Below are 57,671 nucleotides of genomic sequence, written 5' to 3'. Positions count from 1 at the left end.
CAACGGCCAACGGCACGCAGGTGATCATGGCGTGGGACGTCGCCCTGCCCTACATGCGGTGGACTGTCATCCCCGTCAACTGACCCCGAACGGGATCAGGAGAGGGTGATCAAGGTCGCTTGAGGGCCGGTACTGCCGACCCTCAAGCGGTACACCGGGCGGCTACCGGGTGTTAGAGTCGAATCGTTTGTGCCCAACAACTCCATAGCCAACCGCCTGTGACGGGGAAGCCGGTCGAAGTCCGGCACTGTCGCGCAACCGTGGGTCGCCGTGAGGTGACAAGTCGGGTCGCCGTCCGGGCCGGTTCGTCCACAACCACTGTCGCGTGAAGCAGGGGGTGACGCTCGATGCCAGGTCGATCTCTCCTCCCCGTACCGAAGGAGAAGAGAGTGCGCCGGTCGCGTCACCGCCAGTTCGCCGCCATCGCCGCGCTGTTGTCCGTCGCCTTCGCCGGGGTCGTCGTCGGAACCGCCGCTGCCGAGCGGGACCACCCCGCGGCCCACGCCAACTCACTGTGGCTGGCCAAGCAGCTCAAGCCGGACGGCACGCTGGACAACCCGATGGGCGCCAAACTGCCCGACCACGGACTGATGATCGACGTGCTGCTGGCCACGTACGCGTCCGGCGACGGCCACCTCGCGGCACCGATCGTCAAGTACCTGGACGACGACGGGTACGCCACCGACTACTTCACCTGGCGCGGGCTGATGGAGAACCCGGAGGATCCGGAACTCGGCCCGAGGTTCGAGAAGGTCATCACCGGTGGCGCCGTGGCGAAAACGCTGGTCGCGGCCCAGGTTTCCGGCCGCAATCCCCGCGACTTCGACGGTTACGACCTCGTCGCCGAGACCAAGGCGGCGATCATGCGGTCCGGCCCGGACAAGGGCCGGGTCAGCGACTACTCCAAGGACCCCGCGCTCGCGGAGTTCATCAGCAACGAGGCCAACACGTTCGGCCAGGCGCTGGGAGTCATCGGTCTGGCGGGTGTCGACGAGGTCGACCACCTGGCGCTGGGCAGGCTGCTGACGCAGCAGTGCTCGGAGGGGTACTTCCGGATCTTCTACAAGTACATCCCCACCACTGAGACCGGCGACCACGTCAACTCCGCCAAGCACAAGGTCTCCACGTGCGACGAGGGCAAGCCTTCCGGCCTGTCGCCGACGGACGGGGACTCGACCGGGATGGGCCTGTCGGCACTGCTGGCCGCGCGCAAGGCAGGCGCAGCGGGATTGGACGAGCCGATCGCCAGAGCAGTCGGCTGGCTGAAGGCCAACCAGAAGCCCGATGGCGGCTGGGGTGGCGGCGTCGGAACCGAGGACGCGAACACCAACAGCACAGGGCTGATCGTGCAGGCTCTCACCGACGTGGGCGGTGCGGAGACCGAGGTCGCCAAGGGCGTGGCGTTCATCAAGTCGGCTCAGGTGAAACCGGCCGACGCGAACACGGCGATCGGCGCGGAGATCGGCGCGATCCACTACACGCCGGAACAGTACGAGAAAGCCAAGGCCGAGGGCCGCGGCGCGCTGGACAAGTGGGTCCGGGCCGGTGCACAGGCCTCGCTGGCGCTGTCCGGAGTCGGCTTCCACGACCTGACCAAACGCAAGATCCCCGAGCCGCCCACAACAACAACAACAACAACAACAGGTGGCCCGACAACCACGAGCTCGACGACCACCTCGTCGACGACGTCGAGCAGCGCCGCCACCACCACGACCTCCGTGTCACGACCGGCCGTGGACGGCACGACGACTCAGCAGCCACCCACCCCTGCCGCGACTCCCCCACCTGCGGCGACACAGCAGGCCAAGCCGAAGACCGCCAAGCCGATTCCGAAGCCGAAACCCCGGCGCGCCGCCCTGTCGTCGAGGGGCACCGCGTCGAGCACGACCCCCACTGTGGTGACACCGCCTCCGGTGGCGAGCCCACAGCAACCCGGCCCCGCAACGTCACCGGCAGGACGGCTCGGCGAATACCTGAGCCAACGACTTGTCAACGGGGACCACGTCGAAGTCACCGAGAACAACGAGACGTTCGTGGACTACGACGCCACCGCCGACCTCGTCCTCGCCCTGCGCGTGCTGGGCGAACAGCCTGAGGTGGCCGAGCGGGTGTCGAAGTTCCTGCTGCGCCAGGATTCCGTCAGGGCATACGCCCACGGCTCCGCCTACGAGAAGGACTCGGCCGTCTACGCCGAGCCGCTGGCGAAACTCCGCGTCGTCGCGGGCTTCGTGCGGCGCGGTGACGATTCGGCGAGCGACCTCGACGCGACCGTGGACCAGTTGCGGACCGACCTGGCGAGCACCCGAACCGAGGACGGCAAGTTCGCCGATCGGGGTGAGTTCGCCGACTCGGACAACTCCGTGCGCAGGCACGCGTGGGCCGTTCTGGCGACCGCGGCCGACGACGAACAGTCCTCGGCGGGGCTGACACTGCTGATCAAGCGCCAGTGCACCGACGGCACGTTCCCAGCCAGCTTGAAGACCGAGCAGTGCGACACCGGTGACCTGGTCGCGACCGCCGCTGCGGTCGAGGCCCTCAACGGCCGCAAGCGCGGTGACGCGCCGAGCGAGGGCGCGCCGCGTGACTGGTCGTCGGATCGGGCCAACGCGCTGGTCAAGGCGGTCGATGCGCTGGCAGGCACGTCCGAGGACATCGCGGTCACCTCCGCCGTCACGGGCGCGCGGGATGCCGTCGGCCTTGACGTGCGGGACACCGCCGAGGCGCTGCGGGCCAAACTGCTCTCCGACGGCGGCCTGCCGAGGCTCGGCGCGGAGCAGAGCGACCTGGTCGCCAGTGTGGCCAGTGCGCAGGGTGTCGCGGGCAAGTCGTGGATGAACGCGACGGACTCGCCCGTCACCCCCGCTGCCCGGCTGCCCATCGGCGAGGTCAAACCCGCGACCAACGTCGCGGCCACGCACAGGAAGCTGCCCGACTGGACCATCGGCGGCCTGATCGGCCTGGGGATCCTGTTGCTGGCCGCCGCCGGTTACGGCACATACCGCTACATCAACCGAAAAACACCGATCGAGGGGACGCGTAGCTGATGAGAAGGACACTGACCCTGCTGTCAGGCCTGGCCTTGCTGGCGGGAACCGCTGTGGCGGCGGCCACCCCGGCGAGTGCCGTCGACCCGGCCAAGGGCTACGCCGGGATCTGCACCGGAGCGGACGCGTTGACCGGTGTCACGGTCGTCGTCGACTTCCAGGAGCTGGACGGCAACGGCGGTGTGGCCGCGCCGACCATCACCCGCTGCTCGCCCAACGCCAACCCCGGCACGGACCGGACCGGCATCAAGGCGCTGCAGGACGCCGGGATCGCCGTCCAGGGCACCGTCCGCTGGGGCCTGGGCTTCGTGTGCCGCCTGGAGAACCGGCCGTCGTCGACCGAGACCATCCCGCGTACGTCCAACCCGACGTACAAGGAGGGGTGTCTGAACACCCCGCCCGCGGACGCGTACTGGGGTTATTGGCACGCGGACGGCTCGGGCAGCACATGGACCTACAGCAGCTTCGGAGCGTTGAACCGCAACGTGGTCCCCGGAGGCTTCGAAGGCTGGTCGTTCTCGCTGAACAAGACCGCGACGACCAACCCGCCGCCCGGCGTGACGCCGACCAACCCGGCGGTCGGCCCGAACAACCCGACCGTGAGCCTCTCGGTCGACGACCTGGACCGCAAGATCACGCTCGGCCAGAGCACGAACCTGACGTGGTCGTCGACCAATGCGACAACGGTGACAGCGCACGCGGTGTCGCCCGCTTCCGGCGGCGGCTCGTGGTCCGGTTCGCTCACGGCCCCTGGCGGGACGCAGCCGATCACCCCGACCGCGGTCGGCACTTACACGTACACCATCAAAGCAACCGGGACGGGTGGGACGGTGTACTCGACAGCGGCGTTGACTGTCCAATGAGGAAACTGACGCGTGCGGTGGCGGTCACCGCTCTGGTGGCCGCCTTCGCGCCGATTCCGTTCACGGCCAGCGCGGTCGACCAGAGCAAGGGGTACCCGGGCTACTGCACGTCCGGGACCGGCGTCACGGTGGTCGTCGACTTCCAGCAGCTCGGCGGCACGACCATCGTGCGGTGCAATCCCCAGGGCGCCCAGGGAACCGGACTCGACGCGTTGAAGGGCGCCGGTTTCCAGATCGCGGGTGTCGCCCGGTGGGGCGAGGCGTTCATCTGCCGGGTCGAGAACCGGCCGTCCGCCGCGGAGCAGATTCCGATCAACGGCCAAGGCCCCTACCGCGAGGCGTGTGTCAACACACCGCCCGCGGCGGCGTACTGGTCGTACTGGCACGCGGGGAACAACTGCGCGTGGCGCTACAGCCAGTGGGGCGTGAAGAACCGCGACTTCATCCAGGGCGGTTTCGAAGGCTGGTCGTTCTCGCTGAACGCGACGGCCGACACCAACCCGAAACCGCGGATCGCCGCGGTCCGGCCAGGGACCGCCAACGAGGCGTGTACGGCGAAGGAGGAGCCCAAGCCGTCCAGCAACGACCCGAACGCCAAAGCACCCGACCAGGGCCAAGGCGGCCAGAACCCGGGCCAGGGCGGGCAGAACCCCGCCGGTGGCCAGGGCGGCGGTTCCCCAGGCGGTACCGGCGGCGGCCAAGGTGGTGGCACGGGCGGTTCGACAAGCGGTTCGACAGGCGGTGACGCCGGTGGTCAGGGCTCAGCTCCGAACGGCACACCAGGTACTTCGGGCACAGGCGGTCCGGGCGCACCGCCGGGCAGCGCGTTGCCGCCGCCCAAGCCACGGCCCAGTTCCGTCGCCGACGACCCGTCCCGCAACGTCGCGTTCACCGGCGGCGAGAACGCCCCCGACGTCAACGAGGTGCTCAAGGACCAGTCCGGTGCCAGCGACTGGGCGCCGTGGGTGGCCGCGGGAGCGGTCGTGATCCTCGCGGCAGCGGCGTGGTTGACCGCACGGCGCCGGAAACGCGCACGGGAGGCGTAGATGCGTGGTGTGTTCGCCACGTACCTCCTGCCTCGTGACCTGCATCCGGCGGCGTGGTGGGTTTGGGCGCTCGGCCTCGCGGTGGCCGCGAGCCGGACGACCAACCCGTGGCTGCTGCTGACGATCGTCGCGGTGGCCTGCTATGTGGTCGTCTCACGCCGGACGGACGCGCCGTGGGCGCTGGCGTTCCGGATCTACCTCTACCTCGGCCTGGTCATCATCGCCGTCCGGGTGTTCTTCCGGATCGTGTTCGGCGGCGCGGAGGGGTCGACGATCGTGCTGAGCCTGCCGGAGATCCCGCTGCCCGCGTGGGCGGCGGGCATCCGGCTGTTCGGTGACGTGTCGGCGGAGTCGTTGCTCGGTGGCCTGTACGACGGCCTCCGGCTGGCCACCATGGTCATCTGCCTCGGCGCGGCGAACGCGTTGGCCAACCCGAAGCGGCTGCTCAAGGCCATGCCACCGGCGCTGTACGAGGTCGGGACGGCTGTGATCGTGGCGTTGTCGGTTTTCCCGCAGCTGGCCGAAAGCGTGTTGCGGGTGCGGCAGGCCCGCAAACTGCGCGGCGGCGCGAGCGGCAAACGCTTCCGCGCGCTGCACGCGATCATCATCCCGGTGCTGGAGGACGCGCTGGACCGGTCGCTCCGGCTGGCCGCGTCGATGGATTCCCGGGGTTACGGCCGGGCCGGCAGGGTCGAGGCCAGGGCCAGGCTGTTCACCGGAACGTTGATGATCGTCGGGCTGCTCGGGGTGTGTGTCGGCGTGTACGCCACTCTGGACGGTTCCACGCCGCGGTTCCTCGCCGGGCCGGTGTTGTTCACCGGTGTGGCGATCGCGCTGGTCGGGTTCCGGCTGGCGGGCAAACGGGTCAAGCGCACCCGTTACCGGCCGGACCGCTGGCGGCTGGCCGAGGTCGTCGTCGCCCTGAGCGGGATCGCGGTCGCCGTCGTGCTGTTCGCGTCGTCCAGTGTGGACCCGACGAACCTGAACCCGTCGCTGATCGACCTGTCGTGGCCGTTGTTGTCGTGGGTGCCGTTGGCCGGTGTGCTGTTCGGCGTGCTCCCGTCGTTCCTGACGCCACCTCCCCTGCCGCCGTTCGCGGAACAGGAAACCCAGAGCACAGAACCGGAGCGAGTGGCGGCATGATCGAACTGGACCACGTCGGGTTCTGGTACCACGGCCAGACCGACCCGGTGCTCGAGGACATCACCCTGTCCATCGGTGAGGGCGAGCTCGTGCTGCTCGCCGGGCGCACGGGCGCGGGCAAGTCCACGTTGCTCGGCACGATCAACGGTCTCGTCCCGCACTTCACCGGCGGGCACCTGGCCGGTTCGGTCACAGTGGACGGTGTCGCGACGAGTTCCCGGCCCCCGAGGGAGTTCGCGCACCTGGTCGGCATGGTCGGGCAGGATCCGCTCGCCGGTTTCGTGACCGACACGGTCGAGGAAGAACTCGCGTACGGCATGGAGCAGCTCGGCCTCGCGCCACAGGTGATGCGCCGCCGGGTGGAGGAAACCCTTGACCTGCTGGGCATCGCGGACCTGCGCCGACGCGCGTTGCGCGCGTTGTCCGGCGGCCAGCAGCAACGGGTGGCGATCGGCTCGGTGCTCACCACGCACCCCAGAATCCTCGTCCTGGACGAGCCGACGTCGGCATTGGACCCGACGGCGGCGGAGGACGTGCTGGCCACGCTGGCGCGGCTGGTGCAGGACCTCGGCACGACGGTGGTCATGGCCGAGCACCGGATGGAACGGGTGATCCCGTTCGCCGACCGGATGATCTACGTCCCCGGCGACGGGTCGGTCATCGACGGCACCCCGGCCGAGGTGCTGGAGCTGACCCCGATCGCGCCGCCGATCGTCCAGCTCGGGCGACTGGCGGGCTGGCAGCCGCTGCCGATGTCGGTGCGCGACGCCCGCCGCCGCGCCGGAGCGCTGCGGCCGAGGCTGGCCGCAAGTCCACAGCGGACGGAACCGGTGGCCGGACCACCCGTGCTGACGAGTTCGGGCGTGGTCGTGCGCTACGGCCCGACGGTCGCCGTCCGCGGCGTCGACCTGGATCTGCACGGCGGCAAGGTGATGGCGATCATGGGTCGCAACGGGTCGGGGAAGTCCTCGCTGTTGTGGGCGTTGCAGGGATCAGGACCGCGGCAGGCAGGCACGGTGCGGGTCGACGGCGCCGATCCACACGAGTTGTCCAGCGCCAAGGCGCGCAAACTCGTCGGCCTCGTCCCGCAGACCGCGAGTGACCTGCTCTACCTGGAAACGGTCGCGGCCGAGTGCGCGGCAGCCGACATCGAGTCCGACGCCGAACCCGGGCACTGCCGCGCGTTGCTCGACCGGCTCGCTCCCGGTGTCGACGCGGAGAAACACCCACGGGACCTGTCGGAAGGGCAACGCCTCGCCCTGGTCCTGGCGGTGCAACTGTCCGCGGCGCCACGGATCATGCTGCTCGACGAACCGACCCGCGGCCTGGACTACACGGCGAAGACCGCGCTGGGCCGGATGATCGCGGGTCTCGCCGAGGAGGGACGGGCGGTCGTCGTCGCCACCCACGACGTCGAATTCGTTGCCACGGTGGCTGATCGCGTGATCGTGATGGCCGAAGGCGAGATCGTCTCGGACGGCCCGGCGGTGGAGGTGCTCGGCTCGTCCCCCGCCTTCGCGCCCCAGGTGACCAAGGTCCTCGGCCCGGACTGGCTGACCGTGGCGGACGTGGAAACCGCTATCCGCCAAGGAGTGTCGTGAAGAAGACCTGGGGGCGCGCGGACCAGGCTGTCCGCCTCGGACCGCGCTCGGCGATCGTGCTGGGCCTGGCTTCGCTGGCCGGGCTGATGATGTTCGTCTGGCCGCTGCTGGTGCGGGTGGAGCCGCAGAGCATGCAGCACGGGCCGGACGCACCGTTCATCTTCATCGGCATCCTGCCGATCCTGATCGTGATCGTGCTCGCCGAACTGTCCGAGGGCGGCATGGACTCGAAAGCCCTGGCGATGCTCGGTGTGCTGTCCGCGGTGAACGCGGCACTGCGGCCACTCGGCGCGGGCACGGCGGGCATCGAAACGGTGTTCTTCATGCTCGTGCTCGCCGGACGGGCGTTCGGCGCGGGATTCGGGTTCGTCCTCGGGTGCACTTCGCTGTTCGCTTCCGCGCTGCTGACGGCGGGCGTCGGCCCGTGGCTGCCGTTCCAGATGCTGTGCTCGGCGTGGATCGGGATGGGCGCGGGGCTGTTGCCGCGCAGGGTGACCGGCAAGGCGGAGATCGCCATGCTCGTCGGCTACGGGATCGTCGTGGCGTACGTGTTCGGGTTCCTGATGAACCTGTGGTTCTGGCCGTTCATCACCACCGCGGAGGTGCCGTACCACGACGGCCACATCTCCTACGTCCCCGGCGACTCGGTCTGGGAGAACCTGCACCGCTTCGCGGTGTTCACCCTGTTGACGTCGACGGCGGGCTGGGACACCGGCCGGGCGATCACCAACACCGTCGCGATCCTGGTGATCGGCCCCGCTGTGCTGGCCACGCTGCGACGAGCGTCCCGCAAGGCCTCCTACGGGACGCTTCCCACGTTCACCGCCCCCTGAGTTCTCCCAGCGCGGTTTCCAGGCCCGCCATGGCCGTGAAGTGGAAGCGTCCCGGCCGGTGGCATGGTGTCTCCTTCGCTGCTGAACTTCCTCTCTCTGAATGTATGGACACCACCACTGACCGAACTGGTCGCACGAGGACAGGACACCGCCTGTCAGATCTCCCACTTCTTGCCGACGCCGTCGTACTGCTCGACCGGGATGAGGTGCGCGCCTTCGACCATGCGGTCGGTGTAGAGCAGACCGTTGAGGTGATCGACCTCGTGCGCCACCAGCCTGGCGACGGCCCGTTCGAAAACGGTGATCCGGTGGGACCCGTCGAGGTTCGTGTGGACGACCTCGACGTGCAGGGCGCGCGGTACGACGCCGCGGACGTCGAAGAAGCTCAGGCAGCCCTCGTACTGCTCGTCGATCTGGTCGCTGAAGCGGATGATCCGAGGATTCAGCAGTTCGATCATCTCGCCCTCCACCGACCGCACGATCGCCGCGGCCCGGTCGATCCCGATCTGCTGGGCCGAGATGCTCGACCCCTTGGCGAAAACGTGCGCGAGCGCCACCCGGTTCAGCGCCGACCGCAGCTCCGATATCGTCCGCTCCGCGTCGTTGCGCTCCAGCGGCAACTCGAACTCACGGGCCCGGCGCCGCAGGATGTCGTCGTCGCGTTGCCTGATTCCCAGTGCTTTCATGTTCTGGCTCGGCCGCGCGGACTGCCCGGGTTCGTCGACGGGGTGCGGCGAGTAGACGACTTTCCACTCGACCCGGTAGCGGGAGCCGACCGGCGGGTTGTCGGTGGCCCACAGGAATATCTGACGACCGTTCTCGGTGAAACTCTGGATGGGCGTCGCGAAGGGCATGGCGTCGTTCCACATCGACGTGTACAAACCCCACGCGGTCATGTCGAATGCCGCAGGAAAGTCCAGCCGGATCGAAAGGTGCCGCGTGGGCAGCCGGATCGTGCGCTGGTACCAGTCTCCCCAGTGCTGTTCGTCGACCGTGTACTCGTACTCGATCCAGCCCGATTCTCCCGGGTACAGCGGGAAGTGCCCGTTGTCCCCGCCGAACCTGAGCCACACCTCCTTGAAGTCCGGCTTGTCGTGGTGCACCGCCCACCGCATCGGTTTGGTGCGCTCGGTGCCCCGCCACGCCCGGAGATCGAGTTCGTCCCAGGTCACGGGATTCTGGCTGTACAACAGGTCGCACAACTTCGGATCGTCGGGGAACTTCCCGACGGCGATTCGGATCAGGTAGCGATCGATCGGGCGTGTACCGTTGTTGAGCAACAGTCTCCGCTGGTTGAGCCGATAGACGCGGTTGTCGTAGCGCAGCGCCGACTCTTCCCGCAGAACTTGGATGGTGCCGTCGTCGGTCACCATTTCCGCCGCCTCACGCAGGTGCAGGTCGTCCGTCCTGTTTTCGAAGGACTCGGCGTACGCGCGGCGGAGAGTGCCGTTGTCATTCATCGCGCGTTCGGCGCTGCTCAGGAAATTCCGCGACGGGCGCTCGGCTCCTGACTCGACTTTCGACACGTACGATCTGCTGTAGTTCATCAGTTTGGCCAGCGCGTTCCTGGAAAGACCCCGCCGCTGCCGGATGTCGCTGAACGCACGGGAGAAGGCACCTGTGCTTTCTCCTTCGTCCGGCTGCGATCCAAGATCGTCGGCCATTGCGCCCCCTTGCCCATCCGTGAGCGTGTGGGATCGAACCGTGAGTGCCCGTGCACCGTGGCTGCACTCAGCACTACACAGGTGTTCTGGCCAGGTCAAGGGACACGACCGGCGCAGAGGGAAGTAGCACAATGTCAAGACCGTCGACCAGATCGTTCTGCGAACTGCTGCGATACGTCCTCGCGGACACGCGCAGGACTTGGCACACCGTGATACTGGTGGTCGCCTTGGGAGTTGTGGCGGCAGCCGTGTTGGCGGTTTTCCGATTCGGCGGCACGGCCGTGGCCACCACCACGAGCCTGCTCGCCACCACGGCGCTGATTCGGGCAGTCAGCCGTGGGAAACAATGAGCTTCACGGTTTGCGGGCGATGGTCATCGACCACGTGTGCGTGAGCCAGAGCGTCCCCTCGCTGTCGAGGTACGGGCGCAAACCGGTCGGCTGCCCGCCGCTCAGTTCGTGCGCGAACCGTTCCCGGATGACGTCGCGGATCAACGGTTTCGTCCCGGTGCGTGCCATCCAGTCCTCGACGTCGACGGGCTGGTCGTGCCGTTCCACCGACACCACCGGCGCGCCCGCGGCCGTCAGCAGGTCGTGGATCTGGTGCGCGGTCAGCGTCGTGCCGTGGCTGGGGTCGCGGAGGCGTTCGATCCGGTCGGCTTCCGCCGTGGTCACCGGGTCGTCGGAGGCCGTCAGGTCGACCACGCCGATCCGGCCTCCCCTGCGGGTGACCCGGACCATCTCGCGCACCACCGCCGCGGGATCGGCGACCTGGTGCAGCGTCAACCGGCACACGGTCAGGTCGAACTGGCCGTCGAGCCACGGCAACGCCACCGCGTCGCCCTGTTGGAACGTGATGTTGCGCAGCCCGGCCTCGGTGGCCAGGCGTTGCCCCTGGTGCAGCATCTCCGGCGTGAGGTCCAACGCGCTGACGTGCGTGACGTGCGGCGCCAGCGCGCGGCCGACGTGTGCCGCGCCCGCGGCGACGTCGAGCACGTTGTCCTTGGACGACGGCTCCAGTGCCGCGACGATCCAGTCCAGGCCCGCCACGGCGAAACCCGACGTGCCGAAGGACTGCGCCTGGATCCGGAACTGGGCACGAACGGCTTCGTTGTGGGTCTGCTCGGGCATCCGCCGCTTCCCCTTCTCGTCGTCGCACCCCAACGCTAGTGGGTCCGGCGGCGAACCTGCACGATCAACAACCAGAGCAGGTAGGTGCCGCCGATCGCGGTGGTCATCACACCGACCGGCAACCCGATCGGCGCGAGCACCAGCTGCGATGTGACATCCGCGGTCAACAGCAGGACACCGCCGGTCAGCGCGGCGGGCAGCAACCCGACACCGGACGTGCCGAACAAGCGTTTGCCGATCTGCGGCGCGGCGAGTGCGATGAACGCGATCGGGCCGGTGACAGCGGTGACCGTGGTCGTGCAGCCGACCGCCGCGAGCACCGTGACCAGTCGCAACGGGCCAAGCCGGACGCCCGTGGCGACGGCGACCTCGTCGCCGATGGTGGCCTGGTTCATCGACCGCGACAGCACCACCAACGTGCCTGCGAGCACGCCGAGCACGACCAACGGGATGCCCAGGTCGTCCCAGCCGAGGCCGTTGAGCGAGCCCGCGCTCCAGCCGGTCGCGGCGATGGCCACCTCGAGTTCCGCGCGCAGCACGATCCACGCGTTGATCGCGGTGAGCGTCGCGTTCACCGCGATCCCGACGACGATCAGCTTGCCGCGGTTGCGCGACCGCAGCGACAGGCCGTAGACCAGCAGCGCGGTCAGCAGGCCGCCCGCCATCGCGGCCACGCTGAGCAGTCCGGGCATCGCGGCCGCCGCGGATCCGAACCCGGTGATCACCAGCAGTGCACCGGTGTACGCGCCCGCGTCGATGCCGAGCATGTCGGGGCTGCCGAGCGGGTTGCGGGTCTGGTCCTGGATCACGGCCCCGGCCAGCGCGAGCGCGGCGCCGAACACGAGTGCGCCGACGACTCTGGGCAGACGCCACTGCACCACGATGACCGACGAGTCGCCTTGCCCGGCCAGCGCCGCGAGCACCTCGCCTGGCGTCACCCACACCGCGCCCTGGCACAGCCCGAGCACCGCAAGCGCGGCCGCGAGCACGACCAGCACGACTGTCATGCGGACGGTCCGCTGTTCGAACCGGACCGAGACCGGTCCACTTCGGAGCACGATCACAGCGGCGCCGTCCTGCGGTCGCGGACCACCCAGATCAGCACGGGCCCGCCGAGGACCGCGAGCACGATCGACGCCGGGACCTCACCGGTCCTGAGCAGTATCCGGGAGGCGATGTCCGCGATGAGCATCAGCACCGGACCGAGCACGATCGTGAACGCCACCAGCCACGGCACCGAGTTGCGGGCCAGCGGGCGCACCAGGTGCGGCACGATCAGCCCGACGAACACCATCGGTCCCGCCACCGCGGTCGCCGCACCGGCCAGCAGCGTCACCAGCACGAGCACGGCGAACCGGGTCCGGGTCACGTTCACCCCGAGCGACTGCGCGACTTCCTCGCCGAGCAGCAACGCCTCCAGCTGCCGCGCCACCATGAGCGAGCCGACCAGCGCGATCACGATGACCACGATCGGCACGGTCAACGGGATCTGCTCACGCCCGGCGAGCGAACCCACCGACCAGAACCGGAACCGGTCGAACGCGTCGGGCACGATCAGCCGCAGCCCGAGCGACAGCCCGGCGAGCACCATGCTCAGCGCGAACCCGGCAAGCAGCAGCCGCAGCGGGGACGAGCGGCCGACCGAGTAGACGACCACGGCGGCGATCCCCGCACCGACGACCGCGACGACCAGCTGGCCGTACTGCGTACCGGTCAGCCCGAGCACGGTGCCGAGGGTGATCGCGAACCCCGCGCCCGCCGTCACGCCGAGGATGCCGGGGTCGGCGAGGTCGTTGCGGGTCGCGGTCTGCAGGAGCGCGCCCGCGGCGGCGAGAGCGGCGCCGACCGCGAGCGCGAGGACCATGCGCGGGAGCCGGATGTCCCGCACGATCGTGTCGGCGTCGCTCATCCCCGGCGACACCAACGCCTGCCACACCTGGGCAGGGGCCAATGCCTGGGCGCCGACCCCCATACTCACCACAGCGACGGCGCCCAGGACGACTGCGCAACCGGCGAGAACCGCTGTCCTACTCGCGTTCAAGCCCGGCAACTCCGCGTTTCCAGTAGCCGGTGATCGAGGCCATGTCCTTCGGCCACGTGCGCAGCGGCTTGATGTCGCCCGCCTCACCGGCCGCGAACAGGAACGTGTCGTCCGGTACGGCCAGTCCGGACACCGTGGCGGCGAGCGCCGATCCGGTCCCGTCCCTGACCAGGCGGACGATCTCCACGCCGTCACGCGACGGCAACGGGTAGTCGTGCTCGACCGGGTCGTCCACTTCGACCACGAGGTGGACGCCTGGACCGGCCGGGGCCTCCTCGAGCCACCGCGCCGCCGCGGGCAGGCCGGTGGAGTCCACGGCGAGGACGTAGTGGTCGTGCGTGTACGGGAACGCCTTGCCGCCGGGCGGCCCCGCGACGGTGACCTCTTCGCCGACCTGCGCGGTCCGCGCCCATTCCGCGGCGATCCCGCCTTCGTGCAGGACGATGTCGAGCACCAGCGTCTCGCCGGTGTACCGGCGGACGGTGTAGTCGCGGGTGAGCGGCATCGGGTGCGGCCAGTCGAGCATCTGGTTGCCGTTGCGGACCGGGCGGCGCCAGGTGCCGTCCTCGTCCGGGAAGACGATCTTGACGTGGTCGTCCGCCTGGTAGGAGTGGAACCTGGCCAGGTCGGGGCCGTTGAGCTCCAGCCGCACCATGAACGGCGTGAGGTCCGTACGGGCCACGACCGGGACCGTGCAGACCCCGATCGGGTACGGGATCCGGAGCGCGCCGCGGCCGGTGCGCTGGTGCGCGGCGACCCGGTCGGCGAAGTCGGGGTGGATCGTCCTGGTCATCGGGTCAGCATCGGCGCAAGCGCCTTGTCGAGCGAGTCCAGGGTGAACATCGCGGACGGATAGGTGGACGCCTGGGTGTAGCGCACCGCGAACGTCCTGCCCGCCTTGACCGCGGGGAGGTCCTTCCACAGCGGGGAGTCCAGCACGTACTTCACGGACGCGCCGACCTGGCCGTTCGGCTCGAGCGTGTACGTGACCGCGTCGGCCTGGCCGAAGCTCTGGGGCAGTTCCTCGATCGACGGCGTCTCGGAGACGCTCTGCGAACCCGGGCCCTTCTTCTTGACCTCGCCGTAGTACTCCATGCCGATGTCGGCGCCCACGTTCGTGCCCCACGACCCGGCGAACTCGCGCTGGAAGTTGCCCGCCGACACGTCGCCGTAGCCACCGACGTGGCCGAACTTCAGTCCTTTCAAGACGCCCGCGTACTTGGCCTTCAGCTCGCCCGCCTTCTTGTCGTACGCCGCCTTGGCCGCGTCGAAGTTGCCTGCCCGGCCCGCGGCGTCGGCCTGACGCCGGGACAGTTCCCGCCACTGGTACGGAACGTTCGGCCCGATCGCGACGACCGGTGCGACGGACTTGAGCCGGTTGAGGTCGATGTCGGCGAGCACCGGCTTGGGCACGCCGATCACGATCAGGTCGGGCTTGGCCGCGGCGATCGCCTCGTAGTTGGTCTCCGCGGCGAGCTCACCGGCGACCTTCGGGACCTTGTCGTACTTGGCGCGGTGCTCGGGGGTCATCATCTCGAGGCCGCGTTTCCACGTGGAGATGCCGACGAGCGCGGCATCGCTCTCGATCAGCACGGGCACCGCGTATCCGGTCGCGATCACGCGCTTGGGGTCCGCCGGGATGGTGATGTCGCCGTTGTCGGCTTTGACCACACGGGTGGGTGCGGAGCCCTGACCGGACGCGTTCGTCTCGGCGGCGCATCCCGACGCCATGGTGAGCGCGACGGCCAGTGCGGCGATGAGGCGCTGTGGACGGCTGACCGTCATGAAAACCTGTTCCTCCAGGTCATAGGGGGTCTGCAGGGGCGGACGACGACTTAGGTTAGCCTTACTAAGCACGGTTGGATGTCGCTGAGAGGTCACCTGATGCTTTCGGGAGGTCATATCGGATCGGACCCCGTTGTGTGCGAGGAGTACGGCTACGGCCTCGGCACACACGACGGGATCCTCGTGCTGGTCTACCGCTGCGACGGCCGCGTCGACTTCGGCGAGAGCAGGGAGGACTTCCTGCACCAGCTGTACTGGACACCGGACGGCGTGCTGGCCACGGTAGGCGGGTTCGTCACCGGCCGTGAGGGCTTCTGGGCACGGCGTGCCGTGACCCACGAGGTGACGGCGGCGGGCGCGCAGACGGTGTACCGGGTGTGCCTGCGGGAGGTGCCGCCCGCGTTGCGCGACGTCCGCGCAGGCGGGGTCTCAGTCTCCCCCGAGGCGATCCGGCTGATGGAATCGCTGGGCCGGGACGGCGTGCCGCTCACCCAAGCGCTGGCCGCTCGTGAACGGATCATGGCCGGGCTGGGGGTGTCGACGTCCGCGTTCGTCGGCCACCACGCGGCGGGATCGGGGTTCGCGATGACGATCGCGCGCGTACTCACCCGCGACCCCGCCGACCGCACCCAGTTGGACGAGTGGGCCAGTCGCCTGCACACGAGCGTGAAGACGGTGCAGCGCGACTTCGAGCGCGAGTTCGGGATGTCCTACAGCCGCTGGCGCACGGTCACCCGGCTGCGCGCCGCGAAGGCGTTGCTGCAGTTGCACCCGGTCGGCCAGGTGGCCCACCAGGTGGGCTACGACAGCCCGTCGGCGTTCGTCGCCGCGTTCGCCAAGGAGTTCGGGTGCACTCCCGGCCGTGTCCGGCCGGACCCGTCACCATCCTGACATGTGCCGTCCCTCGCTCGCTCTCCCGCAGCGCGTACAGAGTGTCCACACTAGACGAAGGCAGCATCGCGCCCGGCCCGAAGACCCTGGTCTGTCCACATCGGAACACAGCAACGCTGAGGCCGTGACCGTGACTCCACGGTCGCCGGAGAGCAGCGGGTTGCCCGGCACGGGAACCGCTGACGTCGACACGGCCCGCAGCACTCACCAGCACCGCGCGCGGAGCAGGGGCAGACCAGCAGGTGTTGCTTGATGCGCAACACATCCAGCGGTCCTGGGCGTCACGTGCGACAAGCCACCAGCAGCGTCGTGTAATCGGTAACGGCGACACTGATCACCGGTTGTGCAACGGATCCATAGCGGGGCTTGTCGCGGCCGTGCGGTCAGGGCACCATCCTCAGGCGTGGCGTTCTCCGAATTCCTCGACCGCAAGTTGGCGCGTCGGTTCCACACCTTCGACTACGACGGTGACGGTGGCATCGACCGGTCCGACTTCATGCGGGCCGCGGCCGCCGTGGCCGACGAGTTCCGGCACCCGGCCGGGTCACCGGCTCGCACCCGCCTGGTCGAGTGCAGCCTTGGCCTGTGGGAACACCTCGCCGCCGCCGCGAACGTGAGCAACGACGGCTCGATCAGCGTCGACGAGTACAAGAAGGCCTTCGCCGAAGGCCTCCTTGTCACCGAGGAGTCGTTCGAAGCGGGCTACCGGCCGTTCCTCGAAGCGCTGATGTCCGTCTGCGACACCGACGACGACGGGAAGCTGTCCATCAGCGAACACATCCGGTGGACCGGTGCGTTGATGAACCTGTCCGAGACGGACGCCCGCGAGATCCACCGCAGACTGGACACCGACGAGGACGGGTACATCACGACCGGAGACCTCCTGTCGGCGATCCACGACTTCTACTTCGACGAAGACCCGGACGGGGTGGGCAGTTGGCTGCTGGGCCCGCTCGCGTAACCGGCCGACGGTGAGGAAGCGTGCCGGACCAGCAGCCGCGCGGCACCTGACCCGTCCGCCGGGACCGCCCAGATCTCCGGCCCGGGCAGGGTGTACGCGATCGTCCGGTCGTCCAGCCACACCACCTGATCGTCCACACTGCGCGTCTCCGCCAACGGTGTTTCGACCATGGTTCGCAGGTCGAGGACGTGTTCCCGCCACGGCCGCGCGCCGTCCTGCGCGACGCGTTTCTTGAACGCGATCCGGGTGCCGTCGGGCGACAGCGACGGGCATTCCACGTTCTCCCTGAGTGTTTCGGCCTGCCACGCCTGCTGGTCGGCCTTGACCAGGTGGGTCTGGCCGCCGGTGGCCACCGTCGCGTAGAACGTGCGGTCGTCCGCGGCGACCGTGACGCCCCAGAAGTTGACGTCGTCGGCCCGGTGCTGGCGCCCGCCGACCCGCAACGGCATGTCCTCGATGTTGGTGTCCACCTCGTCGGCGGTCATGATCCCCGTACGGGTGGAGAACGTACCGGTGCGCGCGTAGGAGTCGCCGGTCACGAACGTGGTCCACGACGCCACCGTCCCGTCCGCGGACAGCTTGGCGCGGTTGGGGATCCCGGCGATGTCCACGCTCTTCTGGCTGACGAGGCCCGCGTCGGTGAACGCGACCGTCGCGCTGGGCAGCGGTCCGGGCGCGTCGGCCAGGCACAGCCCGCGACCGGCCGCGGTGTAGAACCGGTCGCACCGCAGTTGGCCGACCCGGCGAGGTCCTTGCGGATCGGCCAGCGACACCGAGGCGACCTTGCCGTGGTCAGGGCCTGGTGCCTCGTTGCGGAACACCAACCGGCCGGGGTCGGTCAGCGTGACCGGCCCCGGCTCGACCGCGACCGAGACGTCCGCGGGCATGTCGCGTGGATCGTTCGCCTTGGCCTGCTTGATGTACACGAAGGCGACGGCGGCGAGCAGCACGACAGCGATCGCCGTGATCGACAGTTTGGTCTTCACCGTTGCGCCCTCCGCACCCACGCCACCGCGACGACGAGCCCGAACGCCACGGTCGAGACGATCACGGCGGTCTGCATGCCCCAGACCGTCCACGCCATGCCGAAGAAGACCGCGGAGATCATCTTCGCCACCGCCTGCCCGGTCTGCAGCAGCGCCATGCCGCTCGTGCGCAGCTTCTCCGGCAGCAGCGGTGTCGCCGCGGCCATCAGCACCCCGTCGGTGAGCGCGTAGAAAGCACCGTGTGCCAGCAGAACCAGGCACAACATGAGCACACCGTCGACAGCACCGAGCAGGGCGATGTACGCGACGAACAAGGCAACATGGCCGAGGAGGAACATCTTCCACCTGCCGACCTTGTCCGCCACCCGCCCGGCGGGCACCGCGAGCGTCAGGTAGACCGCCGCCGTGCCGAGCGGGAGGACCGCGAAGTACGCCGGCTCGATGTCCAGCCTGCTTTGCAGCAACAGGTAGACGAACGAGTCACCGACCGTGACGAGGCCCAGCAGCACGGCCCACGAGCACACTCGCCGGAAGCCGGCGTCCCGCAGCAGCCCGAACGCCGCCTTGAGCGAGACCCCGTCCTTCGCCTGCTTCACCGGTCCACTGTGGTCGCTGACGAACAGCACCAGCAACAGCACACCGAGCACAGCGAAGCAGAAGCTGACGACGAACACCACGTCGTAGCCGCCCGCGACCGTCCACAGCAGAACGAACGCGACCAGCGGGCCGAGCAGCGCGCCGACGGTGTCCATCGCCCGGTGCACGCCGAACGCGCGGCCGACGGTGTCCGGCGCACTGCTCAACGAGATCAACGCGTCCCGTGGCGCCGTCCGCAGCCCCTTGCCCGTCCGGTCCGCGGCGAGCACAGCGCCCAAAGTGGACGCCGAGCCACCCGCACCGATGAGGCCGAGCTTGGCCAACGCCGACACGCCGTAGCCGATCCCGGCGACGAGCTTGCGGCGCTGCCACCGGTCGGCCACGTTGCCGCCGATGACCCGGACGAACGCGGTCACCCCGGAGTAGAGGCCGTCGAGGATGCCGAACTGGAGCGGCGAGAAACCCAGACCGAGCACCAGGTACAGCGGCAGGATCGCGGTGACCATCTCCGAGGAGATGTCGGTGACCAGGCTGACCGCGCCGAGCGCGATCACGTTGGCCGAGACGATCCTGCCGCTGGAACCGGCCTGCCGGGGCCCCGATTGCCTGGCAGTGGCGATGTACACGCCTGTTCCCTTCTGGCTGGACGCGGCTAGCGGCAGGTGTACGGGCCGGCCTTGTCGAGGATCTTGCCGTCCGTGCCGATGATCTCCCAGGAGTAGGACTTGCCGTTGATGACGAACTTCATCACGCCGTGCTTGGCGAAGGACTTCTCCACGCCTTCACGGTTGTCGATCTGCGTGTAGAGGCTGTCGCCGCCGATCCCGACGATCGCCTCGCGCACCCCGTTGGCCTCGTCGACCTTGCCGCTCGAGTTCAACGGCTTCATCCGCTCGTAGTGGTGGTCGTGCCCGTTGAAGACGATGTCGGCACGGGCCTTGACGAACTCGTTCCACAGCGGGGCGATGGTCTTGTCGTCGCCGTACTGGCCGGAGTTCCACCTCGGGTGGTGCCAGTAGCCGACCACACAGGCTTTCTTGTTGGCCGTCAGGTCGTTGCGCAGCCAGTTGACCTGCTCGGTCGTCGAGCTCGAGCTGTTGGCCACCGGGTCGGAGTCCAGCGCCACGAAGTGGAAGTCACCGATGTCGTAGCTGTAGTACGGCTTGCCCTGCGGGGTGGCGATACTGCCGAAGTACGACTTGTAGCCCTTGAGGTTGTCGTCCCACTCGTGGTTGCCGGGCGTCGGCTTGGTGATGCTCTTGAACTTGCCCCACGTCTTGTCGTAGTACGCCTTGTACTCGGACAGGGTGCCCTTGTCGTACTGGTTGTCGCCGACGGTCAGGACATAGCTGGGTTTGATGCCCTCGACGAGTTTCGCGGTCTTGGTGTGCTCGGACGGGATCTCCGGCTTGGCGATGTCACCCGCGATCACCAGCACGGTGCCGGTCGAACTGCCCGGCTGGGTGGTGCCCTGCACCGGTGCGCTCGCCGCGGACAGGTTGCCCGCCGCGTCGCGTGCCCGGACGGTGTAGGTGAAGCTGGTCCCGGACGCGAGGCTCGTGTCGGTGAAGGTGGTGGTCGCCGACGTGCCGACCACGTTGCCGTTGCGCAGGATCTCGTAACCGGTTACAGCCACGTTGTCGCTGGCAGGATCCCAGGCGAGGCTGACGGAATCCGCTGTGGACGAGGTGGCGCGGAGGTTGCCCGGCGTGGAGGGCGGGTCGACGTCGCCGCCGCCGGACCTCGTGCCGTACACCTCGAACTCGAACAGTGAATAGCCGTAGGCGGTGGCGCGTTTGGTGCCGTACACACGGACATAACGCCCACTCGCGCTCAGCCCGGTGACCTCGTCGGAGCCGCCGTCGGCACCCTTGACGGACTTCGCGTCCTTCCAGGCGGCCCCGTCGGTGGACGTCTGGATCTTGTACTCGGTCGCGTAAGCCGCTTCCCACACCAAGTTCACCTTGGTGACGGTGGCGGCACCACCAAGGTCCACCGCGATCCACTGCGGATCGCTGCCCTCCTCGCTGGCCCAGCGGGTGGTGGCGTCACCGTCCACTGCGTAGTTGCCGGCGAAACTGGCGTTCTCGACCGATGAAGTGGTGGTCGGCTTGTTGTGCGACAGCAGGTTTTCCGCCGCGTTCGCGGCGACGACAGGCTGCAGCAACAGCACGAGCGCCGCACCCAGTGCGATCGCCCGGGGTAGGACAGGTCGGTTCACAAAGCACTCCTCGACTGGCAGGTGTCGACGAGAACCGGCGCAAGCGGCGGCGGTGACGGATGTGGTGGCCGGGACGTCACTGAATTAGTAAAGGAACTTTCCTAACAGTTGGAGGTTAACCACGAACCGGGACACACGTCAACCCGCCGACCGCAAGGTCACCCTGCTGACCTGGCGTCCTACTTCGTCGTCAAGAACGCGAGGCCACGAGGCAGGGAATTCGCGGCGACGACCTGGTTGACCGCTAGGCTTCCACCGACCCGGCACCTGCTTCCACGGGGAGTGGCGATGACGCGCAACCGAGTGCTCGCGGGCTGCGGAGTGGCCATGGCCGCCGCACTGCTCGCCGGTCTACCGGCATCGGGATCCGCCCAGGCGGACAACAGACTCACCGCCGACCTGACCGCGTTGGTCAACGACCCCGGTCTCGGGGGCGCACACGTCGGACTGGTGGTCAGCAAGGCGGACACAGGCGAAGTCCTGTACAGCAAGGACGCGGGCGCGCGCAGGCAGCCCGCGTCGAACCTCAAGCTGCTCACCTCGGCCGCGGCCATGGAGATCCTCGGCGCGGACCACCGCTTCACCACGTCGGTGCTCACCCAGGGCAAGCGACGAGGCCCCGTGCTGGACGGCGACCTGTACCTGCGCGGCACGGGCGACCCGACCCTGCTCCCGGCCGACTACGACGCACTGGCCGCCAAGGTCGCGGCCACCGGCCTGAAGATCGTGCGCGGCAAGCTGTTCGCCGACGACACGTGGTTCGACGCGGTCCCCTACGGCACAGGCTGGGCGTGGGACGACGAACCCTACTACTACAACGCGGAGACGTCAGCGCTCACCGTGGCACCGGACACCGACTACGACGCCGGGACGATCCTCGTCAAGGTACGGCCCGGCGCCCCGGGTAAATGGGCGGGCGTGACGACCGAGCCACCAACCAACCACGTGACCGTCGAGAACGCGACCATCACCGGCGCGCCCGGAACGAAGAACACCATCGACGTCGAGCGCAAGCACGGCACGAACGTGATCAGGGCGCACGGGATCATCCCGTACGGCACGCAGACCAGCACCCTGTTCACCACGGTCAAGGACCCGGCCGGGCTGTCGGCGGCCCTGTTCCGCGACGCGCTCGCGAGGCACGGCGTCAGGGTCACCGACACGACGAAGACCCGCGTGGAGACACCGGTTGGGGCGCAGCTCGTCACCGAACGCACGTCGATGCCGTTGTCGCAGTTGCTCGTGCCGTTCATGAAGCTGAGCAACAACATGCACGCCGAGATACTGGTGAAGAGCATCGGCCGCGCGGTGTCCGGGACCGGAACGTGGGACGCGGGTCTTGCCGCCGTCGGCCAGCGCCTGACCGGCCTCGGCGTCCCCGCGGGCAAGACGTACCTCGCCGACGGTTCGGGCCTGTCCCGGATGAACCAGATCTCCCCCGAGCAGGTGGCCGCGTTGCTGCGGGCCGTCCGCGCGAAGCCGTGGTTCACGGCCTGGTACGACTCGCTGCCGATCGCCGGGGTGGCCGACCGGATGGTCGGCGGGACGCTGCGCAGCCGGATGGCGGGCACGGCCGCGGCCGGGAACGTGCACGCCAAGACCGGCAGCCTGACCGGCGTCAGCGCGTTGTCCGGGTACGTGACGTCCGCGGACGGCCAGCAGCTGGCCTTCTCGATGATCAGCAACAACCTCCTCACCTCCGCACGCCGGGTCGAGGACGCCGTCGCCGTCCGGCTCGCCGAGTACCGGGCCGACGAGACGAGCAGCCGGATCACCGGCCTGCCGCCCACCCCGGGCCCGGTCGACCGGGTGGAGTGCAGCTGGCTGAAAACCGCCTGTTGAGGGCCATCGGGACCCGGAGCCGGGTGGGTGCGGCACCGCCCACCCACCCGGTCGCACCCCGCTGCTGAAACCGAACTGTTGCCGACGTGAAAACGCGATTGGCCACTATCAGCGCGGAGAGCGACGAGAAACAGGTGTCAACCCACGATGGGATGATTCAGTCCCGACTGTTCCGGCTGTCTCGGGGGGCGCGCATGACTGGGGAACGGCAGGACGACTTCGACGTGCACGTCACCGTGACCGGCGAGACGAGCCCAGGTGCCCGGTTCGCCATCCAGGTGGATCCGCAGGACCGGACCATGGCGCTGCGGGTCAGCCGGGCCGCCGTGACCGAAGCCGTCGGCAGACGGGTCGGCCCGGCACCCGCGCCCGTCATCGACAGGACCTGGCTGACCGCCGCGCTCGCGCTCGGCGACGACGCGGCGGCCAGCCTGTTCCAGCGATCACCGCTGGCCGCCGCGCACTTCGAACAGGTCCTCATCCACGGACTGCTCGACAGCGACCCCGGCAGCCTCGCCGCGCAACCGGAGGTGCTCCCCGAGCCGGTTCGCCAAGCGGTCGCCTACTGCGCCGACCACGCGACTGACCCGGTGACCATCGCGGACATCGCGGCCGCGGCCCGCACGAGCGTCCGCTCGCTGCAACGCCTGTTCCGCACCTGCCTGGGTATGAGCCCACTTGAATACCTGCAACGGGTACGGCTCAGGCGCGCGCACCACGACCTGCTCGCGATCGCCGCCGGACGCGCCAAAGGCACCGTCGCCGACGTCGCGGGCCGGTGGGGATTCACCCACCTCGGCCGGTTCGCGGGCCTGTACCGCAGGACCTACGGGCGCTCCCCCGTGCAGACCCTGCGAACGGGCACGCACGTCAACCCAGGAACGCGTTGACCGCACGGGCTATGCCCGCTGGGTCGAGCCCGTGCAACCGGTCGTGATCCGGCGCGGTCCCGTACGCGCGTTTCTCCTCGTCACGGTCCACACCCAACGCCAACAGCCGATGCGGCACGTCGGCGAGCGCGAGCGAGACCTCATGCGCCGACGTGCCGCGCAGGTATGGCTCGACGAGCACGATGTTCGGCACGGCCGACCGGGCCGCGGCGAGCAGCCCCGCGTGGTCGAACGGACGGATCGTGCTCGCGTACAGCACTGTGACGTCCACTCCGGACACCGCGGCCAGCACCTGGTCGAGGATCGGCCCGACAGCGAGGACGACTCCCCGGGAGCCGCTCCGCACGACCGTGAACCCGTCCGACGGACCGAACGGAGTCCGGTTGACCCGTGTGGACAGTCGCAGGTAGACAAGGCCGTCGCCGGAGAGTGCTTGTTCCAGCAGCGGTTCCACCTCAGCCGGATGCCCGGGGACGTGCACGGTCCAGCCCGGCAGCGAGTCGATCAAGGTGACGTCGGCCGGTGACTGGTGGGTCCTTCCCCACGCCGGGTCGTCGTACGAGCCGCCGATGCTCACAAGGACCGCGCCGACATCCTGATGGCCGAGGTCGAGCTTGATCTGCTCGTACGGCCGTTCGACGAGGAACGGCGCGTAGCTGTGCACCACCGGCCGCATCCCCGTCAACGCCAGCCCGCCTGCGACCCCGATCATCGCCTGCTCCCGGATGCCGACGTTCACCACGCGGTCGGGGAACCGCTCACGCGACTCGTCGAACGCGGCCGCCGAGATGTCGGCCGTGACCACCGCCAGCCTGGCATCCTGCGCCAACGCCTTGTTGAGCGCCTGCACGAACACGACGCGCATCGCCGCGTCCTGACCTGTGTCCCCCTGTTTCATTCCCCGCTCCCCACTTCCGCGACGACGACCGTCGGCCGCCCGTCCGGTTCGATGGTCAGTGCCTCGTACAGGGCTTCGTGATCACGCCCGTCGACGGTGACCGCGCGCCAGCCCTCGACGGCGAACCGGTCGGCGATCCCACCGGGCCACCCGTGGCTCGACGAGCGGTTGTCGATCACGACCACGGTCAGCCGGTCGAGGTTGTGCCGACCGGCCACCGCGATCGCCTCGTGGTTGCTGCCCTCGTCCAGTTCCCCGTCGCCGACGAGGACCACCACGCGTGCGGTTCTCCCTTGCGCGCGAAGGCCGAACGCCGTGCCGACGCCGAGCGCCATGCCGTGCCCGAGCGAGCCGCTGCCGATCTCGGCACCGGGGACCAGCGTCCGGTCGGGGTGCTGCCCGAGCGGCGAGCCGAACTCGGTCCACCGGTCCAGCACGTCGGCGTCGATGAACCCCTTGGCGGCGAGCACGGCGTAGAAGGCCATCGGACCGTGCCCTTTGGACAGCAGAAACCGGTCGCGGTCCGGGTCGTCCGGCCGTTCGGGCGACACGTCGAGGACCCGGTCGTAGAGCACCCACAGCACATCGAGTGTGGAGGCCGCCGCCCACTCGTGTTTCTCGTCGCCTGTCATCCGCCGGAACAGCCCGGCGAGTCTGGTTTCCATGCCCTGACCGTGCACCTTGAAGTGAACTTGAAGTCAAGCCCCGGATCAGATGCACTCGCAGCCGAGGACGCTCCCCGCAGTACCGACAGAACCGGGTGCCCAAGTGCCCCCGGTGGCGGCGTGGCGAACGGGTCAAGTCCACATGAGACCCTTCCCGCCCTTGCGACTCGTGCATTTCGTCACAGGTAATGTTTACTGTGTTCGTAGTCGCGCATGTTGTTGCAGGTGTTTCGCCGGGCCGGGTTTCGGTGACAGCGGGTAGGATTCCGCGCGAATCGGAGGTCGTCTCCGCTGGTTCGGCATCCGGGAGGGCCTGGAGATGCACCTGGCCGCGAACATCGTGATCGGGCTCGTCGCCGCGATCCACGCCTACATCCTCGTCCTCGAGATGTTCCTGTGGACGACTCCGCGCGGCCGGAAGGCGTTCGGGCTGACGGCGGAGTTCACCAAGCAGACCGCTGTCCTCGGCGCCAATCAGGGGCTGTACAACGGTTTTCTCGCCGCCGGGCTGGTATGGGCGCTGATCGCGGGTGGCACGACCGGCTTCCATTTCGCGGTCTTCTTCCTGATCTGCGTGATGATCGCGGGCCTGTACGGCGCCGCCACCGCGAGCAGGCGCATCCTTTTCGTGCAGACGGTTCCGGCCACGATCGGGTTGGTCCTCGTACTGCTCGCGAACTGAGGAAAGATGTCGGTGGGCGTTGATACGGTGCCACCATGAGCATCCGGCTGGAACTGGTCACGCCCGCGAACGTGCACGCGGCGTGCGACCTGAAGGTGCTGCCCGAGCAGGAAGCCGTGGTGGCCCCCGTGGTGCTGTCATTGGCCGAGGCCTACGCCAACCGTGACACAGCTTGGCCACGCCTGGTGTACGACGGGGAGGACCTCGTCGGCTTCGTCATGGCAGCGTTCGACCCCGGCAACCCGGTCACCGCGTTCCGCTGCGGGATCTGGCGGCTGAACATCGCGGCCGACCACCAGGGAAAGGGATACGGCCGGTTCGCGGTGGACGCGGTCGCCGCCGAGGCGCGTGACCGAGGCGCCGACCGCATCACCGTGTTGTGGGTCCCCCATGAGCATGGGCCCGAGGAGTTCTACTTACGCATGGGATTTCGGCCCACCGGGGAACAGATCGGTGGTCAGGTCGTCGGCGAACTGCGGCTCTAGCCCCTCTGTGCCGCGTGCTGTGCCGTGCTGTGCTGTGCTGTGCGACCTAGCTTTCCAGCCAGCCGTGGGCGTGCGCGAGTTTGGCGATGCGCTGGCGCACCTGGACGATCTGCGCCGCGGTGAGGGTCGGCGCCGCCTCCAGCAGCGCCTCCGTCAACTCCTGCATCAGTTCACGCGGTGACAGCACGTCGCACATCACCTCTTCGTCCGCGTTGGCGTTGGTCCTGGCCTGGCCCCGGTCGACGATCTTGACCGACGACGCCTTCAGCCCCCTGTCGCCTTCGACGACGTCGAACTCCACCGCCGTTCCCGGCGTGAACAGGAACTTCTCGTCACGCAAGTCGTTCGCGTGCATGAACACGTCTTCGCCGCCGTCGTCCGGGGCGATGAACCCGTAACCGCGAACATCATCGAACCGCAACACTTTGCCAGAGATCACAACACACCTCACCAACCAAACAAACCTACGTAAGTGCAGGCTACAACATCACGCGCGAAGCCGATGGTCAAGGGCTGTATACCTGCGACCGGTGCTCGCGGTGCGCACGGCCTGGCCGATCGCCTTGGCCGAGCCGACCAGCACGACGAGTTTCTTAGCCCTGGTCACGGCCGTGTACAGCAGGTTCCGCTGCAACATCATCCACGCACTGGTGGTGACAGGGACGACCACACACGGGTATTCGCTGCCTTGCGAGCGGTGAATAGTCACAGCGTACGCGTGGGTCAGCTCGTCCAGCTCGCTGAACTCGTAGCCGACTTCCTCGTCCTCGTCGGTACGCACGGTCAGTGTCTGTTCCTCGACGGCGAGGCCGGTCACCACGCCCATGGTGCCGTTGAAGACACCATTGGCACCCTTGTCGTAGTTGTTGCGGACCTGCGTCACCTTGTCGCCGATCCGGAACACGCGACCACCGAACCTGCGTTCCGGAAGGTTCGGTTTGGACGGTGTCAGTGCCTCCTGCAGCAGGGAGTTCAACGCGGCCGCGCCCGCCGGGCCGCGGTGGGTCGGCACGAGCACCTGGATGTCGCGGCGCGGGTCGATCCCGAACTTGCGCGGGATCCTGTTCGCGACGATGTCCACTGTGAGCAGTCCGGTCTGCTCGACGTCGTCGACGGAGAAGAGGAAGAAGTCGTCGAGTCCCCTGGTGTGCGGGTGCTCCCCCGCGTTGATCCGGTGCGCGTTGGTGACCACACCGGACTGCTGGGCCTGCCGGAAGATGTGCGTCAGCCGGACGTGCGGGACGGGTGTCCCCGGGGCCAGCAGGTCGCGCAGCACCTCGCCCGCGCCGACCGACGGCAACTGGTCGACGTCGCCGACCAGCAGCAGGTGCGCTCCCGGTGCGAGCGCCTTGACCAGTTTGTTGGCCAGCAACAGGTCCACCATGGACGCCTCGTCGACGACCACGAGGTCGGCGTCCAGCGGCCGGTCCTTGTCGTACGCGGCGTCGCCGCCAGGCCTGAGCTCCAGCAACCTGTGCACGGTGCTCGCCTCGTGCCCGGTCAGCTCGCTCAACCGCTTGGCAGCGCGCCCGGTCGGCGCGGCGAGCACGACCCGTGCGCCTTTCGCCGTGGCCAGCTCCACTATGGACCGGACGGTGAAGCTCTTGCCGCAGCCGGGCCCACCGGTCATCACGGCGACCTTGCTCGTCAGCGCCAGCCGGACGGCCTGCTCCTGCTCGGGCGCCAGCTGCGCCCCGGTGCGTTTGTGCAGCCAGGCGAGCGCACGGTCCCAGTCGACCCCGGCGAACGCGGCCATCCTGTCCGCGTCGGACCGCAACAGCCGGACCAGCTGGCCCGCCAGTGAGATCTCGGCACGGTGGAACGGCACGAGGTAGATCGCCACCTCGTCGAGCTCGGCGTCCTCACCGGGCACGAGTTCGCGCACCACACCTTCCTCGTCGACCAGTTCGGCCAGGCAGTCGATCACCGCACCGGTGTCCACCTGGAGGATCTTGACCGCGTCGGCGATCAGCCGCTGCTCCGGCAGGTAGCAGTGCCCGTCACCGGTCGACTCCGAGAGCGTGAACTGCAGGCCCGCTTTGATCCGCTGTGGACTGTCGTGCGGGATGCCGACCGCCTTGGCGATGGTGTCGGCGGTGCGGAACCCGATCCCCCACACGTCCGAGGCCAACCGGTACGGCTCGGTGCGCACCACGTCGATCGACTTGTCGTTGTACTGCTTGTAGATCCGCACCGCGAGCGAGGTCGAGACGCCGACGCCCTGCAGGAAGACCATCACCTCCTTGATGGCCTTCTGCTCCTCCCACGCCGCCGCGATCAGCTTGGTGCGCTTGGGCCCCAGCTTGGGCACCTCGATCAGCCGCTCCGGCTGCCGCTCGATCACGTCGAGCGCGTCGACGCCGAAGTGCTCGACGATCCGGTCGGCCAGCACGGGCCCGATGCCCTTGATCAACCCGGATCCGAGGTACCGGCGGATGCCCTGCACGGTCGCGGGCAGCACGGTGGTGTAGTCCTCGACGTGGAACTGCTTGCCGTACTGCGGGTGCGAGCCCCACCGGCCGCGCATCCGGATCGATTCCCCGGGCTGGGCGCCGAGCAGCGCACCCACCACGGTGACGAGGTCCCCGCCGCGCCCGGTGTCGGCGCGGGCCACCGTGTACCCGGTGTCCTCGTTGGCGTACGTGATCCGCTCGAGGACAGCCTCGAGCACCGCGCCCCGGAACGGCTCACTCGTGCCCACCCGAAAGGGTTATCACATTCCCTACCGACGGGGGTTGAGCAGGTATGAGCCGTCCGGCGTAAGGTGACGAAACGTGACAACGGCGTTTTCGAAAGCACCCCAGCGCGGATTCTTCGGACACCCCCGCGCGCTGGCGAACCTGTTCGGCACCGAGTTGTGGGAACGGTTCTCCTTCTACGGAATGCAGGCGATCCTTGCGTTCTACCTGTACTACAGCGTCACCGACGGCGGCCTCGGCCTGCCGAAGGCCACCGCGGCAGGCATCGTCGGCGCGTACGGCGGCCTGGCCTACCTGGCCTCGGTCGGCGGGGCGTGGGTCGCGGACCGGTTGCTCGGCGCGGAACGCACCGTGTTCTTCGGTGCCCTGTTCATCATGCTCGGCCACGTCGTGCTGGCCGTGGTTCCCGGCCTCACCGGTGTCGCGATCGGCCTGGTGCTGGTGATCCTCGGCACGGGCGGGCTGAAGTCGAACGTGACGGCGTTGGTCGGCACGCTGTACGAGGAGGGCGACGCCCGCAGAGACGCCGGGTTCTCGCTGTTCTACATGGGCATCAACATCGGCGGGACGCTCGGCCCGATCGTCACCGGCTACCTGCGCGACGAGTGGGGCTTCCACGTCGGCTTCGGCGCGGCGGCCGTCGGTATGGCGCTCGGTCTGGCCCAGTACTGGATCAACCGCCGCAACCTCGGCGACCAGGCGAGTGTGGTGCCCAACCCGCTCACCGGCGCGGCCAGGGTCCGGTCCTTCTCGATCATCGCGGCCGTTGTGGTCGTGCTCGTGCTGCTCGTGGTCCTCGGCGTGATCCGGCCGGACAACCTGGCGAAGATCGTCACGTGGACCGTGCTCGCGGTGTCGGTCGCCTATTTCGTGGTCATCCTGACCAGCAAGAAGATCACACCGGTGGAGCGCAGCCGGGTTTACGCCTTCATTCCGCTGTTCATCATCAGCTTCGGTTTCTGGTCGCTGTTCCAGCAGCAGTTCACCGTGCTGCCGATCTTCGCCGACACCCGGGTGGATCTGGACGGGCTCGGATTCCACATCACCCCGGAGGCGTTCAACTCGGTCGAACCGGCGGCGGTGATCGTGCTGGCACCGTTGTTCGCGCTGCTCTGGACGAAACTCCGCGAACGCCAGCCGGGCACGCCGGTGAAATTCGCCCTCGGTGTGATCGGGATGGGAATCGCGTTCCTGCTCATGGTCGCGGTCGTTCAGGCCGGTTCCGGGAAAGTGGTCAATCCGCTTTTCCTGATTCTGGTCCTGATCGTGTTCGCGCTCGCGGAAATGTGCCTGTCACCGGTCGGGCTTTCGGTGAGCACGAAACTCGCGCCGAAGGCGTTCCAGGCGCAGATGGTGGCGCTGTTCTTCCTTTCCCTCGCGGCCGGGTCGTCGACGGCGGGTGAACTGGCGTCCTATTACTCGGCCGACAACGAACCCGCGTACTTCGGCATCCTCGGCGGCGCGGCGATCGTGCTAGGCCTCATCCTCATCGGACTGCGACCGCTGCTCAAGAAGCTCATGCGCGGCGTCGACTGAGTCCAGGTAGCGCGTGACCCAGAGCATGTCGTCGACCTCGACCGGCCCGGTCTGTCCACAGGCTTCCAGCCAGTCGACCGTGGCCGCGTCGATGTCCTTGCCGATCAGCACGAGCTGGGTCTCCGGCTTGGTGCCGCGCGGCCACGGTGAACGGTGGAAGCGCAGGTAGTTGCCGACGGTCTGGATGCCGAACCGGTCGGTGTGGCCGGGCACCCCGAAGTGGACGAAGCCCTTCATCCGGTAGAGCCCGGCGGGCCGGTTGTCCAGGAAGTCCATCAGCAGGACCGGGTGCATCGGCTCGGTGGACGTGAACGTCACCGAGTCGTACACCGCGTGTGCGTGATCCGAGTGGTCGGTCAGGTCGTCGAACGTCAGCTGACGGGCGACCGGCCGCTCGGGCGCGCGGTCGAACAGCAGCTCGGGGTCGACGCGGCCGTGCGTCACCGGCACGATCGGGACGTCGCCGTTGTGCGTTCGCACGAGGTCGACCAGCTCGGTGACCGATTCGACCCGGTCGGTCTTGTTCAGCACGAGCAGGTCGGCGATCTTGAGCGCCTTGGCCAGTTCGGGGTGCTGGTCGTGCGTCCCGGCGAACTCGACGGCGTCGAGCACCGTGACCAGACCGCCGTACCGGACACGGGTGTCGGTGCTGGCCAGCAGTTTGCGGACCATGGACTGCGGATCGGCCAGCCCGCTGGCCTCGATGACGATCACGTCCAGCTTGGCGCCCGCGAGCTTGCCGAGCATCTCGTCGATGTCGGACGTGTCGGCCACGCAGCACAGGCAGCCGTTGTCGAGCGAGACCATCGAGTCGACCTGACCGGCGACCGCCATCGCGTCGACGTTGATCTGGCCGAAGTCGTTGACGATCACGCCGATCCTGGTACCGCGCGCGGAGCTCAGCAGGTGGTTGAGCAGTGTCGTCTTGCCGGAGCCGAGAAAGCCGGTGAGGAGGACAACCGGGATCACACCCCCACCCTACTGAAAAGCCTCGTGAGTGTTTGATCCGGTTGGAACCGGACCAAACACTCACGAGCCGGTCAGTCGACTGCTACCGCGTCCGCGGACTCCTGGGCCAGTCGTTCGGCACCGGTCTGGGTCTTGAGCGGGATCTGCTTGATGAAGAAGACCACCAGGACGGCCAGGGCCGCGAACGGCAGGCAGTAGAGGAAGATCGAGCTGGTCGCCACGCCGTAGGCGTCACGGAACACGTTCGCGATCTCCGGCGGCAGCAGGTTGAGGTCGGGCACCGCCGACGTGCCGCCGCCGTCCGGCAACGGTCCGAGGTGCGCGGTGACCTCGCTGGTCAGCCGGTTGGCCAGGACCGCGCCCAGCACGCTGACGCCGACCGTGCCGCCGAGGCTGCGGAAGAACGTCAGCACCGACGTGGACGCACCCAGATCCTGGGCGGCCACGTCGTTCTGCGCGACCAGCACGAGGTTCTGCATCAGCATGCCCACGCCGATGCCGAGCACCACCATGTACGCGCTGAGCAGCACGATGCTGGTGTTCCGGTCGATCGTGGCCAGCAGGGCGAACCCGACGACCATCAGGATCCCGCCGAGGACCAGGTACACCTTCCACTTGCCGGTCTTGCTGATCAGCTGGCCGGACACGGTCGACGAGACCAGCAGGCCGAAGATCATCGGCAGGCCCATCAGGCCCGCGACGGTCGGCGACTTGCCCAGTGAGAGCTGGAAGTACTGGGACAGGAACACCGTGCCGCCGAACATCGCGACACCGACGAGGAAGCTGACGATCGTGGTGAGCGTGACCGTGCGGTTGCGGAAGATGCTCAGCGGCACGATCGGCTCGGCCACCCGCGACTCCACCCACACGGCCAGCGCGAGCACGACGACACCCGCACCGACCAGGAAGAACGACCACCCGGACAGCCAGTCGAACTGGTGACCGGCCAGCGACGTCCACACCAGCAGGGTCGACACGCCCAGCATGATCAGGAACGCGCCGAGGTAGTCGACCTTCACGCCTTCCCGTTTGACCGTCGGGAGCTTCAGCGTGCGCTGCAGCAGCAGGATCGCCAGCGCGGCGAACGGCACGCCCAGGAAGAAGCACCAGCGCCAGCCCAGCCACGACGTGTCGACCATGACGCCACCGATCAGCGGGCCCGCGACCGTGCCGACCGCGAACACGGCACCGAAGATGCCCATGTAGCGACCGAGTTCACGAGGCGAGACCATGGCGGCCATCACGACCGAGACCAACGCGGTCAGACCACCGGCGCCGATGCCCTGCACGACGCGGCTGGCGATCAGCGTGCCGATGTCCTGGGAGAACCCGGCGACGAGCGAGCCGATCACGAACATCAGCAGGGACAGCTGGATCAGCAGCTTCTTGTTGTACAGGTCGGACAGCTTGCCCCACAACGGCACCGTCGCGGTCATCGCGAGCAGCTCGGTGGTGACCACCCAGGTGTAGGACGACTGCGAACCGCCGAGGTCCGCGACGATCCGTGGCAGCGCGTTGGCCACGACGGTCCCCGCGAGGATGGCGACGAACAGTCCCATCATCAGGCCGGACAGCGCCTGGACGACTTGCCCCCGACTGAGTTTCACGCCGTCGGCAGGCGGATCTGCCGTGACTGTCATGATTTCCCCTCAATGACGGCCGTGCCCGAGGGCACGGGCATACCCGCGTCGATCGAGTCGATCGCCGCGTCGAACAACTCGGTCAGCCGGACCGAGCCCCCCAGCTCGTACCAGCGTTGGGTGGATGCCTGCATGACCCCACCGATGACCCGGTAGAGCAACCGGGGATACAGGTCAGTCGGCGCGAGACCGGTCCGCTTGACCAGTGCCTCGACGAGGATGGCCTCGGTTTCCTTCTGGGAGGCGAACAGCTTCACCATCAGGCCCGGATCGCGCTCGATGATCGAGATGCGGGTGAGCCACTCCTCGCGCTCCTCGTCGAACCTCGCCACGAACGGCCGCATCGCCATGGCCGAGGCCCGCAGCGGGTTCAGCTCGGCCGGTGCGGCCAGCATCTTCTCCGCGATCGCGTGCGTCTGCCCGACCGGGTCCTGGTCGGGCAGCAGGATCGCGTCTTCCTTGCTGGCGAAGTAGTTGAAGAACGTCCGTGCGGACACGCCCGCCTCGCCCGCGATGTCGTCGACGGTGACGTTGTCCAGACCGCGTTCGGCCGCCAGCCTGATGGCGATCTTCACCAGCTTGGCCCGCGTCTCGAGCTTCTTGCGCTCGCGCAGACCCAGCGGCTGCTCTTCCTCGGTCATGGCCACCACGGTACCGAGAAAGTTTCAGACGCTGCAAATTTTCAGAGTGTGAAGTGAGTCGCTCCGCAATCTGCCCCTAGACGCGTTGACGCTTGGCCGTGATGAGCCGTTCGTTCAGCACCGCGTTGAGCCCGTACAAGGTCGCCCGCATGTCCTCCACCTGGGCATTCGGCGCTGTCAGGTGCGTGCCGAGCCTGCGGACCTGGCGCTCGATCTCGCCGGTGTGCTGCGCGGGCACCACGTGGTCGGCCATCAGGTGGTACGCCCGCAGCACGGACTGCTGCGCCTGCGGTGTGAGGCCGGTGGACAGTTCGTCGGCGGCCTGGCGCACGGCGTTGCGGACCTGGCTGAGGTGGTCGGGCTCGGGCAGGTACGGGCCCAGTTCGGCTCGTCCGGGCTTCAACGCCTGCAACGCGCAACCCATGACCAGGCCGTCGACACCTGCCCTGAGCAGCACCGCGAGCATCGGCGTCAGCCAGCCCAGCGTGACCGCGGTCACCCCAGCCGCGACGATCGCCAGCCCGCCGACGCCCGCCAGCAGGCCGATCCACCTCGCTCGGCGAGCGGTCCGCACAGCGTCGGCAAGACGCGCTGCCTGGCCGTCCGCGATGACCACGTCCGCGACGCACGCGCCGCGACCACTCAACGCGACACCGACGTCGGCCGCGCCGACAGCGGGATCATCACCGACCATGAGGGTGAGGCCTCGACGGCGTTCCTCACGGACACGCTCGACCTTGTCCGCCGTGCCGCACCGGGTCCACAACTCGTCCACGCCCAGCACGACGCCGACGTCCTCGGGGTCGCTGAGGTTCTCGCGGGTCACCAGCACGAGCCTGCGCATCCCGGCGCGCCGCAGGGCACGCAGCGATGTGGCGGCGTCCGGCCTGACCTCGTCCCGCACGACCAGCGCGCCGACGGGCTGACCGTCGACGGCTACCCACGCGACACTCGCGTTGTCCAGGCTGGCACGTGCCAGCGCGATCTTGACCCAGTCGAGCGATCCGTCGGGTTGCGCGTCGGCGAAGGACACCTTGCCCCTGGGCGTGCCGCCGCTGATGCCCGCGGCTTTCGCGGCGCGCGCCACGGCACCGGCGAACGGGTCCGGGCGCATGCGGTGCACCGACGACGCACACGCGAGCACATCGTTGGTCAGCCAGCCCGGCGCGGCCACGACCTCGGTCACCGACAAGGACCCGGAATACACCACGCCCGCGGCGTCGACCACGCCGATCCGGGTACGCGCCATCCGTTCGAGCACACCGGCGTCGCCGACGACCACACCATGCCGAGCGGCCCTCGTCAGGCCCGCTGCCAGCGACAACGGCACGGCGAGCAGCACCGGGGCGGACGCCGCGACCGCGAGCACACCGAACCCGGCCAGCGGATGACCCGTCACCAGCCACACCACGGCCCCGGCCACGATCGCCAGCGGCGTGTAGACGAACGCGGCGCGGTTGGCCCGACGCAGGGGATGCGCGCCGTCGGTGACCGCGCGGTGCGCGAGGCGTGACATCGCCGCCCACGTTCCCTCGGTGTCCGGCACGGTCGCCACCAGCTCGACCGGGTCACCGACGTTGACCGCGCCGCTGCGGACCGGTTCCCCTTCTCCGCGGCGCACCCTGATCGGATCGCCGGACAGCCGCGACTCGTCGAGCACCGCGTCGGACAGCAACCTGCCGTCGACCGGGACGACCTCGCCGGTCGCGGCCGTGACACGGTCACCCGTGTGGATCCTGGTCTCTCCCGCGGCACGGGCCAGCGCCGCGATCTCACGGCGGGCGCGCCCCCGCACCAGCGCTTCGACGCCGTGCAGCACGCACGCCAGCATCCCCGCCGCCGCGCCGACTTCGTGCGCCCCGACCAGCAGCGCGCCGACGACGACCGGGATGGTCGTCAGCGGCCCGCCCACCCGGCGGGCGGTCACCAGGTCCTCGATCGCCCACACGGTCAGCGGGGCAAGACCCGCCACGGCCGCGACCGTCCACAGTAGAGACGCGTCGGGCAAGCCGAGTAACCACAGCAGACCGGCCAGGAAGGTGAGCAGGACGGCCGCGACGAGTACGGGCACGCTGATCAACCGCCATGGTTGGCGGTCCGGACCGGTGATCATGCCGGATCTCCCAGCTGTAGCAACAAACATCTACCCTAAGAGGTACCCGCATCCCGGTGTCCGGGGCAACCGGTGCATTGATCTTTTCAGACCGATTTTTCGCTACCTGGGGACGAAACCCCGCACAGCGCGCTGAGCCCGGTGCAGGTTGACGGGCGTCACAGCCGTGCTGCCGTAGCTCTCCAGCTTGGACCGCAGCGGTCCGGTGAAGTCCGGCCGGTCGACCTGACCGAACTCGCGAACCGTAGATACGCCAACGGTCGCGCTGCACGGGGCGACGTTGTCGATCTTGACGCACCCGGCGCGCTCGTTGAGCACGGTGATGTTCCAGTGCGCGAATCGCGCGCCGTACAACGGACCCGCGTCGGCGCTGCCGCCGTGCGCGCCGTCGTTGACGATCGTCACCTCGGTTCGTACGTTGCCGAAGGGCAACCCCCGGTGGGTGTCGAACGTCCCCGCGTCCATCCGGCCGCGCGACCAGACGTTCCCGCACGACAGGCCTTCCACGTTGATGCCGTGGTGGCCGGAGCCCGGCGTCGGCGGCTCGGTGAACTTCCCGATCGCGAAGTCCTCGACCAGGTTGTCGTGTGACTGCTCACGACATGCATAAGAGTGATGCTGTCCACGGCCGCCGACCCGGGTCCGCGACAGGGTCACGCCTTTGGCGGCGACCAGCAGGAACCCGTTGTCGCTGTCCACAACGGACACATCGTCGGCCCAGCAGTCCCACGCGCACTGGAACACCAGCCCGTTGTAGCCCTTGTCCTGGAGGTGAGCCGGGCGCACGGTCTTGACCATCCGGATGGTGAGCCCTTCGACACCCGCCCCGGTGATCGCGGGAGCGCTTGTGGTCAGCCGGGCGTTCCATTCCGGCCGCAGCTCGATCGGCAACGGCTGGGCCAGCGTGACCCTGGCACCGTCCACGGCGGCGACACGGACGGGCCATTGGAACGGCTTGTACGACAGCAGCTTCGTCTTGTCCGCCCAGACGTAGGACGACGTGCCCGGGATGTCCCCGCACATGTGCTTGAGCAGGCCGTGCGCCGGGTCGTCGTCGACCTGCAACAACACCCGCTGCCCCGGTGTGAGTCCCCCGGCGTCGGCCACGGTGATCGTGAACGAGCCGCGCGGCGCGGCCGCGGTGCACGTGGTGATCACCCTGGAGTCGGCGCCTTCGTTGCCGACCCAGCCCTCCAACGGCCACCGGCGTGCCTTGATCGCGTCGACCAGCGGGCGGCGCCGGTCGCGGTGGCACACCCAGACCAGCCCGCCGCACCAGCTCCACGCCGAGTTCTCGCTGCCGTAGCGGCTGCGGTTGATACCGACGATCTGCTCGAGCGACCGGGTGGCCAACAGCGTGGTGCGCCCGCTGCCCGCGCCGCGCAGGACGACGTTGTCGTAGCCGACCTCGATGATGTCGTCGATCCGGAACGTGCCCTCCGGCACGTACACGACGCCGCCACCCGCGCGCCCGACGTCCGCGATCGCGCGGTTGATGGCCGCCGAGGAGTCCGCCGACCCGTCGGGCTTGGCGCCGTACCGCAGGACGTTGGTACGCACGGGCCTGGTCGGCGGCCGCTCGCCCATCCGGTAGCCCGCGTACGCGACGTTCGGGATCTGGGGGTGGTCGTAGGGGTTGACAACGAACTCGTCCCAGAGTCCGGGCGTGCTCGCGGCCGCCATGTCCGCCCCAGTGCCCGCCGCGGCGAGATATGCCGCCGCCGTGCCTCCTACCAGGAACTTCCGCCGTTCGAGCGCCATCGACCGTGCCTCACATCCGTGTCGGTGGCGGCGGCGTTGGACGTCGTCAACGGTGTACCAGAGGTGGGTGTCACAGCGAAAGAACCGTCCGCGCGACCAGGCTAAGCTCGAACGCGTGAGCACGACACCACAACTGCTGGCCATCAGCGACCTGCATGTCGGGCATGCGGAGAACCGGCCGATCGTCGAGGGCCTGCGACCGGACGACCCCGGCGACTGGTTGATCGTGGCCGGCGACGTCGCGGAGACGACCCCGGACATCGAGTGGGCGCTCGGCCTGTTGAAATCCCGTTTCGACACCGTGATCTGGGTGCCCGGCAACCACGAGCTGTGGACCACGGCCAAGGACCCGGTGCAGCTGCGTGGCGTGCAGCGCTACGAGTACCTCGTCGCGATGTGCCGCAGGCTCGGCGTGCTCACCCCCGAGGACGAGTACCCGGTGTGGACGGGTGACGGCGGGCCGGTGCGGATCGCGCCGCTGTTCGCGCTGTACGACTACACCTTCCGGGTCGACGGCGTGCACACCAAGCAAGAGTCGCTGGCCAAGGCGCACGACGCCGGGATCGTCTGCACCGACGAGTACTTCCTGCACCCCGACCCGTACCCGGCGATCGACGACTGGTGCCGCGCCCGGGTGGCGGAGACCGAGCGCAGGCTCGCGGCGTGCGACCCGGATGTGCCGTTGGTGCTGGTCAACCACTGGCCGCTGGTCCGGCAGCCAACCCGCATCCTGCGTTACCCCGACTTCGCGCAGTGGTGCGGCACGGAGTTGTCAGGCGACTGGCACACCCGCTTCAACACGGCGACCGTGGTGTACGGCCATCTGCACATCCCCCGGCACACGGTGTACGACGGTGTGCCGTTCGAGGAGGTCTCGCTGGGCTACCCCCGCGAGTGGAAGCCGCGTGGCCTGCCCGACAAGCTGCTCAAGCCCGTTCTGCCGGTGCGGGTGGCGCCGTGATCGAGAAACTGATGCCCGCTGGTGTGGCCAGCCGGGACACTGTCACCGACGCGTCGGAGTCGACGATGTTCCCCGAGGAGGCGCAGCACGTCGCCAAGGCGGTGGACAAGCGGCGGCGCGAATACGCCACGGTCCGGCACTGCGCCCGGCAGGCGTTCGCCGAACTGGGCATCCCGCCCGCACCGCTGCTGAACGGGGAACGCGGTGCGCCGCGCTGGCCGGACGGTGTGGTGGGCAGCATGACGCACTGCGCCGGGTACCGGGCGGCCGTGGTGGCCCGCAAGACCGACATCCACACGGTCGGGATCGACGCCGAGCCGCACGGGCCGCTGCCCGACGGCGTGCTCAGCGTGATCTCCCGCGACGAGGAGAAGGTCAGGCTCGCCGAGCTCACGGCGGCGGACGACTCGGTGCACTGGGACCGGATGCTGTTCTGCGCCAAGGAGACCGTCTACAAGGCCTGGTACCCGCTGACGCACAAGTGGCTCGGCTTCGAAGAGGCGTCGATCACCCTGGCGCAGGACGGCACGTTCGAGGCCAAGTTGCTGGTGCCGGGGCCGATCATCGCGGGTGAGCAGGTCGACGGGTTCACCGGCCGGTGGATCGTCGGCGACGGCCTGGTGATCACGGCGATCGCCATCCCGGCCTAGCTCGAGGTCCGCTGGGACACGACTCAAATCATGGTGCGCCCCGCGAGGGGCGCTGCTATGGTCGTGCCATGGGCATCTGAGAACCTCCGCGCGCAGTGCTCACGCTGGGCGCATTCAGGTTGAGTAATCCAGGTCGACGCAGGCTGTCGTCTCGCCGCGTGGCCGTCCCCCATTCACCCTTCCAGGAGGTTCCGCATGGCTGCGAACTCGAAGAAGAACGGCAAGAAGACCGCGGACAAGCCGGCTGGCGAAGGCCTGTCGTTCATGAAGCCGATCGAGCCGCGTGAGGCGGAGGAGAACGAGCCGAAGCTCAGCCGCGCTGAGCGCCGGGCAGCGAAACCGCAGGCCAAGACGCATGGCGCGATGAACAACACCCTGCGTAGCCAGTCGGTGCCGAGCCACCGCAACTTCACCAACCGCCGCAGCGGCGGCTGACACCCCGTCGACGAACAGACCCCCGGGCCTGGTTCCCGGGGGTCTGTTCGGCATGATGACCCGGTGGCCACGTTCACCTACGCGGACGCCGTGAAACTGCTGGGCGGCAACGATTCCACAATTGTCCGAGCGCTCGACAGCGTGCTGGGCGCGGCGTTGCTCGGCGGGTCGGCGCTGTCGGTCGCGGACCTGCTGAGCTGGTTCGACGCCAAGGGCGAATTCATCCGGCTGTCGCGCGAACTGGTCGGCAAGGTCTCCGGAGAACGCGGCGATTCCCGGATCGACCGGACCCACCGCCTGCACGCCGCTCATTCGGTGACGGTGCTCGTCGCGTTCTTCGAAGCACTCGACGAGCTGGACGTCCCGTTCACAGCCAAGTCGCTCGACCTGACCAGGCAGCGCCAACTGACGTTGCTGGGGAACCCGGTCGCGACAATTCACGACGCCGCCGTGCCGTTGCTGACAGCGGATCAGCCGTACGAGTCGTTCCTGAGCACACTCACCGCCTGGTATCGCACCATGGGACTCGGGCTGGCCACATTCGTCGAAGGGCTGGCGATCTGGGACGAATTGTCCGAGACGCAACGAGCGCCCCTCGGGGAAAGGCTGCGAGAAGAGCTCCCGGAACGGGCGGTCCGCCGATATGAGGAACTGCTGCGGCGGCTGGCCGTGGACTGCCCGGAAGTCGCCTTCTGGATCAGCAGGATCGACGCCGCCGCAACCAGGGAAACCCTCGGCGTCGCCCTCCGACGCCTCACCGACTCCCTGGCGGCCCTGTCTGTCGGTGACACGCCGACCGCGCAACGCCAGGAGCTCGCCCTCGGCTACCAGGCGGCGCTCAACCACCCGATCCTCGATTCCCGGGACGCACCGGGCGGCCTGACGATCCCCCTGTTGAAGGACAGCTACATAGACCCGTTCTTCCAGGTCAACGACGGCGGCTCGACCGCGTTCGTGGCACAGAAGTCGTGGTGGGACTCCCGACAGGTCCGCACGGACATGTACCGCTTCATCACGGGCTACCTGACCTCCCCCGACGCCTGGTCGGCGCCGCTGCTGGTGCTGGGCGACCCCGGGTCCGGCAAGTCGCTGCTCACCAAGGTGCTCGCGGCCCGCCTGCCCGCCAGCGACTTCCTCGTCGTCCGGGTCGAGCTGCGCGACGCGCCCGCCGACGCCGACGTCCTCGGCCAGATCGAGCACGCGATCAAACGCGCCCTGAAGGAGGACGTCAGCTGGCCGTCGCTGGTCCGCTCGGCCCCGCGAGCGCAGCCGGTGGTCCTGCTGGACGGGTTCGACGAGTTGTTGCAGGCCACGGGCGTCACGCAGACCGACTACCTGACCAGGATCGCCCGTTTCCAGCGGGAACGCGCCGACGTCGGAAGCCCTATGGCGTTCGTGGTGACCAGCAGGATCAGCGTGGCCAACCGCGCGACCCTGCCGTCCGAGGGGGTGGTCGTCCGGCTGACGGAGTTCACCGACGACCAGAAGCATCAGTGGCTGGACATCTGGCGCGACAACAACAGCGAACACTTCGTCGCGAACGGCCTGCGACCGCTCGACCTCGCGACGGTGCAGCGGTACGCGGAGCTGTCGGCGCACCCGTTGTTGTTGCTGATGCTCGCCTTGTACGACGCTGAGGGCAATCCGCTGCAGCGAACCGGCAGCGACATCGACGCGGCGGAACTCTACGAGCAGCTGCTGACCCGGTTCGCCAGGCGCGAGGTGACCAAAGAAGGCAGTCACCGAACGGAAGCCGAACTGGCGCAGGCGATCGAGGACGAGTTCGAGCGCCTGTCCATTGTGGCGTTCGCGATGTTCAACCGCGGCAGCCAGTGGGTGGCCGAAGCCGACCTGGACAAGGATTTCGCGGTGTTCCACGGCGCCCCGGCACAGGTCGGCGGCATCCGCTCGCCGCTCAGCGCGGGCGCGATCGCCTTGGGCCGGTTCTTCTTCGTGCAGCGCTCGCGGGCGACACGCGACTCGCGAGCGTTGCACACCTACGAGTTCCTGCACGCGACCTTCGGCGAGTACCTGGTTGCCCGGCATATCTGGAATGTGCTGTCCGACCTGCCGAACCGAGCCGTGGGCCGCCGGTCCTCGGCGATCGACGACAGCGAGCTGTACTCCCTACTATCTTACGTACCGCTGTCGAATCGCACATCGATCATTGAGTTTCTTGTAGGAATCTCCAGTGGCTCCTCACTCGGTATGGTCTGTGCCGAGCTGTTCCGGGCAGCCGAGCACGCTCCCCCAAGGTCGCGATTCACGGAGTACGTACCGGCGGTGCGCTCGATGCCGGAGCGTTTCGCCGTCTACAGCGCCAATCTGCTGATCCTCACGGCTGCCGTTGGCGGGTCCGTTCGAGTGAGCGAACTGTGCGGGCAGCCGGACAATGTCGTTCCGGCATGGAACAAGTACACGCGGCTATGGAAGGCGCTGTTGGCGCCCGACGACTGGTACGCCTTGGTCAACACCTTCATCCTGGAGCGAGTGTGGAGTGGTGCTGACCGTGACATCGAGCTGCGTCTGGGCCGAGGCAGCTACACGGACGCGCCTGATCTCGATGTCGAGTGGTGGAACAGCGGCCAGCTGACTACCGAGGTCTTCATCGTCGACATGTGGGACCTCCCACGAGAAGCGCACTTCCTCTGCGACAAGTACGAGGACTTCAAGCTGAACGCCCTGAACCCGATCATCAGGGACGACGGCATCATGACCGTCGTCACGCGATCCGGGCAGGCGATGAACTACCCGGAAGCCCTGCTCGGCCTGCTCCAATCCGGTGGCCGACATCATCACGAGTACCTGTGGGCGATCAACCAGTTCAGGCAGGCCCAACCACACGGCCACCAGTACAGCCGCGGGGTGTTCCGCCTCATCCAGTCACAACCCCAGGCTTTCGACCTCGATGCGCTGGCCAAGTACGACTGGATCGCCAAGGACCCGCTGTTCTGGCGTGCCGTATGCGCACAGCTGCGCATCGGGCGCGATGACGACGACGCCCTACTCGCCCTTCTCGCCGAACACTGGGAACTGAACACCGCCTACGCCGCGATCCCCGAAGCGATACTCGACGCCTGGCTGCGCATGGTGGAAAGCGACTTCCCCATCCCGCCACCAGTGCCGACCTTTGATCTCGTGCTCGAGCAAACCCGCGCGCGACTCGGCAGCCGTCGGCCCGACCTGATCAGACGAGCCGACGCCTACCTGGCCCGACGTTGAGCCCTCTTCGGCGGCAACGGGAAGAAGCCGCTCGTCCGGTCCGCGTACGCCGCGTATTCCGGCCTGGACTTGCGCATGTGCTTCTCAGTCAACGGTTTTCCCGAGCCGTTGGTCAGCAGCCACGTCATCAGCACCGGGGACAACACCGTTGCCGCACCAGCCCAGCTCCCACACGCCGACAAGTACAGTCCACACCAGACGGCGGCGTCACCGAAGTAGTTCGGGTGCCGGGTGTACCTCCACAACCCGGTCGTCATCAGCTTCCCCTTGTTGGCCGGGTCGGACTTGAACCTGTTCAGCTGCCAGTCGCCGACCGTCTCGAAGCCGAACCCGACCAGCCACACCAGAACACCGACGACCACGAGCCACACCGGCGGCGCCGGGGTGTACTGGGCGACCTGCACCGGCAGCGACACGAACAGCAGGATCACGCCCTGCAACAGGTAGACCTTCAACGCCAGGTGCAGGTTCGGATTTCCCTTCGCCCGCTTGCGAATCGCCACGTAGCGCGGGTCCTCCGGTTTGCCGCGGTTGCGCAGTCCGATGTGGACCGCGAGCCTGCCGCCCCACACGATCGTCAGCACGGCGATCACCCAGTTCGGCTGGGACGCGAGTGCCCACGACACCGCGGCGACCACCGCGAAGCCCAACCCCCACGCGACGTCGATCAGGTCGTGCCGGTCGCGGTGCACCGAGATGGCGAACACCGCCCCGAGCAGCACGACCACCGCGCCCGCGCTGACCACCAAGTTCACCAGGAACACGAGTTCACCCCGCCCATCTCACCCCGCCTATCTCACACCGCCCACTGCACACCGACAAAAAGCACAGCCGTACCGAGCACCGGGACGCACAGCTCAACTGCCCGGCCGCCCCGCCAGGGGCATCCCACTCTTCCCGTCCGTCGTCGTCCTGGTCGCGACGATCTGGTCGACACCCATCCTGTTCTCCGCGAACGCCAACGCACCACCCGCCAGGTACAGCCGCCAGATCCTCGCCTGCTCCTGGCCGACCAGATCGACCACTTCGGTCCAGCGCTTCTCCAGGGTCTCCGCCCACGCGTGGCACGTCGTCACGTAGTGCTCGCGCATCGCCTGCACGTCCCGGATCTCGAAACCCGCTCCCGCCAAGTGGTTCAGCGTCGCCCCGATCGGGCGCATGGTCATGTCCGGCACGATGTAGGTCTCAATGAACGCGCCACCTCCCGGCGCCACCGCGCCGCGGGACATCTGCTGCAGCACCAGCCGCCCTCGCGGCTTCAGCATCCGGTACAGCGTGGCCGCGTAGACGGGGTAGTTCTCCTCGCCGACGTGCTCGCCCATCTCGATGGACGCGACCGCGTCGAACGGCTCGTCGGCCAGTTCCCGGTAGTCCTGCAGCCGGACATCCACCGTCAGGCCCTCGGCGCGCTTCAGCACGTGCTCACGTTGCTGCGCGGACAACGTGATGCCCGTGACGTGCACGCCGTAGTGCTTGGCCGCGTGGACCACCAGTGATCCCCAGCCGCAGCCGACGTCCAGCAGCCGCATGCCCGGGCGCAGGTCCAGCTTCCGGCAGACCAGGTCCAGCTTCGCCGCCTGCGCGTCGGCCAGCGAGGCCTCGCCGGAGGTCCAGTACCCGCTCGAGTAGGCCATGCTCTCGTCGAGCAACAGCTGGTAGAAGTCGTTCGACAGGTCGTAGTGGTGTGCGATCGCCGCTCGGTCCCTGCTCCGGGTGTGCACCTTGCCACCGAGGCGCGCCTCGGCGGTCGGGGGCTTCGGCCGTGGCCCGATCACGCCGAGCCGGACGGCCACCTTGACGATCTCGGCCCAGTCCTTCGGCGCCGGTCTGATCGTGCGGCCCAGTCGCCAGAACCGGCTCAGCCCTTCGGCGAGGTCACCGTCGACGTCCAGGTCACCGGTGACATAGGCCCTGGCCAGGCCCAGCTCGCCCGGCTGCCACAGCACGTGCCGCAGTGCCCGTCGGGAGTTGAGCACGACACACGGCCCGTCCGGGTTGCCCGCCCTGCTGCCGTCCCACGCCAGCACACCCACCGGGATCCTCGCCCCCAGCAGCCGCTCGACCAGTCCAACCAGCTCAGGTGCCACACGCACAGCTACCCCTTTCCGTCGCTTGTGGTTCGGCACCGCGCCCGGATCGGATTGGCGAGCGGGGGCAAACCGGTGCGCGCCCGGCTCCGAATGACGGGCGTGCTACCGAACCGAGTGGCTGTCATCGGCGCGGGTGTCGCCGGGTTGACCGCCGCCTACCTGCTGCAACGCCGTTACGACGTGATCTTGTTCGAGTCCGAGCCACGGCTGGGCGGACACGCGCACACGCACGACGTGTCCACGCCGGACGGTGGTGTGGTCGCTGTGGACACCGGCTTCATCGTGCACAACGACCGGACGTACCCGAATCTGCTGCGGTTGTTCGGCGAGCTCGGCGTCACCACGCAGCCGACCGAGATGTCCATGAGTGTCCGATGTGCTGGGTGCGGGCTCGAGTACGCGGGCGCCAAGGGCGTGCCCGGCCTGTTCCCCCGGCCGGACAACCTCAGGCCCCGGTATCTCGGCATGTTGGCCGAGGTCACGCGGTTTCACCGGCATGCGAGGCGGATACTCGCCGACGAGACGCTGGACGACGTCACGCTGGGGGCGTTCCTGACCATCGGCGGCTACTCGGAGTACTTCGTGCGGCATTTCGTGCTGCCCGTGGTCTCCGCGGTGTGGTCGGCCGGGCCGCGGGTCTCGCGTGAATACCCGGCGCGGTACTTGTTCGCGTTCCTCGCCAACCACGGGATGCTGTCGGTGACCGGGTCGCCGCAATGGCGGTCCGTCGTCGGCGGGTCTCGTAACTACGTGGAGCGCGCGGCCAAGAACCTGTCCGCAGTGCATGTGAGCACACCGGTCCGCGTGGTCTCCGTCCTCGACGACGGCGTGGAGATCCGCGACGACAGCGGGCAGGCCCATCGCGTCGACCACGTCGTGATCGCCACCCACCCCGATCAGGCGCTGGCCATGCTCACACAGCCGACCCAGGAGCAACGTGACGTGCTGGGGGCGTTCACCTACTCGCGCAACGAGACGTGGCTGCACACCGACACGTCGCTGCTGCCGGTCACGACCGGAGCGGCCGCGTCGTGGAACTACCTGAAGACGGCCTGCACCGACGACGGGCCGGTGCTCGTCAGCTACCACATGAACCGGCTCATGCGGATGTCCGAACCACTGGACTACGTGGTCACGCTGAACGCGAGCGGCCGGATCCGCGAGGACACCGTACTGGCCAAAATGGTCTACGAGCACCCGGTGTACACGCCCGCTTCCGTTGCCGCACAACGCCGTCTGCCGGAGCTCAACACAAGCCGGGTCGCGTTCGCCGGTGCGTACCACGGTTGGGGCTTCCACGAGGACGGCTGCGCTTCCGGGGTACGCGCGGCGGCCGCACTAGGAGTGACCTGGTGACTGCGCTCTTCGACGCCGAGGTCGAACACGTGCGGCAGGTGCCGCCGAGGAGGGCGTTCCGGCACCGCGTCTACATGTGGCTGGTCGACCTGGACGACCTGCCCCGGCTGCCGTGGTGGCTGCGGCCGTTCGCCCGGTTCGACAGCCGGGACCACCTCGGCGACCCGCACGCGTCCATCAGGGCGAACCTCGACGCCTGGCTGCGCCGCCGCCACGGCGTCGACCTCGACGGCGGCCAGGTGCTGATGCTGGCCAACGCCCGTGTGCTCGGGCACGTCTTCAACCCGATCAGCGTGTTCTGGTGCCATCGGCCCGACGGGTCGCTGGCTTGTGTCGTGGCCGAGGTCCACAACACGTACGGCGAACGGCACTGCTACCTCCTCGACCCCGACGAGCACGGCAATGCCACCACTGCCAAGGAGTTCTACGTGTCGCCGTTCCAGCAGATGGGCGGCGACTACCGGATGCGGCTGCCCGAACCGGACGAGCGGCTGGCGTTGACCATCCGGCTGACCCAGCACGGGCAGACGCCGCTGGTCGCCACCTTGCGCGGCGTGCGCAGGCCTGCGACCGCACGCGAGATCGTCCGCGCGGTCACCACCCGCCCGCTGATCACGCGGCTGGTCAGCGCATCGATCCGTCGGCACGGCATCGCACTGTGGCTGCGCCGCGTACCGATCGTCCGTCGACCGCCGCACGTTCCCCAGGAAGGTGTCCAGTGACCGCGACCGCCATCGAGATCTCGCCCGGGTTGACCACGCCGTCCCGGTCCGCCGTCCGTGCGTGGGTCGCCGAACGGCTGTTCCGCCAAGCGGTGCGCCGCCTGCCCGTACAGGTCGTGTTCCCCGGTGGGGAACGGATCGGCATGGGCGGACCGGTGATGCGGCTGATCAGGCCGGACGACTTCTTCCACCGGCTCGGCGTCGACGCCAAGATCGGCTTCGGCGAGGCCTACATGGCGGGCGACTGGACGAGCAACGACCCGGCCGGGTTGCTCACGCCGTTCGCCCGCCGGATGGCGGTGCTGATCCCGAAACCGCTGCAGGTGTTGCGGCGCTGCGTGGACGCGACCAGGCCGGACGACGAACGCAACACCGTGGACGGCGCGCGCGGCAACATCCACCGGCACTACGACCTGTCCAACGACATGTTCGAGGTGTTCCTCGACCCGTCGATGACGTACTCGTCGGCGTGGTTCCAGCCCGGCGACGACCTGCACGCCGCGCAACTGCGCAAGATCGACGGGATACTGGACCTCGCGGACGTCCGGCAGGGCACGCACCTGCTCGAGATCGGCACCGGCTGGGGCGCGTTGGCGATCCGCGCGGCACGGCGCGGCGCACGGGTGACGACGATGACGATCTCCGGTGAGCAGAAGGAACTGGCCGAGCGGCGGATCGCCGAGGCCGGGCTGACCGACCGGGTCGAGGTGCTGCTGCGGGACTACCGCGAAGCGCGGGGCAGCTACGACGCGGTGGTGTCGGTCGAGATGATCGAGGCGGTCGGCGAGGAGTACTGGCCGACCTACTTCCAGACGATCAACCGGGCACTGCGGCCGGGCGGGCGCGTCGGGTTGCAGGCGATCACCATGCCGCACGACCGGATGCTGGCCACGCGGCGCTCGTACACGTGGATCCACAAGTACGTCTTCCCCGGCGGTCAACTGCTCTCCGTCCCCGCCATCCAGGACAATGTGGACAGTGTCGGCCTGCGGATCACGTCGCAGCGCCACCTCGGCCCGCACTACGCGCGGACGCTGCACGAGTGGCGCACGAGGTTCCTCGCCGGGTGGGACAAGGTGTCGGCGGCCGGGTTCGACCCGGTGTTCCGCCGGATGTGGGAGTTCTACCTCGCCTACTGCGAGGCCGGGTTCCGCTCGCGCTACCTCGACGCCTGGCAGGTCGGCATGGTCAAACCCCACTGACCCGGCCGCGTGGACCCGACCACTCCCATTCACCGGTGATCACCGCTCCCGCGCGGGTAGTGTCGGCGGCATGCCAATCGACGTAGCGGCCGTACGTGCCCATTTCCCGGCGTTGCGGGAAGGTGTCGCCTACTTCGACGGTCCCGGTGGGTCGCAGGTCCCCGACGTGGTCGCCGACGCCGTGGCGGCGACCATGCGGTCGGGGATCTCCAACCGGGGCTCGATCACCGCGTCCGAACTGAGAGCCGAGTACGTCGTCAAGTCGGCCAGGCAGGCCGCCGCCGACCTGCTGGGCGCGCAGCCGTCGGGGGTGGTCTTCGGCCGCAGCATGACCCAGCTGACCTACGACCTGTCCCGCACGCTGGCCAAGAAGTGGAAGCCGGGCGACGAGGTGATCGTCACCAAACTGGACCACGACGCGAACATTCGGCCGTGGGTGCAGGCCGCCGAGGCCAACGACGTCCGTGTCCGCTGGGCGGAGTTCGACCGGTCGACCGGCGAATTACCCGTCTCGGCGATCACCGGCCTGCTCACCGAACGAACCCGTGTCGTCGCGGTGACCGCGGCGTCGAACCTGTTGGGAACACGGCCGTCCATCGCCCGGATCACGCCGCAGGCCCACGAGGCGGGCGCGCTGGTGTACGTGGATGGCGTGCACCTCACGCCGCACGCGTGGGTGGACGTCGAGTCGATGGGCGCGGATTTCTACGCGTGCTCGCCGTACAAGTTCCTAGGTCCGCATATGGGCATGGTCGCGGCGCGACCGGCTTTGCTGGAGTCGCTGCGGCCGGACAAGCTGCTGCCGGCCACGAACGTGGTGCCCGAACGGTTCGAGTACGGCACCCTGCCGTACGAGTTGCTGGCCGGGACCACCGCGGCGATCGACTTCCTTGCCGACCTCACGCCCGGCAGCGGGCCGCGCCGAACGCGCCTCGCCCAGTCGATGCAGGCGTTGGAACAGCACGAGAGCGCCATGCGCAAGCGGCTGGAAGCTGGCTTGACAGGAGTGGCGAGGCTGCACGGGTCACCGCACCGCGACCGGACGCCGACCACACTGTTCACAGTGGACGGTGTGGCGCCCGTGGGCGTCTACCGCGAACTCGCCGCACGCGGCGTGAACGCCCCGGCTGGGACGTTCTACGCACTGGAATGCGCCCGGTGGCTCGGCCTCGGCGATTCCGGCGCGGTCCGCGCCGGAATCGCCCCGTACACCAACGAGTCCGATGTAGACAGACTACTGGAAGCCGTGTCCGACATCGCCCCTCGCTAAGCCCTGGATGTGCCGTGAAGGCCACTTACCGGCATCGGGCGCCCAAAGTTCCCCACGCGCGGCCGGGTGATTGTTCTCAGCGGGCGCCGAGCGCGTGTTCCACGGCGAGTTGCGACAAGCGCACGAAACCGTAACCGCGCTCGGCCGCCTTGTCCGGGTCGAAGTCCTCGTACGCCGAGGTGTCCGCGCGCAGGTCCGCGGGCGTCTCCCCCGGCGACAGCGTCGGCACCGACAGTTCCGGGACACGGGACGCCGCCAGCGCGTCCTGCACCGCCGGGTCCGCACGGAAGGCACGAGCCCGCTCACGCAGCAACAGGTAGCTGCGCATGTTCGCGGCGGCGCTCGCCCAGACACCGTCGCTGTCCTCGGTGCGCAACGGCTTGTAGTCGAAGTGGCGCGGGCCTTCGTAACCGCCGTTCTCCAGGAGGTCGACGAGGAAGAACGCGGACAGCAGGTCGCCGTGGCCGAAGATCAGGTCCTGGTCGTAGCGCGGGCCTTTCTGGCCGTTGAGGTCGATGTGGAACAGCTTGCCCTGCCACAACGCCTGACCGATCCCGTGCACGAAGTTCAGCCCGGCCATCTGCTCGTGGCCGACCTCCGGGTTGAGGCCGACCATCTCGTGGTGGTGCAGCGTCGAGATGAACGCCAGCGCGTGCCCGATCGTCGGCAGGAAGATGTCACCACGCGGCTCGTTCGGCTTGGGTTCGAGCGCCAGTTTCAGGCCGTGGCCCTGGTCGATCGAGTACTGGGCGAGCGTGTCGATGCCTTCGCGGTAGCGGTCCATCGCCGCCGCGACGTCCTTGGCCGCGTCGGTCTCCGACCCCTCACGGCCACCCCACAGCACATAGGTCTCCGCGCCGAGTTCCGCGGCGAGATCCATGTTGCGCATGACTTTGCGCAGCGCGTACCGGCGGACCGAACGGTCGTTGCTCGTCAGGCCGCCGTCGCGGAACACGGGGTGGGTGAACAGGTTCGTGGTGGCCATCGGCACCACCATGCCGGTGTCCGCCAGTGCCTGTTTGAACCTGCGGATCTGACGGTCACGCTCGGTGTCGTCCGCGCCGAACGGGATCAGGTCGTCGTCGTGGAACGTGACGCCGTACGCGCCCAGTTCGGCCAACCGGCGCACGGCTTCGACCGGGTCGAGCGCGGGCCTCGTCGCCTCGCCGAACGGGTCGACCGCCCGCCACCCCACGGTCCACAAGCCGAAGCTGAACTTGTCCGCGCGTGTGGGTTGTTCGTTCACGGCGTCTCCCCGGGCTCGAGCCATCAATAGTTCGATGCCTGAACTTATCTGCGGCACACTGGCGAAGCAACCCACCCGTTCGCGGACCAGCCACTAGCATGGCGGCGTGACACAGCCGAAGCCAGCCGGACAGCACACTGTCCGACGGCACAACTCAGCGCTCGTGCTCGGCGCGATCGCCGATTCCCCTGGTATTTCCCGCGCGGGTGTCGCCGCTCGGACCGGCTTGACCAAGGCCACCGTGTCCAGCCTCGTCGACCGGGCCATCGCCGCGGACCTCGTCGTCGACGGCGAACCCGCACGACGCGACGGGCCAGGCAGGCGCGGCACCACGTTGTCGTTGTCCCCCGCAGGTCCGCACGGACTGGGCGTGGAAATCGGCGTCGACTACATCGCGACCTGTTTGGTCGATTTGACCGGTTCGGTCGCCAGTCAGCGGATCAAACCGGTCGACAACCGCGCCCAACCGGCCAACCGGGTGCTGGCCAAAGTGGCCCGAGCCATTCGCACCACCGTCACGGAACTGCCCGCGCAGGTGGGCGGCGTGGGCGTCGCCGTGCCGGGGCTGGTCGAGTCGGCAACGGGTTTCCTGCGCACAGCACCGAATCTCGGGTGGCGGGACGTGGACGTCCAGGCGGAACTGCGTGACCGGGTCGACCTGGGCGACACGGCCATCATGGTCGGCAACGAGGCCAACTTCGCCGCGCTCGGCGAGATGTGGGGCGGCGACCACGGTGACCCCGGCGAACTGCGCGACTTCGTGCACGTGTCCGGGGAGATCGGGATCGGCGCGGGCATCGTGATGGACGGCGTGCTGTTCGAGGGCGTCCGCGGATTCGGCGGCGAGGTCGGCCACCTGCCGGTGGACTCAAAGGGCCCGCAGTGTTCCTGCGGCGCGAGGGGCTGCCTGGAGGCCATGGCGGGCCAGGACACGATCCTGCGCCAAGCAGGCGCACCGGACGTGGACGCGCTGGTGGACCGGTTGCGGGGCAACGACCGCAAGGCACTGGCCGCGACCCGCTCGGTGGCCAGGTGGCTGGGCACCGCGTTGTCCACTGTGGTCAACCTGCTGGACGTGCCGACGATCGTGCTGGGCGGCACCTACGCCCGGATCGAGCCATGGCTGCACGACCTGCTGCTGGACGAGCTGACCACACGTGTGGTCAGCGCGACCTGGTCACAGTTACGAATCCTGCCGTCCACACTGGGCACGGAGGCAGCCGTCCGCGGCGCCGCGGCGTCCGCCGTCCGGGCCATCGTCGCCGACCCGGACCCGTTCATCACCGCGACCGTCGCCGTCTAGCCACTGCTTCCCATGTCCGCCCGCACCTCACCGGCCGGACATGGGGCCACGACTTAGTTCATCACCCGGCGGATGACCGTGACCGGGCCGATCGAGTCGATCGGGGCGATCTTGACGTTCTGCCCCGAGCTCGGGGCGTGCACGGCGCGGTTGCCGTCGATCGCCATGGCCACGTGGTGCACCGGGCTGAAGTAGAAGATCATGTCGCCCGCGCGGACCTGGTAGCGCGGGATCGCCTGGCCGACGGCCGACTGCTGGATCGAGACGCGCGGCAGGTTCACCCCGGCGACCCGGTAGGCGGTCATCATCAGGCCGGAGCAGTCGAACGTGTCCGGTCCCACCGCGCCCCACACGTAGGGGCTGCCGATCTTCCCGAGGGCGTACCGGAGTACGGCACCGACGTCACCGTGCGGGATCTGCACGCTGCTCGGGCTGTCGCCGTTGTCGGCCAGCATCGCCTTCTGCTCGGGCGTCAGCCGATCGATCACGCCCTTGACCTGCTCGATCTGCTTGACCAGCTCGTCGCGGCGGCGCTGCACCTGGGCCGCGCCCGCTTCCAGCACCGCTTCGGTCCGGCGGACTTCGTTCTGCGCCGCCGCGGCGTCCTTGGCTGCGCGTTCCATGTCGATGACGGCCTTGCGGCCCTGCTCCGCCGCGGTTCCGCTGAGCTGCGAGGCCATGCTCGCGGCTCGCATCCTGCTCACCACGTCGTCACGGCTGCTGCCGGTCAGGAAGGCGTTCATCGCGTTCAGGTCGCCCGACGGCGAGAGCAGCGAGTCCACCCGTGACTTGTCCTGGTGGGCCTGGTTGACCTTGGCACGGAAGTCGTCGGCCTGCTTGCGGGCGGAGTCCGCGCGACCGCCCGCGTCCTTGGACTCCTGGCGCTTGGCCTCCAGTTCCCCCTGGATGCGCAGCAGGTCCTCGTTGACGCGTTCGGCCTTGTTGCTCAGGTCCTTGTAGTAGCCGAGGAGCCCGGCCACCGTGGTCGGCTGCTCGGCTTCCTCGTCTCCGGAAGCGGGAACCGCGCTCAGCAGACCGGCGATCAGGGTCCCGAGCGCGGCGAGGACAACCCTGCGCACCAAGGCACCTCTCCAGCCACCCGACCGAACCAGCACGCCCACAGGTCTCCCCCTCGTCTCACCGACGTCGCCCGCGTCATTGTTCCGGATCTCGCCGGCGAAGGACACCGGCCACCGGAGATCAGAGTGCCAGATCCGGTCTGCGGACCGTGTGAAGTCGATCTCACTGACTCTGTGTGTCGGGCGACTACTCTTCGCACCCGATTGTGCTGCACCAACCGGCCTGATCATGACGGCCGAACGGGCGATTTGACCGGAACCGGAGTGGGTATCCCGGACGTTGTCAGGACGGAAGCACCCGCTTGCGAAAGGTTCACCATGGCCCGACTGTTCCGAAAGCTGACCGTGCTGGCCGGCGCGGCGGAGGCCGCACGCCGGTACGCGCGCAAGAACCCGGAGAAGGTCGCGAGGATGGCCGACAAGGCAGGCCAGTTCGTCGACAAGCAGACCAAGGGCAAGTACCACGCCCAGATCCAGAACGCGGTCACCAAGGTCAAGGGCCGCCCGGGCGCTCCCGATCACCGCGCCTACTGATGCTCCAGTCCTGGTAGCCGACGACACGGCTTGACAGCCTTCCGGCGGGTGCGGTTAGCCTGCACGCAGCGCGTGGGGTACGCGCCGCGACTCGCCGGAAGGCTCGAAGCCACCCCGTTGTCCCAGGTCGGCAGGCGACGGACCGAGTCGCCCGTGCCCCGCTCCGCCCGTGCGAGTCCGGGCGTCGAACGAGGTGCGAACACCCGATGAGGACATTGCCCGACAACCCCCATCTCGACCACCTGCGCCGCCAGGCCAAGGACCTGCTCGCCGGTCTGCGGGACATCGACCCCGCCACGTCGCTGTCCGACGCGCAGGCGTCGCTCGCGCGCCAGTACGGGTTCCGCACGTGGACCGAGCTGAAAGCCGAGGTCGACCGCGGACAGGGCCACGCTGACGTCGCGGCCCCCGAACTCGCCCAGCTGATCGCCACCCGGTTCGGCCTCGGTGACGTGGCCGGGCCGATGCGGTCGCTGTCCCGGCCCACCGAGGTCGGCAGGCGCTGGGTGGTGGACACCGAACGCGGCCGGTTCGTGCCGTCCACCGTCGACCACGTGTATCCGGTCACCGACGGCGAGGACAACACCCGGTTCCAGGAAGCCGCGGCACGGGCAGGCGTGCTGCTGCCGCACCCGGTCCGGAGTACCGGTGGTGCCGCGCAGGAACCACTCGGCGGCAACCTGTGGCGCGTCTACCACTGGATGCACTCGGGCCCGACCCTGGCCGCCCCGGTCCGGGCCACTGTCACCCACCAGGTCGGCCAGATCCTGGCGGCCCTGCACGCGCTGCGGTTCCCCGCGGCCGACATCTGCCCGTGGAACGCCGAGCGGCTGACCACCACGAGCTGGCCGGACGTGGTCCGGATCGCGGAAAGCAAGGGCGCGGACTGGTCCGCGGCACTCGCCGCGGCGATTCCCACACTGGTCGAGTTGGAGTCCGTCGGGCACGGCACGTCGACATCGGCGCCTGTGCTGTGCCACAACAACATCACCCCGGGCAATGTCCGTGTCGGAGAAGGCGACCAGCTGGTCGTGACGGGCTGGGAGCACGCCAGCGGGTTGCCGCCGGAGTGGGAAGTGGCGCAGGCGCTCGCGAGCTGGGTGGTCAATCCCGACGGCGGGATCAACGCGACCGGCGCTCGGGCGCTGGTGGCGGGCTACCGGGCGAACGGGGGTGAGCTGCCGAGGGTGGGACTCGCGGATTTTCGCGGCACCGCGATGGGCTCGTTGAACTACGTGTTCGATCAGATCCAGTCGGCGCTCGACGCGGTCGGCGCGGAGGATCGGCGCTTCGCCGACCGCTCGGTCCGGCACCTGCTCGCCCACCTGCCGTCCACCAGGACCTACGCGGAGATCGTCAGGGCCGTCAGGTGAGAGCTGTCAGTTGAGTGAACTGTTGGCGGACAGCCATTCGGGCGGCGACTGGGCTTCGGCTTCGCACCACTCCAGCAACCCGATGGTCCACAGCAGCGAGTGCACGACCACGTCCAGCGTGGTCGGCACCGTCTGCTCGCACAAGGCCAGGTCGAGCTGGAAGTCCGCTTCGTCCGGCCGCCCGTTGAGCTGGGCGAGCAGAGCCCGGACCGTGGCGCGCAGCGGCGGTTCGAGCTCGTCGATCGGCACCGCGAACTCGTCGTCGTCGCGCAGGTCGACGGCGTACGTGACGTCCTGCGGCTGAGCACCGACGCGCAGCAGCATCATCTGCGCCGACGCGGACACGAGCTGGCCGACGACCAGGCGCGTGTCCGCGCCGGCGATGTCGTCGCTGCCGGTGAGTTTGCGCAGAACGTCGAAGACTCCGGTGGTGTCCCCCTGCCTGGCCACCGTGACCAGTTCGCGGGCACCTGCCCTGGCCTGGTGGAGTAACTCGAAGTCGTCCATCCAGCGCGGGTACCCCGGCGAGCTGCCCGACAACCGCGAGTGCGGCTACCGTAGGGGAATGGCACAGTTCGGAGAGCTCTTCGGCGCCCCGAAGATCCGCAAGGAGAGCTCGGACGACCAGGGCGACGGCGAGCGGTTCGAGCACGGCCCGCTGGACCTGGACTCCGGTGTGGTCAGGATCCGCCCGGTCGCCCGGCGCGAGAAGTCCGAGGAACCGGCCGAGTGACATGGCCGTGGCGCGAGCTGGAAGGACTGCTCGCCGCGGGGAAAGCCCTCGTGTCGGGCAGTCCGGCGGCGGTGCTGCAGGCCGCCGTCCGCGCCGCGGGTGACCGCGTCGTCGGCCGTGAGCTGACCGTGCGCGTCGGCGACGCGGACGTCACGCTCACCCCGGTCGAGATCGACGCCGAGGTCGACCCGGTCGGGCTCGCGCTCGGCCAGGTGCCCGGGGTCTGGTTTCTCGCCCGGGACGTGGCCTGGCCGGGCACGCCGGTGCACCGGCTCGCGATCACCGCGAGCGACCTGCGGTTCCAGTCCCTGCCGTCGCCGAGCGTGATGGCCGGTGACGTCGACGTGGCGATCACCCTGACGGCCGACGTCGTGCGGGCCAAAGTCGCCGAGGTGCAGCCGGATCTCGTCGTCGACATCGACCACGACAGCGTCATGCGGGTGCGCTGGGCGCGCCGACGGACCTGGGGCCACCTCGAAGTCGAACCCGTCGTCGTCGAGCAGGGCGTGCACCTGCGCCCGAAGGCCCTGCAGCTGGGGTCGATGCGGGTGCGCGGCGTCGAACGGCTGCGGCCGGCGCTCGTCGAGATCCCCGACCTGCCCCGCGGCCTGCGGCTGACCGGGATCGACCTCGGCGCGGGCGAACTCGTGCTGCGCGGGCAGGCCGAACGGTGGCACGAGAAGATCCCGTTGACCGACCTGCTGACGTGGCTGGCCACCACCGCCGCGACACTCACGCTGCCGCAATTCCCCGGACGGGACAACGCGGGTTAACGTCACTGGATGACCACGGTCGGCATCATCGGGTCGGGTTCGCCGGGATCGGGAACGGGTCGCGGTGATCGGCACCGGGGCCAGCGCGATCCAGTTCGTGCCACGCATTCAGCCACAGGTGGATTAGCTGACGGTGTTCCAGCGCACCGCGCCGTACCTGTTGCCGAAGCCCGACCGGCAGTACCGCCAGTGGCACCACGGGCTGTTCCGCGCGGTCCCGCAGATCCAGTTGGCCGGTCGCGCCGGGATCTGGGCGCTGGGCGAACTGCTGACCACGGGCCTGGTCGGCAACGCGGCCATCGCCGGTCTGATCCAACGGGTTTCCTTGCTGTTCCTGCGCTCGGGGCCGTGGGCAGGCGGCGCGCGGGCGTACCTGGGCATCGCGGTACCCGGGTTCCCGAACCTGTTCCTGATGTACGGCCCGAACACGAACCTCGGCGCCGGGTCCTTCATCCACATGATCGAACGTCAGGCCCGGTACATCGCCGACCTGGTCGGCCGCCTGTCACCGGGGCAGGCGCTGGAGGTACGCGCCGACGTCGCCGAACGTTTCGACGAGGAGATGCGCCGACGGCTCGACGGCACCGTCTGGACGTCGCGCGGCAGTTGGTACCGGACCGCGTCCGGACGCGTGGTCAGCAACTGGCCGGGACTGGTGTCCGAATACGACCGCCGAACGAAGGCCGCGGACATGGCCGCCTATGCCCTAACTTGACTGCTCCCCTACCTGAAGGTGAGAGGATTGTTCATCCCGACGCTTCCAGGGCGGTAGTGGGAATTCCTGGCTCAAGCTGCCCGACTGTCCGCTGGGAATACGCGTTGTCCCGGCCAGGCCCAAGCTATGCCGACCGCGCCTATGACTCTGCCCGCCACCGTGCTGAGTTGAGCGGTATGGGAATCGACCCACAGATCGCCGAGCGTGAAACGGAACATGGGCCCCAACCCCAACCGGCACGTCACCACCTTCTGACAGGGACTTTGAACCAGCACACAACGGGCTGGTAGGTAACCAACACAGTGCACCCAGCGCCGGAAACCGAACCCCTGGCCGGAAACCGCACTCCAACGCAACCAACAGCGCAAAGCAATCAGACA

General features: G+C 68.6%; 52 protein-coding genes and 1 riboswitch (1 of these 53 running past the window's edge). Of the genes, 29 read left to right on the top strand and 23 right to left on the bottom strand.

Annotated elements, in window-relative coordinates:
* The 7 genes from ALI144C_RS17490 to ALI144C_RS17460 form a co-directional block, all read left to right on the top strand.
* Positions 1–83 carry the end of an AbfB domain-containing protein gene (locus ALI144C_RS17490; RefSeq protein WP_168211278.1) on the top strand. 2,461 nt of this gene lie to the left of the window's left edge, so only the last 83 of its 2,544 coding nucleotides appear in the window; the start codon falls outside the window, past its left edge; its stop codon occupies positions 81–83.
* A 115-nt stretch (positions 84–198) separates the two neighbouring features.
* Positions 199–344: riboswitch (adenosylcobalamin (AdoCbl) riboswitch) on the top strand.
* Between the two features lie 45 nt (positions 345–389).
* The gene (locus tag ALI144C_RS17485) at positions 390–3,044 is read left to right on the top strand and encodes a hypothetical protein (RefSeq protein WP_076988174.1); all 2,655 of its coding nucleotides are present in this window, start codon (positions 390–392) and stop codon (positions 3,042–3,044) included.
* The gene (locus ALI144C_RS17480; RefSeq protein WP_237774190.1) at positions 3,044–3,907 is read left to right on the top strand and encodes a hypothetical protein; all 864 of its coding nucleotides are present in this window, start codon (positions 3,044–3,046) and stop codon (positions 3,905–3,907) included. Before ALI144C_RS17485 ends, ALI144C_RS17480 begins: the two co-directional genes overlap by 1 nt.
* Positions 3,904–4,953, top strand: coding sequence for an ABC transporter substrate-binding protein (locus tag ALI144C_RS17475; protein WP_076988173.1), 1,050 nt, complete (start codon positions 3,904–3,906; stop codon positions 4,951–4,953). Before ALI144C_RS17480 ends, ALI144C_RS17475 begins: the two co-directional genes overlap by 4 nt.
* Positions 4,954–6,096, top strand: coding sequence for an energy-coupling factor transporter transmembrane component T (locus ALI144C_RS17470; protein WP_076988172.1), 1,143 nt, complete (start codon positions 4,954–4,956; stop codon positions 6,094–6,096).
* On the top strand, positions 6,093–7,697 hold the full coding sequence (locus ALI144C_RS17465; RefSeq protein ID WP_076988171.1) for an ABC transporter ATP-binding protein: 1,605 nt from the start codon (positions 6,093–6,095) through the stop codon (positions 7,695–7,697). Before ALI144C_RS17470 ends, ALI144C_RS17465 begins: the two co-directional genes overlap by 4 nt.
* The gene (locus ALI144C_RS17460) at positions 7,694–8,530 is read left to right on the top strand and encodes an ECF transporter S component (protein WP_076988170.1); all 837 of its coding nucleotides are present in this window, start codon (positions 7,694–7,696) and stop codon (positions 8,528–8,530) included. The genes ALI144C_RS17465 and ALI144C_RS17460 overlap by 4 nt, the downstream gene beginning before the upstream one ends.
* 155 nt (positions 8,531–8,685) lie before the next feature.
* Here the strand turns inward: ALI144C_RS17460 and ALI144C_RS17455 are convergent, their stop codons facing one another.
* A complete protein-coding gene (locus ALI144C_RS17455) occupies positions 8,686–10,194 on the bottom strand; it encodes a peptide deformylase (RefSeq protein ID WP_076988169.1) in 1,509 nt (502 codons plus the stop codon).
* A gap of 131 nt (positions 10,195–10,325) precedes the next feature.
* Here ALI144C_RS17455 and ALI144C_RS17450 point away from each other — a divergent pair, with 131 nt between their 5' ends.
* Positions 10,326–10,544, top strand: a complete 219-nt coding sequence (locus tag ALI144C_RS17450; RefSeq protein ID WP_076988168.1) for a hypothetical protein — start codon at positions 10,326–10,328, stop codon at positions 10,542–10,544.
* A gap of 3 nt (positions 10,545–10,547) precedes the next feature.
* Here ALI144C_RS17450 and ALI144C_RS17445 read toward each other — a convergent pair whose 3' ends face one another.
* Genes ALI144C_RS17445 through ALI144C_RS17425 form a run of 5 tightly spaced genes read right to left on the bottom strand, consistent with a single transcriptional unit; the run spans position 10,548 to position 15,150 of the window.
* Positions 10,548–11,324: a class I SAM-dependent methyltransferase gene (locus ALI144C_RS17445; protein WP_076988167.1), complete on the bottom strand. Its 777-nt coding sequence runs from the start codon at positions 11,322–11,324 to the stop codon at positions 10,548–10,550.
* A 35-nt stretch (positions 11,325–11,359) separates the two neighbouring features.
* Positions 11,360–12,331, bottom strand: a complete 972-nt coding sequence (locus ALI144C_RS17440; protein WP_083753163.1) for a FecCD family ABC transporter permease — start codon at positions 12,329–12,331, stop codon at positions 11,360–11,362.
* Between the two features lie 53 nt (positions 12,332–12,384).
* The gene (locus tag ALI144C_RS17435) at positions 12,385–13,296 is read right to left on the bottom strand and encodes an iron ABC transporter permease (protein ID WP_143230715.1); all 912 of its coding nucleotides are present in this window, start codon (positions 13,294–13,296) and stop codon (positions 12,385–12,387) included.
* Positions 13,297–13,351: 55 nt separating this feature from the next.
* Positions 13,352–14,158, bottom strand: a complete 807-nt coding sequence (locus tag ALI144C_RS17430) for a siderophore-interacting protein (RefSeq protein ID WP_076988165.1) — start codon at positions 14,156–14,158, stop codon at positions 13,352–13,354.
* Positions 14,155–15,150, bottom strand: a complete 996-nt coding sequence (locus tag ALI144C_RS17425) for an ABC transporter substrate-binding protein (protein WP_083753116.1) — start codon at positions 15,148–15,150, stop codon at positions 14,155–14,157. The genes ALI144C_RS17430 and ALI144C_RS17425 overlap by 4 nt, the downstream gene beginning before the upstream one ends.
* A gap of 99 nt (positions 15,151–15,249) precedes the next feature.
* Between ALI144C_RS17425 and ALI144C_RS17420 the strand changes: the two genes are divergently transcribed.
* On the top strand, positions 15,250–16,041 hold the full coding sequence (locus ALI144C_RS17420; protein ID WP_076988391.1) for a helix-turn-helix transcriptional regulator: 792 nt from the start codon (positions 15,250–15,252) through the stop codon (positions 16,039–16,041).
* A gap of 403 nt (positions 16,042–16,444) precedes the next feature.
* Positions 16,445–17,002, top strand: coding sequence for an EF-hand domain-containing protein (locus ALI144C_RS17415; protein WP_076988163.1), 558 nt, complete (start codon positions 16,445–16,447; stop codon positions 17,000–17,002).
* Here the strand turns inward: ALI144C_RS17415 and ALI144C_RS17410 are convergent.
* The 3 genes from ALI144C_RS17410 to ALI144C_RS17400 are packed head-to-tail and all read right to left on the bottom strand — an operon-like array spanning position 16,945 to position 20,806.
* The gene (locus ALI144C_RS17410) at positions 16,945–17,988 is read right to left on the bottom strand and encodes a hypothetical protein (RefSeq protein ID WP_076988390.1); all 1,044 of its coding nucleotides are present in this window, start codon (positions 17,986–17,988) and stop codon (positions 16,945–16,947) included. The genes ALI144C_RS17415 and ALI144C_RS17410 overlap by 58 nt on opposite strands.
* Complete coding sequence (locus tag ALI144C_RS17405; RefSeq protein ID WP_076988162.1) at positions 17,985–19,211, bottom strand: MFS transporter; 1,227 nt, start codon at positions 19,209–19,211, stop codon at positions 17,985–17,987. The genes ALI144C_RS17410 and ALI144C_RS17405 overlap by 4 nt, the downstream gene beginning before the upstream one ends.
* A gap of 26 nt (positions 19,212–19,237) precedes the next feature.
* Positions 19,238–20,806, bottom strand: coding sequence for a discoidin domain-containing protein (locus ALI144C_RS17400; RefSeq protein WP_237774189.1), 1,569 nt, complete (start codon positions 20,804–20,806; stop codon positions 19,238–19,240).
* Positions 20,807–21,094: 288 nt separating this feature from the next.
* Between ALI144C_RS17400 and dacB the strand changes: the two genes are divergently transcribed.
* Both dacB and ALI144C_RS17390 read left to right on the top strand, forming a co-directional pair.
* Positions 21,095–22,648, top strand: coding sequence for a D-alanyl-D-alanine carboxypeptidase/D-alanyl-D-alanine endopeptidase (gene dacB / locus ALI144C_RS17395; RefSeq protein ID WP_076988388.1), 1,554 nt, complete (start codon positions 21,095–21,097; stop codon positions 22,646–22,648).
* A 194-nt stretch (positions 22,649–22,842) separates the two neighbouring features.
* Positions 22,843–23,538 carry a helix-turn-helix transcriptional regulator gene (locus ALI144C_RS17390; protein WP_076988161.1) on the top strand — a complete coding sequence of 232 codons (696 nt, stop codon included), beginning with the start codon at positions 22,843–22,845 and terminating at the stop codon, positions 23,536–23,538.
* Here ALI144C_RS17390 and ALI144C_RS17385 read toward each other — a convergent pair.
* Positions 23,519–24,436 (bottom strand): transketolase, encoded by a 918-nt coding sequence (locus ALI144C_RS17385; protein WP_083753114.1) that lies wholly within the window; start codon positions 24,434–24,436, stop codon positions 23,519–23,521. The two genes, ALI144C_RS17390 and ALI144C_RS17385, sit on opposite strands and share 20 nt — an antisense overlap.
* On the bottom strand, positions 24,433–25,101 hold the full coding sequence (locus ALI144C_RS17380) for a thiamine pyrophosphate-dependent enzyme (protein WP_076988160.1): 669 nt from the start codon (positions 25,099–25,101) through the stop codon (positions 24,433–24,435). The genes ALI144C_RS17385 and ALI144C_RS17380 overlap by 4 nt, the downstream gene beginning before the upstream one ends.
* A 319-nt stretch (positions 25,102–25,420) precedes the next feature.
* On the opposite strand from ALI144C_RS17380, the gene ALI144C_RS17375 reads away from it, so the two are divergent.
* Both ALI144C_RS17375 and ALI144C_RS17370 read left to right on the top strand, forming a co-directional pair.
* On the top strand, positions 25,421–25,783 hold the full coding sequence (locus ALI144C_RS17375) for a DUF1304 domain-containing protein (protein ID WP_076988159.1): 363 nt from the start codon (positions 25,421–25,423) through the stop codon (positions 25,781–25,783).
* Between the two features lie 35 nt (positions 25,784–25,818).
* Positions 25,819–26,268: a GNAT family N-acetyltransferase gene (locus ALI144C_RS17370; RefSeq protein ID WP_076988158.1), complete on the top strand. Its 450-nt coding sequence runs from the start codon at positions 25,819–25,821 to the stop codon at positions 26,266–26,268.
* A 46-nt stretch (positions 26,269–26,314) separates the two neighbouring features.
* On the opposite strand, the gene ALI144C_RS17365 is transcribed toward ALI144C_RS17370, so the two are convergent.
* Together ALI144C_RS17365 and recD2 are read right to left on the bottom strand one after the other, a co-directional pair.
* A complete protein-coding gene (locus ALI144C_RS17365; protein ID WP_076988157.1) occupies positions 26,315–26,707 on the bottom strand; it encodes a cold-shock protein in 393 nt (130 codons plus the stop codon).
* A gap of 48 nt (positions 26,708–26,755) precedes the next feature.
* On the bottom strand, positions 26,756–28,969 hold the full coding sequence (gene recD2, locus ALI144C_RS17360; protein ID WP_076988156.1) for an SF1B family DNA helicase RecD2: 2,214 nt from the start codon (positions 28,967–28,969) through the stop codon (positions 26,756–26,758).
* A 73-nt stretch (positions 28,970–29,042) separates the two neighbouring features.
* On the opposite strand from recD2, the gene ALI144C_RS17355 reads away from it, so the two are divergent.
* Positions 29,043–30,503 (top strand): peptide MFS transporter, encoded by a 1,461-nt coding sequence (locus tag ALI144C_RS17355; RefSeq protein ID WP_076988155.1) that lies wholly within the window; start codon positions 29,043–29,045, stop codon positions 30,501–30,503.
* Here the strand turns inward: ALI144C_RS17355 and ALI144C_RS17350 are convergent.
* The 5 genes from ALI144C_RS17350 to ALI144C_RS17330 form a co-directional block, all read right to left on the bottom strand.
* The gene (locus ALI144C_RS17350; protein ID WP_076988154.1) at positions 30,441–31,472 is read right to left on the bottom strand and encodes a CobW family GTP-binding protein; all 1,032 of its coding nucleotides are present in this window, start codon (positions 31,470–31,472) and stop codon (positions 30,441–30,443) included. The genes ALI144C_RS17355 and ALI144C_RS17350 overlap by 63 nt on opposite strands.
* Positions 31,473–31,543: 71 nt before the next feature.
* Positions 31,544–33,112, bottom strand: coding sequence for an MDR family MFS transporter (locus ALI144C_RS17345; protein WP_076988153.1), 1,569 nt, complete (start codon positions 33,110–33,112; stop codon positions 31,544–31,546).
* Positions 33,109–33,753 (bottom strand): TetR/AcrR family transcriptional regulator, encoded by a 645-nt coding sequence (locus ALI144C_RS17340; protein ID WP_076988152.1) that lies wholly within the window; start codon positions 33,751–33,753, stop codon positions 33,109–33,111. The genes ALI144C_RS17345 and ALI144C_RS17340 overlap by 4 nt, the downstream gene beginning before the upstream one ends.
* A 76-nt stretch (positions 33,754–33,829) precedes the next feature.
* Entirely contained in the window at positions 33,830–35,866 is a 2,037-nt protein-coding gene (locus tag ALI144C_RS17335; protein ID WP_076988151.1) for an HAD-IC family P-type ATPase, read from the bottom strand.
* A 102-nt stretch (positions 35,867–35,968) separates the two neighbouring features.
* The gene (locus ALI144C_RS17330; protein WP_076988150.1) at positions 35,969–37,627 is read right to left on the bottom strand and encodes a glycoside hydrolase family 55 protein; all 1,659 of its coding nucleotides are present in this window, start codon (positions 37,625–37,627) and stop codon (positions 35,969–35,971) included.
* A gap of 115 nt (positions 37,628–37,742) precedes the next feature.
* Between ALI144C_RS17330 and ALI144C_RS17325 the strand changes: the two genes are divergently transcribed.
* From ALI144C_RS17325 to ALI144C_RS17310, 4 genes are all read left to right on the top strand, one after another.
* Positions 37,743–38,588: a metallophosphoesterase family protein gene (locus tag ALI144C_RS17325; protein ID WP_076988149.1), complete on the top strand. Its 846-nt coding sequence runs from the start codon at positions 37,743–37,745 to the stop codon at positions 38,586–38,588.
* A complete protein-coding gene (locus ALI144C_RS17320) occupies positions 38,585–39,238 on the top strand; it encodes a 4'-phosphopantetheinyl transferase family protein (protein WP_076988148.1) in 654 nt (217 codons plus the stop codon). Before ALI144C_RS17325 ends, ALI144C_RS17320 begins: the two co-directional genes overlap by 4 nt.
* 195 nt (positions 39,239–39,433) lie before the next feature.
* Entirely contained in the window at positions 39,434–39,673 is a 240-nt protein-coding gene (locus tag ALI144C_RS17315) for a hypothetical protein (protein WP_076988147.1), read from the top strand.
* A 63-nt stretch (positions 39,674–39,736) separates the two neighbouring features.
* On the top strand, positions 39,737–42,895 hold the full coding sequence (locus ALI144C_RS17310; RefSeq protein ID WP_076988146.1) for an NACHT domain-containing protein: 3,159 nt from the start codon (positions 39,737–39,739) through the stop codon (positions 42,893–42,895).
* On the opposite strand, the gene ALI144C_RS17305 is transcribed toward ALI144C_RS17310, so the two are convergent.
* Positions 42,877–43,659: a DUF1295 domain-containing protein gene (locus ALI144C_RS17305; protein ID WP_076988145.1), complete on the bottom strand. Its 783-nt coding sequence runs from the start codon at positions 43,657–43,659 to the stop codon at positions 42,877–42,879. The two genes, ALI144C_RS17310 and ALI144C_RS17305, sit on opposite strands and share 19 nt — an antisense overlap.
* 93 nt (positions 43,660–43,752) lie before the next feature.
* Positions 43,753–44,988, bottom strand: a complete 1,236-nt coding sequence (locus ALI144C_RS17300; RefSeq protein WP_076988144.1) for an SAM-dependent methyltransferase — start codon at positions 44,986–44,988, stop codon at positions 43,753–43,755.
* Positions 44,989–45,075: 87 nt separating this feature from the next.
* Between ALI144C_RS17300 and ALI144C_RS17295 the strand changes: the two genes are divergently transcribed.
* The 4 genes from ALI144C_RS17295 (at position 45,076) to ALI144C_RS17280 (ending at position 49,535) form a co-directional block, all read left to right on the top strand.
* The gene (locus ALI144C_RS17295) at positions 45,076–46,341 is read left to right on the top strand and encodes an NAD(P)/FAD-dependent oxidoreductase (RefSeq protein ID WP_076988143.1); all 1,266 of its coding nucleotides are present in this window, start codon (positions 45,076–45,078) and stop codon (positions 46,339–46,341) included.
* Positions 46,335–47,063, top strand: coding sequence for a DUF1365 domain-containing protein (locus ALI144C_RS17290; protein ID WP_076988386.1), 729 nt, complete (start codon positions 46,335–46,337; stop codon positions 47,061–47,063). The genes ALI144C_RS17295 and ALI144C_RS17290 overlap by 7 nt, the downstream gene beginning before the upstream one ends.
* Entirely contained in the window at positions 47,060–48,265 is a 1,206-nt protein-coding gene (locus ALI144C_RS17285; RefSeq protein ID WP_076988142.1) for an SAM-dependent methyltransferase, read from the top strand. The genes ALI144C_RS17290 and ALI144C_RS17285 overlap by 4 nt, the downstream gene beginning before the upstream one ends.
* A 70-nt stretch (positions 48,266–48,335) precedes the next feature.
* Positions 48,336–49,535 (top strand): cysteine desulfurase-like protein, encoded by a 1,200-nt coding sequence (locus ALI144C_RS17280; protein ID WP_076988141.1) that lies wholly within the window; start codon positions 48,336–48,338, stop codon positions 49,533–49,535.
* A 76-nt stretch (positions 49,536–49,611) separates the two neighbouring features.
* On the opposite strand, the gene xylA is transcribed toward ALI144C_RS17280, so the two are convergent.
* A complete protein-coding gene (xylA, locus tag ALI144C_RS17275; protein ID WP_076988140.1) occupies positions 49,612–50,805 on the bottom strand; it encodes a xylose isomerase in 1,194 nt (397 codons plus the stop codon).
* Positions 50,806–50,887: 82 nt separating this feature from the next.
* Between xylA and ALI144C_RS17270 the strand changes: the two genes are divergently transcribed.
* Complete coding sequence (locus tag ALI144C_RS17270) at positions 50,888–52,084, top strand: ROK family transcriptional regulator (RefSeq protein WP_076988139.1); 1,197 nt, start codon at positions 50,888–50,890, stop codon at positions 52,082–52,084.
* A gap of 53 nt (positions 52,085–52,137) precedes the next feature.
* On the opposite strand, the gene ALI144C_RS17265 is transcribed toward ALI144C_RS17270, so the two are convergent.
* Positions 52,138–53,163 (bottom strand): C40 family peptidase, encoded by a 1,026-nt coding sequence (locus ALI144C_RS17265; RefSeq protein ID WP_168211276.1) that lies wholly within the window; start codon positions 53,161–53,163, stop codon positions 52,138–52,140.
* A 318-nt stretch (positions 53,164–53,481) separates the two neighbouring features.
* On the opposite strand from ALI144C_RS17265, the gene ALI144C_RS17260 reads away from it, so the two are divergent.
* Both ALI144C_RS17260 and ALI144C_RS17255 read left to right on the top strand, forming a co-directional pair.
* Complete coding sequence (locus ALI144C_RS17260) at positions 53,482–53,697, top strand: antitoxin (protein ID WP_076988137.1); 216 nt, start codon at positions 53,482–53,484, stop codon at positions 53,695–53,697.
* A 206-nt stretch (positions 53,698–53,903) separates the two neighbouring features.
* On the top strand, positions 53,904–55,070 hold the full coding sequence (locus ALI144C_RS17255; protein WP_076988136.1) for a phosphotransferase family protein: 1,167 nt from the start codon (positions 53,904–53,906) through the stop codon (positions 55,068–55,070).
* Between the two features lie 6 nt (positions 55,071–55,076).
* Here ALI144C_RS17255 and ALI144C_RS17250 read toward each other — a convergent pair whose 3' ends face one another.
* Entirely contained in the window at positions 55,077–55,577 is a 501-nt protein-coding gene (locus ALI144C_RS17250) for a hypothetical protein (RefSeq protein ID WP_076988135.1), read from the bottom strand.
* Between the two features lie 58 nt (positions 55,578–55,635).
* On the opposite strand from ALI144C_RS17250, the gene ALI144C_RS55530 reads away from it, so the two are divergent.
* The 3 genes from ALI144C_RS55530 to ALI144C_RS17240 all read left to right on the top strand — a co-directional run bounded on the left by ALI144C_RS55530 (position 55,636) and on the right by ALI144C_RS17240 (position 57,291).
* On the top strand, positions 55,636–55,803 hold the full coding sequence (locus ALI144C_RS55530) for a hypothetical protein (protein ID WP_168211275.1): 168 nt from the start codon (positions 55,636–55,638) through the stop codon (positions 55,801–55,803).
* Complete coding sequence (locus ALI144C_RS17245; protein WP_076988134.1) at positions 55,800–56,576, top strand: LmeA family phospholipid-binding protein; 777 nt, start codon at positions 55,800–55,802, stop codon at positions 56,574–56,576. Before ALI144C_RS55530 ends, ALI144C_RS17245 begins: the two co-directional genes overlap by 4 nt.
* Positions 56,577–56,709: 133 nt before the next feature.
* On the top strand, positions 56,710–57,291 hold the full coding sequence (locus ALI144C_RS17240; protein WP_076988133.1) for a hypothetical protein: 582 nt from the start codon (positions 56,710–56,712) through the stop codon (positions 57,289–57,291).
* Positions 57,292–57,671: the final 380 nt, after the last annotated feature.

This window comes from Actinosynnema sp. ALI-1.44 (assembly GCF_001984155.1).
Classification (GTDB): Bacteria; Actinomycetota; Actinomycetes; order Mycobacteriales; family Pseudonocardiaceae; genus Kibdelosporangium.
This window is presented reverse-complemented; position numbering and strand designations above follow the sequence as displayed.

Coding starts and splice junctions, on each gene's coding strand:
- ALI144C_RS17375 (WP_076988159.1), top strand. CDS start 25,421: ATGCACCTGGCCGCGAACATCGTGATCGGGCTCGTCGCCGCGATCCAC.
- xylA (WP_076988140.1), bottom strand. CDS start 50,805: ATGGCTCGAGCCCGGGGAGACGCCGTGAACGAACAACCCACACGCGCG.
- ALI144C_RS17345 (WP_076988153.1), bottom strand. CDS start 33,112: ATGACAGTCACGGCAGATCCGCCTGCCGACGGCGTGAAACTCAGTCGG.
- ALI144C_RS17380 (WP_076988160.1), bottom strand. CDS start 25,101: ATGGAAACCAGACTCGCCGGGCTGTTCCGGCGGATGACAGGCGACGAG.
- ALI144C_RS17340 (WP_076988152.1), bottom strand. CDS start 33,753: ATGACCGAGGAAGAGCAGCCGCTGGGTCTGCGCGAGCGCAAGAAGCTC.
- ALI144C_RS17455 (WP_076988169.1), bottom strand. CDS start 10,194: ATGGCCGACGATCTTGGATCGCAGCCGGACGAAGGAGAAAGCACAGGT.
- ALI144C_RS17295 (WP_076988143.1), top strand. CDS start 45,076: ATGACGGGCGTGCTACCGAACCGAGTGGCTGTCATCGGCGCGGGTGTC.
- ALI144C_RS17425 (WP_083753116.1), bottom strand. CDS start 15,150: ATGACGGTCAGCCGTCCACAGCGCCTCATCGCCGCACTGGCCGTCGCG.
- ALI144C_RS17255 (WP_076988136.1), top strand. CDS start 53,904: ATGAGGACATTGCCCGACAACCCCCATCTCGACCACCTGCGCCGCCAG.
- ALI144C_RS17465 (WP_076988171.1), top strand. CDS start 6,093: ATGATCGAACTGGACCACGTCGGGTTCTGGTACCACGGCCAGACCGAC.
- ALI144C_RS17250 (WP_076988135.1), bottom strand. CDS start 55,577: ATGGACGACTTCGAGTTACTCCACCAGGCCAGGGCAGGTGCCCGCGAA.
- ALI144C_RS17260 (WP_076988137.1), top strand. CDS start 53,482: ATGGCCCGACTGTTCCGAAAGCTGACCGTGCTGGCCGGCGCGGCGGAG.
- ALI144C_RS17435 (WP_143230715.1), bottom strand. CDS start 13,296: ATGGGGGTCGGCGCCCAGGCATTGGCCCCTGCCCAGGTGTGGCAGGCG.
- ALI144C_RS17335 (WP_076988151.1), bottom strand. CDS start 35,866: ATGATCACCGGTCCGGACCGCCAACCATGGCGGTTGATCAGCGTGCCC.
- ALI144C_RS17330 (WP_076988150.1), bottom strand. CDS start 37,627: ATGGCGCTCGAACGGCGGAAGTTCCTGGTAGGAGGCACGGCGGCGGCA.
- ALI144C_RS17445 (WP_076988167.1), bottom strand. CDS start 11,324: ATGCCCGAGCAGACCCACAACGAAGCCGTTCGTGCCCAGTTCCGGATC.
- dacB (WP_076988388.1), top strand. CDS start 21,095: ATGACGCGCAACCGAGTGCTCGCGGGCTGCGGAGTGGCCATGGCCGCC.
- ALI144C_RS55530 (WP_168211275.1), top strand. CDS start 55,636: ATGGCACAGTTCGGAGAGCTCTTCGGCGCCCCGAAGATCCGCAAGGAG.
- ALI144C_RS17440 (WP_083753163.1), bottom strand. CDS start 12,331: ATGACAGTCGTGCTGGTCGTGCTCGCGGCCGCGCTTGCGGTGCTCGGG.
- ALI144C_RS17370 (WP_076988158.1), top strand. CDS start 25,819: ATGAGCATCCGGCTGGAACTGGTCACGCCCGCGAACGTGCACGCGGCG.
- ALI144C_RS17450 (WP_076988168.1), top strand. CDS start 10,326: ATGTCAAGACCGTCGACCAGATCGTTCTGCGAACTGCTGCGATACGTC.
- ALI144C_RS17315 (WP_076988147.1), top strand. CDS start 39,434: ATGGCTGCGAACTCGAAGAAGAACGGCAAGAAGACCGCGGACAAGCCG.
- ALI144C_RS17480 (WP_237774190.1), top strand. CDS start 3,044: ATGAGAAGGACACTGACCCTGCTGTCAGGCCTGGCCTTGCTGGCGGGA.
- ALI144C_RS17385 (WP_083753114.1), bottom strand. CDS start 24,436: ATGAAACAGGGGGACACAGGTCAGGACGCGGCGATGCGCGTCGTGTTC.
- ALI144C_RS17390 (WP_076988161.1), top strand. CDS start 22,843: ATGACTGGGGAACGGCAGGACGACTTCGACGTGCACGTCACCGTGACC.
- ALI144C_RS17420 (WP_076988391.1), top strand. CDS start 15,250: ATGCTTTCGGGAGGTCATATCGGATCGGACCCCGTTGTGTGCGAGGAG.
- ALI144C_RS17470 (WP_076988172.1), top strand. CDS start 4,954: ATGCGTGGTGTGTTCGCCACGTACCTCCTGCCTCGTGACCTGCATCCG.
- ALI144C_RS17430 (WP_076988165.1), bottom strand. CDS start 14,158: ATGACCAGGACGATCCACCCCGACTTCGCCGACCGGGTCGCCGCGCAC.
- ALI144C_RS17280 (WP_076988141.1), top strand. CDS start 48,336: ATGCCAATCGACGTAGCGGCCGTACGTGCCCATTTCCCGGCGTTGCGG.
- ALI144C_RS17475 (WP_076988173.1), top strand. CDS start 3,904: ATGAGGAAACTGACGCGTGCGGTGGCGGTCACCGCTCTGGTGGCCGCC.